Here is a 55,139-nt window from a genome sequence, read left to right as displayed (position 1 = left end):
AGCCAGGATGCGCAGCATGAGATCCGATTCGCTTCCACCGCCGGTGACGATGAGGGAACGACGGTCTCGCCCGAGCGCGCGGCGCGCACGGGCGTCAGCGCTCTCGGTCTCGATCGCGAGCGCCTCGAGGATCGCCCGATAGATGTGGAACCGTCCCTGCGTGCCGTCGAAGCCGACCAGCGCCCCGCGCCGCCACGGCTCATCCGCGGGCGCGAGCCAGTCCAGAGCAGCGACGAGGCCGCCCGCGCCAGCCGGGACGTTGTCGGCACCGCGGTTGAGGTCATCTTCCGACGTTGCCTCGATGGACCCGGATACGACGTCGCGGAACCAGCTGACCGTCCACATGCCGCGTCGCACTCCGGCGCTTTCGTAGAGGTATCCGCCGGGCTGTGACGAGAAGTTCGTCCACACGTCTGGATGCGGTGGCAGCGGACGATCCCCTGGCGTCATGGTCGCGACGTACGTGCCCAGGGACAACAATGCGTCCCCCTCGTCCTGGAGCCCTGCACCCAGGGCTTCGACGGCCTTGTCGTTCGACGTCGCGATCACGGGGATTCCCGCGGGCAGACCGAGCAGCAGTGCTACCTCGGAGGCGAGAGTGCCGAGTGCCTCGCCTGGAGCGACCAGGTCGAACAACATCTCCCGTCCCAGACCCACACGCTCATACTCGGCGGCATCCATGCTCCAGGCCCAGTGTGCAGTGTCGATAGGCCAGCTGCCCTGTACGTTGCCCGCGGCATCCTGGCGCTCTCCGGTGAGCTTGTGAGTGATGTACCCCGACGAAGTTGTGACGTACACCGCCTCGTCGGTTTCACGCTCGTACGCGCGCGGCAGACGCTCGTCCATCCAGCTCATGACCGGCTGGGCGAGCGATCCGTCAGCGCGCAGCACGGCCCGGCAGAAGCGGATCGTGCACAGGCCGATGCCGCGGATCTCGGCCGGATCCCCCGCGAAGTCGGCGACCGCGGCGCGCGTCGCGGCGACGATCGAGTCCCACAGGTCGTCGTCCGGATGCTCCCATCGACCCGGCGCGGGCGACGAATACGGCCGCAGCGCGACACGGGCGCTCGCGTGCACGGTCCCGTCGCCGTCGACGATCAGGACCTTCGTGCTCTGCGAGCCGTTGTCGATCGCGACGACGTACCCCGCCGCCGACGCGCTCACGCCCGCGTCGCCATCTCGGCCTCGGGCGTGGCGACGTCGTCCAGGGGATAGATGGTCCCGCGGTTCATGATCCCGCGCGGGTCGAGCCCGTCCTTGAGGGTGCGCAGCAGCCGGTAGGCGCTGCCGTGCTCCTCATGTGTCCACGGCGTGCGGTACTTGCCGATGCCGTGGTGGTGCACCATGGAGCCGCCGAGGCGCAGTGCCTCCTCCACGACGATCGCGTTGAGGGGCTCGTGGTACTCGGTGATCTCTTCGCGCGGCTCGCAGGCGATGTCGTAGTCGTAGACGAAGTACAAGTTGGTGCCGGTCTGGTAGCTGTGCGAGGAGTGCGCGCCGAGCATCCGCAGGTCCGCCGCGCGCGGGAACTCGGTGCGTGCGCGGCGCATGACGGACTCGAACAGTTCCTCGACGCCTGACCAGTCGATCGATACCTCGGTCGTGTAGCCGAGGCGCGCCTTCTCGAGCATCTCGCGCTTCTCGGCGTCGATCTTGTCCTGCCCCCAATTGAGGTTGTCGAACCAGTTCTCGATCAGTGCGGGGTCGACCTCCTCGTGCGGGATGCTGGCGAAGATTTCCTCGACGCCGGCGGCTGTGGCGTCGGCCACGCCCTTCGGTCCTTCGGCGACGACCACGACCACGGCCTTGCCGTCGGCGAAGTGCGAGAAGTGCTGCGCGGCGTCCTCCTCGGAGTACGCGCGTGCCACCGACGGGCGGTAGCCGGCGACGATGATCTCGCGGAGACCTGCCACGCCCGCCGGGAGCGAGTCGACGAGGTACCCGAGGAAACGATTGTTCTCCGGCTGGTAGGTGAACACCTTGACGGTGACCTCGGTGATGACGGCAAGCGCGCCCTCGTTGCCGATCATGATGTGGCGGATGTCGGGTCCGGCGGCGCGTCGCGGCACGTTCTTGATGCGTACGACCTCGCCGTCGGGCAGCACGGCTTCGAGCCCGATCACCATGTCCTCGATCCCGCCGTACAGCGTGGAGAACTGGCCGATGGACCGGGTCGCGACCAGTCCACCCATCTGCGCGAGCGGCTTCGACTGCGGTGAGTGCCCCGTCGTGAGGCCCTGCGCCCGAAGGGTGTCTTCGAGCAGCTGCAGCGGAACGCCGCACTGGGCCGTGACCATCATGTCGACGGGGTCGATGTCGAGGATCGCGTCCATTCGCGAGCCGTCGAGCACGATCGAATCCTCGACGATCGTCTCGAGTCCGCCCTCGGTCGCGGTGCGGCCGGTGCGGGGCACGACGTTGACGAGGTTCTCGTCCGCGAACGCGAGGATCGCCGACACGTCGGCGGTGGACCGCGCGTAGGCGATCGCGGAGGGGATCGGACCGTCGAAGATGCCGTGCACGGATGTGTACTTCTTGAAGCGGTCGACGCTCGCCTCGCGCAGCGCCTGCGCCTCGGTCTCGACCTGGTCGGTGCCGAGGATCTCCTGCAGTCGGGTGACGATCTCCTCACGTGAGAGAGCGGATCGTGAAGTGACCATGGGGAAGGTGTCCTGTTCGTTGAGGGTGTGGGGGCGCCGCGGTCAGCGCACCAGGTAACCGCCGTCGACGGACAGCACGTGCCCGTTGACGAAGTCGGAGGCGGGGCTCGCGAGGAAGACGGTCGCGCCCATGAGATCGGCGACGTCCCCCCACCTCCCCGCCGGCGTGTGGTCGACGATGCGCCGGTTCGCCTCCGCGTCCCCACGCGTCTCGGAGGTAATCGGGGTGGCGAAGTATCCCGGGGCGATCGCGTTGACCTGGATGCCGTGTCCGCCGAGCTCGTCGGCGTACGCCTTCGTGAGCCCGGCGATGCCGTGCTTGGTCGCGGCGTACGCGGGAGATCCGAGTCCCCCGAGGAACGAGAACAGCGAGGCGATGTTGATGATCTTGCCCGAGCCCTGCGGGATCATCCGCTTCGCGGCCTCGTGCGACATTTCGAACGCGGCGGTGAGGTTCACCGCGACCATGGGGTCCCACTGCACGCGCCCGAACTCGGTGACGTCGGCGATGCGGCTGATCCCGGCCGAGTTGACCAGAACGTCCACGCCCCCGAACGCCTCGACGCATGCGTCGATCACGCGCGCGGGTGCGCCCTCCGCCGTGATGTCGACGCGGAGTTCCCGGTAGCCGACACCCGCCTCGGCGAGGAGAGCTGCGGTCTCGCCGCCGTCGTCGAACAGCGTCGGAACGAACATGTCGGCACCCGCTTTGGCGAGAGCGAGGGTGAACGCCTGGCCGAGACCGGTGTTGCCCCCGGTGACGATCGCCCGCTTGCCCCGGAGGGAGAAGTGGTCGAGGGAGAAGTCGGTGATGTGCACGGATGATCCTTCAGGAGTGGGTGCCGACGAAGGGATCGGCGATGCCGATGTAGGTCGTCTCGAGGTACTCGTCGATGCCCTCGAAGCCGCCCTCGCGACCGATGCCGGACTGCTTGACGCCACCGAACGGCGCAGCCGGGTTCGACACGAGTCCGGTGTTGAGGCCGAACATGCCGGTCTCCAGACGCTCGGCGAGGCGCAGCGCCCGGTTCAGGTCGCGGGTGTACGCGAAGCACACCAGCCCGTACTCGCTCGCGTTGGCGAGGCGCACGGCCTCGTCCTCGTCGCGGAACACGGTGATGGGCGCGACGGGTCCGAAGATCTCCTCCTGGAGGATGCGGGCGTCCTGCGGCACGTCCACGAGCACGGTCGCCGGGTAGAAGTAGCCGCGCCCCTGGGGGATGCTGCCGCCGAGTGCGATGCTCGCTCCGTCCTCCAGCGCGCCGGACACGAGGTCGGCGACCTTCTTGCGGGTCGACTCGTCCACGAGCGGCCCGAGGGTCGACTCCGGGTCGGTGCCGCGGGCGTTGACGTACCCTGCCATGCGTTCAACGAGCCGCGAGGTGAATTCCTCCGCCACGCTCTCGTGCACGAGGAAGCGGTTCGCGGCGACGCAGGCCTCGCCGCCGTTGCGGAGCTTTGCGAGCAGGGCACCCTCGACCGCGGCGTCCACGTCAGCGTCGTCGAACACGAGGAAGGGGGCGTTGCCTCCGAGTTCCATCGAGACGCGGAGCACCTGGTGCGCGGCGTCCGCGATGAGGCGGCGCCCCACTTCGGTTGATCCGGTGAACGAGAGTTTGCGCAGTCGCGGGTCGGTGATGAGCGGGCCCGTGACCGCGCCGGCGCGGGTCGTGGGGATGACGTTCACGACGCCGTCCGGCACTCCGGCCTCGCGGAGCACCTCGGCGAACAGGAGTGCGGTGAGCGGTGTGAGCGCGGCGGGCTTGAGCACCGAGGTGCAGCCGGCCGCGAGTGCCGGCGCGATCTTGCGCGTGGCCATCGCGAGCGGGAAGTTCCACGGGGTGATGAGCAGGCTCGGACCGACCGGTCGCTTCGCGACGAGCAGTCGGTTGCGGCCGTCGGGAGCGGTGGCGTATCGCCCGGAGATGCGGGGTGCTTCTTCCGAGAACCAGCGCAGGAACTCGGCGCCGTACGCGACCTCGGCGCGCGATTCGGCGAGAGGCTTGCCCATCTCGAGCGTCATGACGAGTGCGAAGTCCTCGGCGCGGGCCGTGACGAGCTCGAACGCCCGGCGCAGGATCTCCCCGCGCTGTCGCGGAGCAGTGGCGGCCCAGGCGGTCTGCGCCGCAGCAGCAGCGTCGAGTGCGGCCATGCCGTCCTCGGGCGTCGCATCGGCGACATGGGCGAGCACCTCACCCGTCGACGGGTCGTGCACCTCGAAGGTGTGGCCGGAGGTCGCTTCCCGCCACTGACCGCCGATCAGCAGGCCGGTGGGGACGGAGGCGATGACCTCGGCCTCGCGTGCCGCGGTCATGCGGGCATCTCCCGACGGAGGTCGCGGCCGAGTAGTTCCTCGTAGAGACGCACGGGCGTCATCTCCCCGGCGCGGTCGCCGTAGCTCGCGCGGGCTCGACGGAAGATCTGCTCGACGAGGGAGGACAGCTCGACCGGCATCCCGACCGAGCGGGCCAGATCGACGGAGAGACCGAGGTCCTTGCAGGCGAGGGCGATCGCGAAGCCCTCGTCGTAGTCGCCGTGGTCGAGGATCGACAACACGTCGCGTGAGACGAAGGTGCTGTTCGCGGGGCTCGCGATGAGCGCGTCCCGCAGCACGCCAAGGTCGACCCCCGCGGCGACGCCGACCGACAGCACCTCCGCCGTCGCGACCAGGTGGGAGAACCACAGCTGGTTGATCATGAGCTTCACGGCGTAGCCTGCGCCGGGCCCGCCGACGTGCAGGATCCGCTCCGGGTCCCCCATCGCCTCGAACACGGGACGCAGCCGCTGCACATCGTCGGCGTCACCACCGACGAAGATCTGCAGCATCCCGTTCGCGGCGCCCACTGACATCCCACTGACGGGGGCGTCGAGCAGGTGCAGTCCGCGGCCGGCGGTCGCGGCGCGCACACCGTCCAGCACGTCCGGCACCGAGGTCGACATGTCGATCCAGGTACCGCCGTCCGGCAGCCCCACCACGAGGCCGTCAGGCCCCGAGGCGACGGCCTCGACGTGCTTGGGCGTCGGCAGCATCGTGATGATGAGGTCACTGGCGGCGGCGACCTCGCGAGGGGTCTCAGCCCACCGGGCACCGCCCTCGATCAGGTCGGACGCCGACTCGCGGCGCAGATCGGTCACGACCAGCGGGAAGCCCGCGGCCTGCAGGTTGCGGGTCATTCCTGACCCCATGTTGCCGAGTCCGATGAACCCGACGGTGGGTCGGGTCCCGACCGGCGTTGGGTCGAGGACGGGGGTGGGAGAGCTCATGGGTGATGCGTGTCCTTTGTGGATCAGGCGGATGCGGTGGAAGGGGTGTAGAACGGATTGGTCGGCGCGTGCCGGGCTTCCAGCACGGCGTCGAGCTTGGGCAGGCCCGCCGCGCCGTTCGCGAGCGCGGTGCGTGTCGCCTCGCGGTTGTTGCGGTAGACCGTGTCGGCGTCGTCGGCCGCCGGATTGACCCACACTGCGGCGATGAGGGCGTGCGTGTCGGCAGCCTCGCGCGGGATCACACCGTCGGCGACGGCGTCGGCCACGCCCGCAGCGACTCCGGCCTGCGCCGGGCCCCAGATGAGGAGGCCGTGCTCGTCACCCGCCGGTGCGGCCTTCGTGACGAACAGCGTCAGGGGCTTCACCGGGAGGGAGGGGCGGAGCACCGCCACGAAGGGCACGTGCCCCTGGCTGGGGCTGGCGAGGGCAGTGGCCCACGCCGTCCCCGCAGGTCCCTCGCGGTGGCCGAGCACGGTGTTGATGTGTGCGGCGTTGACGCCGTCGCCGACGAAGCTCTCGCCGAGCTGGATGGTCGAGGTCATCAGATGAGTCCCTGCTCCTCGAGCCAGTCGATCGCGATGTCCTCGGGGTCCTCACCGTCGACATCGGCCTTGGCGTTGAGCTCCTGCATGACCTCGGTGGTCAGCAGCGGGCTCAGCTCGGCCAGCACGTCGGCGATCGCCGGGTACTCGTCGAGGGTGCTCTGCTTGAGCGTGAAGCCGCCCTGGTAGCTGGGGAAGAACTCCTTGTCGTCTTCCATCACCACGAGGTCGAGGGCGGGGATGCGGCCGTCGGTCTGGAAGACCTCGCCGAAGTTGCAGTCGTCGCCCTTCTGGGTCGCCGTGTAGATGACGCCGGTGTCGAGCATCGTGACGTTCGAGTCCGGGGCATCGAAGCCGTAGGCGGCCTTGAGACCCGGCCAGCCATCGTCGCGCGTCGAGAACTCGCTCTCGATGCAGAACGTCTGATCGGCGCTCGGCAGGGCTGCGACATCACTCAGCGTCTTCACGCCCAGCTCGTCAGCCTCCTTCTTACGGATCGCGAAGGCGTAGGTGTTGTTGAACGGCGCGGGGTCGAGCCACGCGATGCCGTTCTCGGCGTCCGCTCCCTTGACGGCATCGAACTGCGCCTCGGCGCCCTGCACCGGCGTCGTATTGCCGTTGTACGTGATCCACGACGTGCCGGTGTACTCCCAGTAGCCGAGGAACTGGTCATTCTCGAGCGCCTGACGCACGTTGGCGGAGCCGACGAGCTTCGTGTTGGCCTCGACGTCGGCACCGTGCGCATTGAGCAGTTCCGCCGTCATGTAGGCGAGGATGTACTGCTCCGAAAAGTCCTTCGAGCCGATCTCGCCAGTGAGACCTTCCAGCTCGTCGCCTTGGGCTCCGGAGCCTCCGCCGGCACCGGACGAGCAGCCGGTGAGGAGCAGAGCGCCGGCGGCGATGGCGGCGAACGAGGCGGTGGCGATGGTGCGTGTGTTCATTGCAAGTTCCTTTCGGGAAGGGAGTGTGCTGTGCATGTGAATTAGTGGTGGAGTGGTGGTGCTCAGAGGCCCTTGGGTCGAACGATGTCCTCCACGACGCCGGCGGCCCAGTCGATGAGCACGGCGATCGAGGCGACGAGGATCGCTCCGACGACGAGAACGGGATAGCGCTGCAGCTTCAGGCCGTTGATGATCATGTCGCCGAGACCGCCGGCGTTGATGAAGGTCGCGACCGTGGCCACACCGACCGCGAAGACGAGCGCGGTGCGGAGTCCCGCGAGGATCACGGGCGAGGCGAGCGGCAGCTCCACTCGGCGCAGAACCTGTGACGGGGTCATGCCCATGCCCCGGGCCGACTCGCGGATGCTGGGATCGACCTGGGCGAGGCCCGCGATCGTGTTCTGCAGCACGGGCAGGAAGGAGTAGATCACGAGTGCGAGCAGTGCCGTCGTGAATCCCGTCTGCCAGACGATTGCGAGCAGGATCACGACGCCGATCGCCGGCGTCGCCTGACCGATGTTCGCGATGCCGATCACGACGCCGCGGAACACCTTCGATCGGGAGCGGCTCACCGCGATGCCGGCGGGGATCGCCAGCACAGCCACGAGCACGGAGGCGATGATCGACAGCACGAGGTGCTCGCCGATGCGGGCCGTGATGTAGTCGGCGTTGAGCGTGCGCTGCTCGATCGAGTCGAGGTCGAGGCTCGACACCCACACGTAGGTGAGCACCAGCACGACCGCGACGACGATGAGCGGCATCAGGCGGCGCAGCAGCACGGGCATGCCGCGTCGGGGCGCGGACTGCGTGCGCAGCATCGTGGTCGCGGAGGGCACGACCTGGGGGCCGGTCACGGTCACGCCTCCTCGGCGCGACGCGCGGGGCCTTCGGAGCCCAGCGCTGCCGAGATGGCCGCCTGGTCGATCGAGCCGACGACCGCCCCGGCGCGGGTGACGTTGACGCGCGCGGCGCCGGTCAGCACCAGGGTGTCGAGGGCCTCGCGCAGCGAGGAGTGCTCGTCGACCGTGACGGCCGGGGCTGCGGCATCCGCGGATCCGATTCGCGCGTCCGTCACCGGGATCAGAGCGAGACGCTTCAGGGCGGCCCCCTCGCCGATGAACGATCGTACATAGTCGTTGGCAGGCTCGGCGAGGATGCGCGCCGGAGTGTCGAACTGCTCGATCTGGCTGCGATCGCTCAGCACTGCGATGCGGTCGCCCATGCGGATCGCCTCTTCGAAATCGTGCGTCACGAAGATGATGGTCTTGCCGATGTCGGCCTGAATGCGCAGGAACTCCGCCTGCAGCTTCTCCCGCGTGATCGGGTCGGTCGCACCGAAGGGCTCGTCCATGAGCATGACGGGCGGATCGGCAGCCAGTGCCCGGGCCACTCCGACACGCTGCTGCTGCCCGCCGGAAAGCTGACGGGGGTATCGCTGTGCGAACGTGCCCGGGTCGAGCTGCACGGTGCGCAGGAGCTCGTCCACGCGCTCGGCGATACGGGCTTTGGACCAGCCGAGCAGCTTCGGCACGATCGCGATGTTCTCGGCGATCGTGAAGTGCGGGAACAGGCCGATCTGCTGGATGACGTAGCCGATGTGCCGACGCAGCTCGTTGCCGTCGAGCGACAGCACGTCATCGCCGTTGATCCGGATCGACCCGGAGGTCGGCTCGATGATGCGGTTGATCATCTTCATCGTCGTGGTCTTGCCGCAGCCGCTGGGGCCGACGAACATGATCAGCTCGCCGGGCTCTACACGCATCGAGAAGTCCTCGACGGCGGGCCTCTGCTGACCCGGGTACTGCTTGGTGATGTGGTCGAGGACGATGTCGACGCCGCCCTGCTGCGCCGCGAGGGAGGTGAGAACGCCGGTGTTCGTTGTGATGTCAGGCACGGAGACCCCTTGAGGTGGTGAGGCGGGCGACGAGCACGAGGATGCCGTCGAGGACGAGCGCGAGGATGATCACTGCGACGGTGCCCGTGAGCGCGTAGTTGAGGGCGTTCTTCGAACCGAGCGAGCTCAGGCCCTTGAAGATGTACTCGCCGAGCCCGGGGCCGGCGACGTAGGCGGCGATCGCCGCGATCCCGACCGTGAGTTGGGCGGCGACACGGATGCCGGTCATGATGACCGGCCAGGCGATCGGCAGCTGCACCGTGAAGAGGATGCGGGTGGGGCCGAGGCCCATGCCCCGCGCCGACTCGAGCACCGAGACCGGTACTTCGCGGAGTCCCACGACGGTGTTCCGCACCACCGGGAGCAGCGAGTAGAAAACGAGGGCGACGACGGTCGGCAGCCACCCGAGGCCGAGGACGGGGCTCAGGAGGGCAAGGAGGGCGAGTGACGGGATGGTGATCGCGACAGCGGCGGCCGTGAGCACGGTGGTGCGGGCGATGCGACGGTTGCGGACCAGGATGCCGAGGCCGATGCCGATAATCGCCGCGAGGACGACTGAGACGACGACGACGACGAGGTGATCGCGGGTGAGCTCAAGAATGTCGTCCGCGCGACGCGTGAGGAAGGCCATGAGGTCTTCCCAGTTGAATCCGGTCAAGAGGGCTCCTGTCTCGTCGTTGAGGCCGGTACCGGGGATGAGACTCACGGTAGCCTTTGTGGCCATTTCGTCAAAGAGCGTTGTGTATATGGCAACCGCTGACGCTACACTCTTACCGTGACCACCACCTCCGGCGGCCCTCGCCGCAATTCCTCCGGCCTCGGACGCGACATCGAGATCCTCGAGCTGCTCGGCGGCGACGAGGCGTTGCGCTCCGGCGGACTCGGCGTCTCGCAGGTGGCACAGCTCACCGGGCGGGACAAGGCGGTCGTGTCACGCACACTCGCGACGCTCGCCGAGACCGGACTCGTCGAACGCGATGAGGAGTCGCTGCGCTACCTGCTCGGGCCGCGGCTATACGCCCTGGCGGCGCACACGGCCACGTCGACGCTCGTGCACGCCTCGCGCAGCATCCTGCGACGACTTGTGCAGTCCACGCGCGAGACGAGTCACCTGTGCGTGCTGCGCGGCGGCAACGTGCTTACGCTGCTTAGCGAGCTGAGCCCGCACGACGTGCGCACGACCGGCTGGGCGGGCACCACCACGGCCGCGTGGCGCACTCCCTCGGGTCGTGCGCTGCTGAGCGACTGGGACGAGGAGTCCCTCGCACGCTGGTATGACGACCACGGGCAGGATCAGCCCCTCGTCGGCCGTTTCGACCAGGCTGACCCCTCCGGATTCCCGGTTCTGGACTCTCCCCCGCCGGGCAACTCTCCGGTGACGGATCTCGCGAGCCTGCACACCGAACTCGGCCGTATCCGCGAGCAGGGCTACGCGCTATCGGACGAGGAGCTCGAGTTCGGGGTGGTGGCAGCCTCGGCGCCGATCATCGACTTCACGGGACGTATCGTCGCAGCCGTGAACGTAAGCGCCCCGAAGGCGCGAATCGGGCACCGCCTTGAGGCGCTTGGCGCGCTCGTCTCGCGAGCTGCGCGCGAGCTGTCGACGCGTCTAGGTATGGTCTGAACTCGCCGAAGGCGACGGCCGCGACGGCCAGAGGTATTGAGGTCGATGCAAGCCTGCCATGCTCTGAGGTGTACCGCCCAGGCGGGAGTGGTGATGAAGGTTGAGCGTGCCTGCGCTGCGAGGATCTTCCTTGAGGGGCCTGGCTACTCCAACAGTCGGGCTGCCAGTGCCCGCACCTTGAGATCGACCGAATCGCGCAGGTCACGAACCGAGTCGCTGTCCACGGACCAGTCCGCAGGGTCGGGGAACTCCCACTGCACGAGCTCGCCGGAGACCGGCCCGGGTAGTTCCAAGCCCGGCTTCATCAGCACCACCACATCAGCGTTCGCGAGGTCGTCCGGGGTGACACCGCGCGGTACTGCCGCTGATGTGTCGATGCCGAGGTCGTCGAGGGTCGCGGCGACCGCGGGGTTGATCGCGGCAGCGGGGTGCACTCCGGCGCTGTCTGCGATCAGTCGATCGCCAGCATGCCGGGCCAGCAGGTGCGCGCCCAGCTGCGAGCGTCCCGCATTGTGCGTACAGATGAACAGCACGGTCTGAGGGTCTGTCACGTCATCCTTCTCTCCTCCGGCGAGACACTCGCCGGATCGTTGGTATGACACCAGGCTTGCACGTTGCATTGATAAGTGTCAATATAGACGCATGTCGATTCAAGAGGTTGAGCTAGTCATCATCGGATCCGGGCCCGCCGGGTATACGGCTGCGGTGTATGCGGCGCGGGCGGGCCTTGCCCCTGTCGTGCTTGCCGGTTCCGTCACCGCCGGCGGTGCGCTCATGACAACCACCGAGGTGGAGAACTTCCCCGGTTTCGTCGACGGTGTCCAGGGTCCGGAGTTGATGGAGTCGATGCGCGCGCAGGCTGAGCGCTTCGGTGCCCGCATCCTTCTCGACGACGCTGTCGCGGTCGACCTGGCAGGGCCGGTGAAGACGGTGCGCACCGGATCGGGTGACACGTACCTGGCGCGTGCGGTGATCCTCGCCATGGGGTCCGCGTACCGCAAGATCGGACTGGCCGACGAAGAGCGTCTCACCGGCCACGGGGTCTCCTGGTGTGCGACCTGCGACGGCTTCTTCTTCCGCGACCAGGAGATCGTCGTGGTCGGCGGTGGCGATTCGGCGATGGAGGAAGCTCTGTTCCTCACCCGGTTCGCGTCGAAGGTCACCGTGGTGCACCGCCGCGACACGTTCCGCGCCTCACAGATCATGGCGCAGCGGGTGCTCGAGCACCCGAAGATCGACGTCGCCTGGAACAGCGAAGTGGCCGGCATCCTCGGGACGGACAAGGTCGAGGCGGTCACGCTGCGCGACACGGTCTCCGGGGCGGAGCGCGAACTCTCCGTCACTGGGGTCTTCGTCGCCATCGGGCACGACCCGCGCTCCGAGCTCGTCGCGGGCTCCGTCGACACCGACGCCGACGGGTATGTGCGGGTCGTCCACCCGTCCACCCGCACCACCCTCGACGGCGTCTTCGCCGCCGGCGACCTGGTCGATCACACCTACCGGCAGGCCATCACCGCAGCCGGTACGGGCTGCGCGGCCGCCCAGGACGCCCAGCACTACCTCGCGGCCCTCACGGACACCGCGCCCGCATTCGATGCCCAGGAGGTCCTCGCATGAGTTTCCCGATCGTGGTCACCGACGCCACATTCCAGAACGAAGTCACCGACTCCGAGATCCCCGTCGTGGTGGACATCTGGGCCACCTGGTGCGGTCCGTGTAAGCAGATCGCACCGCTTCTGAACCAGCTCGCCGTCGAGTACGACGGGCGGGTCAAGATCGTGAAGCTCGACGCCGACCAGAACCCGGCCACGGTGACCGCCATCGGCGTCACGTCGATCCCCACGCTGGTCTTCTACAACCAGGGTGCGCGCGTTGACATGCTCATCGGCGCCCACGCCAAGCCCGTAATCGCAGAGAAGATGGAGGCGCTCCTCGCATGAGCACCGCAACCGCACCCACCCCCACAACGACGACCCGCCGCCTGTCGACCCTTGACCGATGGTTGCCGCTGTGGATCGGACTGGCTATGGTCGCCGGAATCCTCGTCGGCCGCTTCATCCCTGGCGTCTCCGACCTCCTCGCACACATTGAGGTTGGCGGCATCTCTGTGCCGATCGCTCTCGGCCTGCTGGTGATGATGTACCCGGTCCTCGCGAAGGTCCGCTACGACAAAGTCGCCGCTGTCACCGGCGACAAGAAGCTACTCATCTCCTCACTCGCTCTGAACTGGGTCGTCGGACCGGCACTGATGTTCGCCCTCGCCTGGGCGTTCCTTCCGGATCTCCCCGAGTACCGCACCGGCCTCATCATCGTGGGCCTGGCCCGCTGCATCGCGATGGTCGTCATCTGGAACGATCTCGCCTGCGGCGATCGGGAAGCCGCCGCCGTCCTTGTCGCCATCAACTCCGTGTTCCAGGTCATCGCCTTCTCCCTGCTCGGTTGGTTCTACCTCACCGTGCTCCCCGGATGGCTCGGACTGGACTCGCAGGGACTGGAGATCTCGGTCTGGCAGATCGCCCTCAATGTCCTCGTCTTCCTCGGCATCCCCCTGATCGCCGGCTTCGCCTCCCGCCTGATCGGGGAGCGTGCGAAGGGCCGCGACTGGTACGAAGAGAAGTTCCTTCCCAAGATCGGACCGTGGGCGCTGTACGGCCTGCTGTTCACGATTGTGTTGCTGTTCGCCCTGCAGGGCGAGCAGGTCACCAACCGGCCGTGGGATGTGGCCCGTATCGCCCTCCCGCTGTTGGCGTACTTCGCCGTGATGTGGTTCATCGGACTGTTCACCGGGAAGGCGCTCGGGCTCGGATACGCCCGATCCTCCACGCTGGCGTTCACGGCCGCGGGCAACAACTTCGAACTCGCCATCGCCGTCGCCATCGGCACCTTCGGGGCCACCTCCGGTCAGGCCCTCGCCGGCGTCGTCGGCCCACTGATCGAGGTCCCCGTGCTCGTCGGACTCGTTTACGTCTCCCTGTGGGCGGCCCGACGCTGGTTCCACACCAACCCGTACACCGCTGAAAGGATGTAGCCATGAACGTCACACTGACGACCACCGGCGACACCTGCAGTCCCGTCGCCACCCACGCGATCGGCATCGACGCTGCCACCTCGGTCGCAGCGACGCTAAAAGCGCTGTCCGACCCGCTCAGGCTGCGCATGCTGTCGGCCATCGCCTCCGATCCCCGCGGAGAATCGTGCGTGTGCGACCTGGCCGAACTGGCCGACGTCTCCCAGCCCACCGTGTCGCACCACCTGAAAGTCCTCAAAGACGTGGATGTCCTCGTCTCCGAGCGGCGTGGCACCTGGGTCTGGTACCGCATCAACCCGAACCGCCGAGGCGCGGTCACCGCTCTCCTGGACTCGTTCGCACCTGCGACCGTGAGTGAGCCGTGGAGCGTTGAGCACACGGATGCGAGCACTCGACCCGACTTCGACGCGCGCGTGACTCATCTTGCCGATGAGCTCGCCGCCGAGATTCCGGAGGTTGACGCGGACGTGGTGCTCACCATCGTCCGCGAGTCGTACACGTCCCTTGCCCGCACTGCTCGCGTCACCTCTGCATTGATCCCCTTGACCGAGAGGTTCGCCCGGCAGCGCCTCGCTGACCTCACCAGAGACCGCGTCTCTTCCGTCCCGCAGGTGCTGTTTGTGTGCGTCGCGAACGCCGGACGCTCCCAGCTCGCCGCAGCACTCGTGAATCAGATCAGCGGCGGCAAGGTCGTTGCGCGCTCCGCAGGGTCGAATCCCGCGGACGTCATCCACCCCCATGTGCGATCATTGCTCACGGACATCGAAGGTGACATTGCCGCCGATCGGTATCCCAAGCCGCTCACCGACGACGCGGTGCGCGCGGCAGATGTGGTCGTCACGATGGGCTGCGGGGACGTTTGCCCGATCATCCCCGGCGTTCGGTACGACGACTGGGCGGTGGGTGACCCCGCTCTCGCGTCTCGCGAAGGCGTCGAAGCGATCCGTGACGATATCGCCGCACGCGTCCATGTTCTCGTCGACGACCTTCTCCGCTAACCCCTCTACCGCCCATTCAGGAGCAAACATGACTGACACCACCGTCAAGCCGTCCGTCCTCTTCGTCTGCGTTCACAATGCCGGACGGTCGCAGATGGCGGCCGGGTTCCTCCGCGAGATCGCTGGCGACCGTATCGAAGTGCGCTCGGCCGGGTCCATGCCTGCGGATCAGATCAACCCCACCGCCGTCGACGCGATGCAGGAACTTGGTATCGACATCACCGCCGAGCAGCCCAAGGTCCTCACCACCGAGGCGGTGCAGGCCTCTGACGTCGTGATCACCATGGGTTGTGGCGACGCCTGCCCGTTCTTCCCCGGAAAGCGCTACGAAGACTGGAAGCTCGACGACCCCGCTGGCCAGGGCATCGACGCCGTACGGCCCATCCGCGACGATATCCGTGGTCGCATCGAACAGCTGGTGAGCGAGCTCCTCTGAGAAGCGCACGCGCTCGACAATCCGCGACGCTGACGTGAACGGCGAGTCGGCAGTGCGACCTTGGTCAGGCCTTCAGCGCTTCTCGACTCGCTCGCGTTTGGGCGAGCAGCGAACACGTGAGCCTTTGTCCTTCGTGCTCGAGGGGGTCAGCATTGCCAAGTGCGAGCTCGATGGCGTTGGAACCTGGAGTGTCGCTATTTGCGGCATTCGGGGCAGCGGGCGTGAGGCCTGCGGGTTCTGGTCTGAACTCTCGATGGCCATGTATACCCGCAGGCACAGTGCCAGGTGACTTTTCTCCCCGATCCCACGGTGACCTCGGTGGGCGAGAGGGCGTTAGAGGAGTCCCACTGCGCTGCGAGATCGGGTCGCAGGGTTGCAAGGTCGGTCTCCCCTGGGATGGGTAGCTTTCCTGTGCAGTAAGGGCAGCCGCAGCCGGACGTCCGGTTTTTGACTGTCGCGGGCCACGAGTGATTGCGGTGGCAGATCCACGACACTTTCACGTGGGAGGAGACCGTGACCTGATTCGGTGAGCAGTCGTTGCTGGGATCCCATTGCGCGGCAATATCGGGTCTGCGTGTCGCGAGGTCAGTGGCTCCCGGGATAGCGACCCGGCCGGAGCATGACGGGCAGCCTGAGCCTGCGTGTCGGTTGGCGACGGTCGCTGGCCAGGTGTGGTTTTCTGCGCACCGCCATTGGGCTTCATAGGAACTACTGACGGTCACTTCGGACGGTGTCCGGTCGTTCGCTCCTGGGGTGCGGTCCCATTCCGAAGCCAAATGAGGATCGAGAGTCCCCAAGTCATTGAACCCCGCGAGGACGACGCGATTCGCACACACGGGGCATCCCGTCTTGTCCTTCGTGCGGCCCCAGACGGGGAGCTCCCATGTGTGACTCAGCGCGCAGCGCCATACTGCGGGGTAATCCGAGCCCGCGGTGACCTCACAAGCGGACTTGGAGTTGACGCGGTCCCATTGTTCGGCGAGATGAGGGTGAGTGGTGGCGAGGTCATTGAAACCGGCGAGGGTGCGTTGATTGGAGCAGTACGGGCACCCGTGTCCTGAGCAACGGTCACCGACAGCCGCGTCCCAGCTGTGGTCGCAGTGGCCGTGCCACCAGACGACACGGTCCGATCCGGGGGTGACTGTCTCCGGAGTGATGGAGCTGTCGTTGAGTTCGTGATCCCACTCTGCTGCGAGGCCGGGGTGAAGAGTGGCTAAATCTGTTTCACCCGGTATCGCCCGGCTACCGCTGCAATAGGGGCATTTGCTTTCTTGCGTGGTGCGGGAGCGCACCTGGGCGGGCCAGGTGTGCTCGTGAGCAGTACACCTCCAGTTGATTTTCCGGGCGGAGGTGGCGCTCACGTGATGGGGGTCCCCCCGGTTGGCTCCTGGGGTAGTGTCCCATTCCGCGGCGATGTCTGGCCGCAGGGTGCCGAGATCGGTGTGTCCCGGCCAGAAGTCCATGCCGATGCAATATTCGCAGTTGGTCTCGGCAGAGCCTCGCACGTGGGGGCTTGCTTCCCAGGAGTGCCCCTCCTCGCACAACCACCACGCTTTGTGAGAGACATCGACTCCGGACCAGGGGTCGCGGGTGGGCGGGTTGCGATCCCAGTCCCATTCGGAGATGGCTTTCGGGTGGCGGAGGATCCACAGCGGGTAGTTGGCGGTGGTGTCGAGGATGCGGGGGACGTCGACGGTGTCGAGGGCGGCTTCCAGGGGGCGGAATTTCGTGGGGATGGTGTGGCGGCGGAGGGGGCGGAGCCAGAGAATCACGCGTTCGACGAGGATGTCGCTGTTGGTGAGGCCCAACGTTGCGGTGATGTCGAGTCGTAGATCTGCCGCCGACTGAGTGCGCCATCGTGCGCAGTGTGCACGATTGGACAAGATCTGCAGAACGCGCACCGTCGCGCGGTACAGATGTGCGCGGCGATCGATCTCGCGTACCGCGCTCATCAAGCACGGATTCTGCCCGGTCTCTGCGTTCTGGGCGGAGAGCGTTTCGTTGTCGCGCACCATGGCCCACACTTGACCGTGCAGTTGTGTGGTGACCCGACCAGTGGCGACGAGTCGACGGAAGGAGAGTTCCGCGTTCCGAAGCGTGGGATCGAAGGGAACGATCACCTGGGTATCGGGTTCGGTTCCGGGACCGACCCACACCATCTGCCTCGGGTGTCGGAGACAGAAGTTTTCCCGATCGTGGGGAATTTGCTCGATCGTCTCCCCGGCACTGCATAGGCGGCACAGGAAGCGCTGCGGGTAGGCCCGTGTGGAGTCCGGTTGCGCTAGACGCTTCATGCGGAGGTAATGACCGGCTGGGCGCCCTGCCGTCGCCTCGACCGTCCGAGCGGCCGCTTCGTCGTCGATCCAGACGCGGTGGATGTTCGGTTGCGCTCGGCTGGTCAGTGCCCTCTCGGCGAAGTCGAACGGTACTCCTGCGGCGCGGCATTGCCGCTGCGCGTAGGAGCGTGGCGTCTCAAGATGATGCCACTTGGGTCGTTTCGCCCACGCCTGCGTGCTGATCATGCGGCGTCCACCAGGTCGTCCAGGGTGACGTTGTGTGTGTTGAGCGTGGTGCGCCGGAGAGTATCGAGAACCCCGAAGAGTCGCTCGCGGGTTACGGTCTCCGAGGTGCGCGATTCGTCGCGCAAGATGGACGCGACGAGGCGGTCCACGATCATCGCGAGAACGGCGAGTTTCCCGTCGGCGGCGTGGACTAGCGTGCCGGCGTTGCGGGTGAGAAGGCCGTGGGCGTGCCCGCATAGTGGTAGGAAGCTGTCGAAGGTGGCGACCCATTTGATCCATTGTTCGAAGTCCTCTTGGACGGCGGGGTCGATCTTGTCGAGTGTGACGAAGTCACATCGTGCGCTGACTTGCAGGCCGTCGCCCGTCTTGAATGCTTGGTCGAGATTGATTCCAACCAGGACGACGGTCGCACAAGACTCGTTCTGGAGGGCTTTGATGACACTGGAGGGTTCAGTCCCGCCGAGCTTGTGCGCTTCGTCAATCACGAGCAGCTTCGTGCCGTGACGGTGGAGGGCCTCGACGGCAAGCTTCCTCAGCCTGTCGGTGGCGATCTGTTTGGGGAGAACGATGGTGGGGGCGAGAAACTCCACGATCTGGGCAAGGAGAGCTTTTCCGGTCGAGTGTTCGGTCATCTCCACCCAGACGACCGGTGCGTCTCCGTCTCTGAGGTAGTCGGGGTGTTGGGCTGCGTGTCTGCGTTCTACGGATCGAGCCAACAGGAGAGCGAGCTCTGTCTTGCCGGAGAACATCGGCGCGGATATCATCAGCCCGCGCCGCGAGTTCTTCAGCCGAGGGTTGATCCGGATGAGGTCCTCCAGAATGCGAGCGCAGACCGCTTGCTCGCGTGTCTTCACCCTCAGCGTCAGCCGGAGAAAGTCTTCGCGAGCTTGGTCGTATAGCTCTCGAGCTTCACTGTCCAGATCTCTGTACTGACGGAAGGTGATCTTCGGCGGGGATGAGGGCTCGGCGTCGAATGCTTCTCGAAGCCCTGCAAGGCTGGTCTTGCGGTCATGGTGGAGGACGAGTGGGGTGATCTTCATGAATCAAGCTCCTCTGCTTGCGCGAGATCTATGTCGGGGGATGTCCAATCGATGGTGCTGATGTCGACGGGTTTGGCCCATTGCCGTAGTGGGATCGGTGTCGTTGTCGAGGGGCCTGGTTCACGTTGCGCTTCGACCTTGAGGCGCTGTTGCTCCCGTTTGTGCTGGGTGCGCTTCCGTTTGTCTCCTCGTTCGCGACTTTCGACGTGGTCGATCCACTCGCGGCGGCGGTCGGGATCGTCGATTGCGGCGTCGGGGTATCGGGCAAGGAGTTTCATGTCGATCTCGGCGACCATCGGTGCTGTCTTCTCCCGCAGAGCGATGTCCCAGCACTCGATCCACACACCGGTTTCTGGGTGACGCACCCAGACGGCATTGGCGTTGTAGGGGTCGAAGCTCACTGGGAATTTCCTGGCTTTCGCGGATCCCGGTTCAGCGCCCGTGAGGGAGCGATTGCGGAGATCTTCCAGGTGGGATGAGTCGTAGCGGCGATTGTGGAGTTCGATCCCTGCACGACCGATCATGCGCCGTTCCGTGGGCAAGAGCGCGAGGTACTCCTCAACTCCGAAAGGCACCGGGACGCCGGGTCCTACAGCGAACAGTTCGGTGTACATCTGATTCGGGGTGAAGATGCGCCCTGGGGAGCTCGTCGACTTCAAGCCACGGTGAGGCCTGTTCAGGTAGATGTTCGTTATCCAGCTGTCGAGGATGAGGCGAAGCGAATCCAGGGTGAGGGTGGGGTCGTCTTTGGCGGCCCGATGGGCGACGGAGTTCCCCACGAAACCGGCCAGCCATGCGGCGAAGTCTGTCGAGAGGGTGCCGAAGTTGCGCTCTACGTGTGGCTTTACCGTCGGCGTTCTGGAGGGGGCAAGTTCCCTGTGGATTCCGTACGCGCTGCAGGCATCTCTGAACGTGCGGGACCGAAAATCTGCTCCGCCGTCGATAGTGATCGATCGCGGGAAGATCCACGGGAGGGCCAGAGAATCGTCAGTGAGGTAGGGGTTCACCTGCTTCATCAGGTCAGAAGGCAACGTGGCTGATCCCGCGAGGGTGGCTGCTCCCGAACCAGGTACGGCTTTGCGCCCGATGACAGCCCGGGCGAGCAGGAGTGCATGGTCGAATCCGCCAGGGCTGTCCGCGTGAATCGCCCAAGCGAGCGGTACCCGGCTTGCGACATCGAGAAGCACGGTGAGTGTCGGCCGGAACTCACTGTTCTCATCCCAGACGAGAACGTCGAGTTTCGTTGAATCGATCTCGCATCGCTCCCCAAGTTGATAGGCAGCCCCGGAGTAGTACTGACGCTTGGGGCTGTTATCGGTGTTTCGCCGGGTGGTCGCTTTGTCGAAGCTGTAACGGCCGGCCGCCCGCTCGTTGATGTAGCCCTGGAGGGTGCGAGCCTTGATCTCGCATAGAGGATCGCCCGGGTAAGTGGTCTCGAGCTCTCGCCTCACCAAGACAGCGCACCGGCGTTTGCTGCTCGTCGACTTGTCCGTTTGGCGATCGAGGAATCGATCGATGATCGTCACCAGCCGTGCATCTGCCCGGCTGATGGAGAGTCGCTGCTCGCCCTTGCGATGCATGCGGGCATTCAGCCCGGCTGCACCGTCTTGCTGGTACGTCTTCCACAGGAGGTGAAAGGTGCTGCGCGCTCGCCCAAGTGACGTGCCTTTTAGCTCGAGCAGCTTCGCGTCAACGCGTGCGTTCTGAGTTGTCAGCGCAGGGTCGTATTGTGCCCGAGAAGCGGAGGCCAACGGATCCATCGGCCTGCCCGTGAACGCCTCAAGGAGATGGGCTTCCATATCGCATACGTCGGTCGGCCATGCATCCCCGTCCGGTCGAAGAGATACGCTGCGATCCCGTTGGGCTGTTCCGGCCTGGAGCAGGAACTCGTCTACGGACATGATCAGGTGTCGATCGGGCGCGTGTTCAGAGCGGAGCTTCACCTCCAGGCCAGGAATGATGTGGACCCAGACCCAGCTCTCGCCGTCAATCTCGAAAGAGTCTCCGAGCTTCAGTTTGCGTTCATCGGACACTGATCGCGTCCGTTCTCTCCCGATGTGCGGTAGTCAGTAGCGTGTTGCTATTGAATACGGACGACAAGTCGAGCGCGAGAAGTCTGCGCCAGGCGAGGTTGTCAACCCATGCGCACGCTAGAAGCGGGCAATCTGGAGACGCCAGCTCACACAACTCCCGGCGTGTTTTGCCCTGAGTAGCTGCGTCGAGGATCTTGTCCTCGATGTCCGCCGACGGCCTGCAACGGTCATGACGCGACGCCGACAACCATTCGACCACGCGAGTCGCATGGACGCTGTGACCGGAGAGCACCTCGTAGTGCCAGCCGAGCGTTGCCGACAGCCGTGCGGTTTCATCGAACTGCAGTTGCACGGACTCGTCGATGCGTTCCTTCGGCTTCACATCTCGGACGGCGTAGGAGCCGTCCGACATCTGCAACAAGAAATCCGGCACGTGCCAATGACCGGCCATCGGTGAGCGGACGCCGAACACCACGCCAAACGGCTGCGACCACACCCTTTCGACCTGTCCGGCAAAATCGAGCCACATCAACTCGTCGCGCTCGAACTGAGACTCACACCACACGTGGCTGCGGGTGCGACTCCAGAAGTACTCAGATCCTGTGAAGAAGTGGCTGGCGCCCTTCGATACTCGAACCTTCATGGGGTCGATGACAGACCAATCCAAACGGCCGAGACTTCGGTCGACCGGTGCGAACGAGGTGTTGTTCGCATAGCCAGTCTCCGAACGATGATCACGCGGCACCCAGTGCAGCTCCGACTCTTTCGAGAACCGTCGACGAGCGATCATCCGTGCGATCTCAGCTGGCTTCATCATCACTCCCGGAGGGAGGCGGAGTGCCGGTAGGCACATCTTCGTCGCCTGCGCCCAGGATCAGCCCGGTCGGCTTCGACGGGCTTCCGACACACCGGCGCGGACCGGATATCGTTCGATCTGATCTCGAGTGGCCCGACGTGAAGCGAGAACCGCATCGTTGGTCGCCCGATGTCACTCGGGACTCCACCGGCTTCCGTCGCAAGGTCTAGGCAACGCAAGGCCAGACTTGAACGAACGAGGGGAAAGCTCCCCCACTAGCCTTCGGGTGAACAGTACTCGCCGCCGGCTTCCGGTGAACATTGCCGGCTCCGGCGCTGCGGCAGACATTGAGATGCCGGTCGGCGTTGCCGTCCCGGGCGCTCACGCCTTGGCGTCCGCGGAGACCGTTGCGGACCCCGACCTCGTGAGACTGACCATCCCGCTCCCCCAGTGCAGGACCCGTCCCGCACGAGATGCTCGACGGGAACCTCGTCATCGACAAGGTGAACTACTGACCGCCACCGACGGGGTTCTGGAGGCCCTCGACTTACACAACGAGGGCCTGCACGTGTGCACGTGCAGGCCCTCAGGTTCGATTAGACGCGCTGGCTGATCGTGCCGCCCGGGTTGCGGTTGGCGGTCGATTCGGTGACGAACCGGCCCGACGACGCGGAGCGGTGCACCGTGGTCGAGTTGCTCGTGCCGGAACCGACACGTTCGGTGGTGGTCTTTCCGGGCCAGCGGGCCGCAGCGGCCTTGGAGACGAAACGACCGGTGGATGCAGAGCGACGAACGGTTCCCATGGGAACTCCTTCACTGATTGGTGCCGGGGTGCCATGAGATGGAGCGCCGCTAGTCTGCGGCTGCCAACTCCGGTACAGTCAGTGCTCTGGATGAGACCTGACCTTCTCAGGGCTTGTGAGCCGTCCCGTTACCGCGGGGCGGCTCTTTTCCGTTGTGATCCCGACATCTCGGTATATGTCCGCCGCTGGTCACTTCCCCTCGCGGCCTCTCAACTGCTTCGATTGAGTCTTGCCCGTCATCGATCGCGAGACGAGCGACTGCGCTTTGTTGGCGGAAACGGTTCGGCGTGCCGCCTTCGCGTTCTGGGTCCCGAAGGACGAGCGCTCGATCTTGCCTCGAAATTCACTGCTCATGCGGACTCCCGGTTCTGTCGTACTTGCTGACGTGCGCGCGCGATCGCCGACTCCACCGCTTTCGCGGTCATGCCAAGCTTCTCGCCGATCTCCGCGTGCGTGAAGCCATGCGTCACGTTCAGATAAAAGGCTGAGCGGACACGCTCGTCCTTGATGCTCCCGAATGCACGACGCAGCTCGTCCTTGATGTGCGCCGCCTCGCTCGCGTCGGGAGCAGCCGACGTCGACGGACCCTCCTCGAAGTCGTCGGCCCAGGCCGCTGCGGGCGGCGGAGCCTGCGGCTCCGCATATGAACGCAGCTCTTCTCGACGCCAACGCTTGTAGACGTTGCTGAACTGCAGAAGGCACTGGCCCACGAAGAACGTGCGCAGGGAAGCTCCCTTGGCGGGGTCCCACTTGCCCGGGACGAGCACCTTGTCTCGGAACGCGGTGAGGGCGAGCACGATCGTCTCATCCGCCAGGCTCTCGGCCTCTTCGATCATCGAGCCCGGGCGGGGCTCAGGCTCCAGTGCGCCGAAGCCTTTTCGCTTCACCTCGCCACGAATCTGCCCTTTGTAGATCCACCCGCGGATGACAGCCCACCCGTACTTCGCGATCTCATTCGCGAACAGATCGTAGTTCCGGCCACGGTATCCGCTGGCCTGGAGTGCGGTCGCGAGTTCGCGGTCTCCAGCGAGCCGGTCGAAACGTTCCTCGGCGCGATCGCGGTCTGCCTCGGCCAGCCAGGCCTGATCCGTTGCCCACGCGATGAGAGTAGGAACGCCATCGGGGGACGAATGCCCTTCGGGCTCGTCGTTACCGGTCATAGCGTTCCCTCACGATCCTGGTCAGCTCATAGTCACCACGATCCCTCATATGTCCGACATTGCAGACTTCCCCTCGCCTCTCGCAAGAAAATGTTGAGCAACCTCACGGTTCGGTGCCGCCCGCCGTACACGATCGTTTGCGGCGTGGTTTCGCATTCGGTTCTACTGGTGGTGCCGCAAGCGAGGCCTCGGACCCATCTCCGCTTTCCAAAATCTCCCGCTGAAGACGCGAGTGAGCACAGCAGGAGGGAGCGTGCAGCAGACGACCCGCCGAAAACGATCGTTTCCGGCGAGTTCGCGTCGCCCGTCATCGTGCGCCCGCCGTTAACGTTCGCCGGTATCTGCTTTCGGCAGACGTTTCCGGCGTTCAGGTAGCGGGTCTCGCTCGTCGTCCGCCGATGCGAGTTGGCGAGGATGGTTTCGTTCCGCGCGGAGTTGTTGCTCGATCTTGGCGTGTGCTTTTCGTTCGTTGCGGTCGGCTCTGATGATGGACCGCAGGACGAACCAGAATGCTGCGACGACGGCGATCGTGGGGATGACGGACCAAAAGGCGTTGGTCCAGTAGTCATTGAGATTCATCCGCGCCTCCCGGGGGTTCACGCAGCACGAGCGCCAGTCCGACGATCGCGAGGATGAACGCTGTTTCGTAGCTTCCGAGCGTGTATGCCCAGAGTGACCGTTGGTCTGGAACGGTTGTGTCGATGAGGAGATGAGTTGCGATCAGTGCGACGGCGGCCAGGAGAAGGAAGGCCCCGATACGTACGAGGCGATCGTGACACCGCTGTGGGGACATGTGGCTGGTGCGCGTGGGAACGTGTGCTCGTGGACGGTGCCGAGCTGGGTGCAGGTGGCGGGTCATCTGAATATGGCTCCGATGAGGTAGAAGCTCGCAAGGGCGAGAAGCAGGGCGAGGACTGTGGCGCACGCGATGAAGACGGATATGCGTCGGAAGGGATTGCGGCGGGGGACCATGGGTGGCCGTTCTGGTGGTGGCGTTCTCTACCGGGCGGGGGCGAGGATGGTTGTGTCGTCGGCTGTGATCTGGACGATGCCGCGGTCGTCGACAACGATGAAGCGTTCGTCATCGATCGCGGTGAAGGCCTGAGCGGCCCCTTGAAGCGGGTCGAGGCGTTGCCATGTTCCTTCGGTGTTCTGTGACCAGAGGGCACCGTCGGTTCCGACTCCTGCGAGCGAGCCATTGGGTTTGGCGTCGAGTGTGTAGAGCAGCGGGGCGTCGGCGACGGGGGTGAAGGTGGCGCCGTTGTCGGTGCTGAGGAGCAGTCCTTCTTCCGCGGCGGCGTAGAGACCGTCGCCGGTGGCGGCGAGGTCTGCCGCGGCAAGTGTTGCGCCGCGGGTCCATTCGAGACCGTCGTCAGTGCTGATGAGCAGATCGACGCCATCGGAGGCGATCCCGTAGAGAGTGCCGTCTGGTCCGGCGGTGAGGACATGGAAGTCCGTACTGCCAGTGAGGGCGATCGGTGACCACGATTCGCCGAAGTCGTCACTACGAATGACACCTAGGTTCGGGGAGCCGAGCTCTGCGGGTGTCTGTGTGCCCGGGTGACCGGATGCGAAGAGGGCGTCGTCGAGGACGGTAAAGCCCATCGCATCGAAATCGTGGCCTCCGATGGGACCGGCGATCGCACCTTCAGGAGTGAGGGTGAAGAGTCCTCCGTGGGTGGCTATGAAGAGGTCCTCACCGCGGGGGTCAGCGGCAACACCGTGAATGTGTTGGATAACGGGGGGGACCGCGTTGGTGCCGGAGGCCTGCGGCACGGCGCAGCCGGTGAGGGCGACGGCTGCGAGAGCGATCGCGAAAGCGGGTAGGGGCGAGTGGCGGTTCATGAGACTCCGACGTGAAGAAATGCATGCAGGTGCGCGAGCGGTACGCGAATGAGAGTCGCGACATGGCACCAGCGCGGTGGCGTGGGTTACTGCGAGAAGGCCAGTTCGGGGGTGCGGGCGAGCGCCGCACCCCCGGAACGTAGATCAGAGTGTGTCGAGGAGGTCTTTCATCGTGGCGATCTCCGTGGTCTGTGCCTCGATGATCGTCTCGGCCAGGGCGACCGCGTCACTGTTCTGGCCGTTGTCGACTTCGTCTTGGGCCATTTCGACGGCACCCTGGTGGTGCTCGATCATCTGCTCGAGGAACAGACGGCTGGCGTCCGCCCCGGTGGCATCTTCGAGGGCCTGCATGTCGTCGTCGGACATCATGCCGCCGCCGTGGTCCATGCCTTCCATGTTGGAGGTATCAGCGCCCCACTCTTCGAGCCACTGCTCCATCTTCTGGATTTCGGGGCCCTGCGCTGCCTTGATCTCTTCCGCGAGGGCGGCGACGCGCTCGTTGACGCCGTCCTTGCTGAGGAGCATGTCAGACATCTCGATGGCCTGAGCGTGGTGCTCCTTCATCATGCTGGCGAACATGATGTCGGCGTCATTGGCGTCCGCCGACGCCGGGGCGGAGCTGCTGCTCTCGTGATTCATGCCGGGCATATCGCCTCCGCCGGAGGTGTTTCCAGCGCAGCCGGCAAGGGCGAGCACAGCAGTGAGAGTGAGTGCGGCGGTCGCCGCAAAACGGGTCTTCATGATGGTTCTCTCCAAGAGTCGATGATGGTGCCCAGCGAGACAGGCTGGGCGAGGGGGCGTTGCCCATAGAACGGGCATGCCAGCCATCAGGTGCGACTGATGCAGAGAACGGTGAGAGACGGCGGCCGCAGCGGGTACAGCGCGCCGCGAAGCGCAAAACGTGAAAGGAGCGGACCAGGGGTTTCGGTGAGTGAGCGCCACCAGGCGGGCGGCCGGGTGACCAGCACTACGGCGATGAGGAGCGCGAGAACGCAGGCCATCCACGACATGCCGTGATCGTCAGAGCACGTCGCACAGCCCGTCTCATCCATCGCTGCAGCTTCGCCTGAGGCGTGTGCGAGGTGAGCGTCGGCATGCGCGGGTGCGACCGCGATGGTTTCGCTGTGCCCGGAGGGCATGGTGTGCGTGTTCATCGAGTGCATCGCCAGAAGCCCGAAGATCACGGAAAAGGCGACGGCGACGACGGTCAGCAGGGTGCGGGTGAGGGTGCGCTGGTCATGCACGCGCCGTGCGATCGTCGTCAACACTGTCCCACCTCCCTTTCTTCCAGGGTACGTCGCCGCCGCCCATGCGCCTACTTGTCGACGACGGCGTCCGGGCTGAGGTTCAGCCGTCGCAGCAACTGCGCATTCAGCGCGACAACGATCGTGGATAGTGACATCAACACTGCACCGACCGACATCGGCAACACGAACCCGACGGGGGCGAGCGCACCGGCAGCCAACGGCACCGAGAGAAGGTTGTACCCGGCGGCCCACCAGAGGTTCTGTTTCATCTTCCGGTAACTGGCCCGCGACAGCTCAATCACGGAGATCACCGACCGGGGGTCGTCGCTGGCGAGGATGACCCCCGCAGACGCGATTGCGACATCGGTTCCCGCCCCGATCGCAATACCGACGTCCGCCTGCGCCAGCGCGGGGGCATCGTTCACCCCGTCACCAACCATGGCGACCTTTCGACCTTCGCCCTGAAGCTCTTTCACCTTCGACGCTTTGTCCTCGGGGCGTACCCCGGCGAAGTACCGGTCGATGCCGAGTTCGCCCGCCACGGAGGCGGCGACCGCGTCCGCATCACCGGTGATCATGACCACCTGCACACTGCTCTCATGGAGCGCGTCGACCGCATGGCGCGACTCCGAGCGGATCTCATCCGCCAGACGCAGCGCGCCCACAACCTGACCGTGGACGAGCACGTGAAGGATGATCGCACCCTCGTTCCGCCACTCGTCAGCAACGGGCAGCTCCTGCGCATTCTCCTGCTCGAGCATGTACGGGCCACCGACCTGCACGACACGTCCGTCAACGCGGGCACGCACCCCGACAGCGGGGGATGACTCGAAGTCGGTTGAGCGTGGAACGGTGAGCGTCTTCTCTTTTGCCGCGTTGACGATCGCGCGGGCGAGGGGGTGCTCGGAGTCTGCTTCCGCCGCGGCCGCCCACGCCAACAGCTGATCGGCGTCGGTCCCCGTGACGGGGTTGATGGCGGTCACCGCGGGGGTGCCCTTGGTGAGCGTGCCCGTCTTGTCGAACAGAACAGTGTCGACGGTGCGCATGCTCTCCAGCGCGAGACGATCCTTGATGAGCACGCCCCCGCGGGCGGCGCGCTCGGTCGCGATCGACACGACCAGCGGGATCGCCAGGCCCAGCGCGTGCGGGCAGGCGATCACCAGCACCGTGATGGTGCGGATGACGGCGGCGTCGGGTAGGCCAACAACCGTCCAGACGATCGCGGTGATCGCTGCGGCGCCGAGCGCGAACCAGAACAGCCACCCTGCGGCCTTGTCCGCGAGCCGCTGCGCCCGAGACGACGAACTCTGCGCCTCGGTGACCAGCTTCTGAATCCCCGCGAGAGCGGTGTCCTCACCGATGGCCGTGATCTCCACCCGCACTCCGGAATCCGTGGCGACGGTACCGGCAATGACCGGGTCGCCATCGCTGCGGCGCACCGGCCGGGATTCTCCGGTGATCATCGACTCGTCCATGCTGGCCGATCCCTGAACGATGCGCCCATCGGCGGGGACCCGCCCGCCCGGACGCACGACCACGACATCGCCTACCTGCAAGTCCGAGGGCGCGACCGTTACGGTCGTATCGCCGTCGACCTTTTCTGCCTCGTCAGGCAGCAACGCCGCTAAGGAATCCAAGGCCGATGTCGTCTGCGCGAGCGAGCGCATCTCGATCCAGTGACCAAGCAGCATGATCACGATCAGCAGCGCCAGCTCCCACCAGAAATCCAACTCGTGGTGCAGCATGCCGAGGCTCGCACCCCAGGACGCCAGGAATGCCACGGTGATCGCAAGGGCGATCAGCAGCATCATCCCGGGCTTGCGTGCACGGAGCTCGCTCACGGCACCCGTGAGGAACGGGGCCCCGCCCCACACATACATCACGGTCCCGAGAACCGGGGACACCCAACCCACCCACGCGGCGTCGGGCAATGGGTACCCGAGCAGCATCGAGAACATCATCGAGAACCCAACCACAGGGGCCGCGAGGACCAGCATGATCCAGAACAACCGCCGGAACTGACCGACATGATCGCCGTGACCGCCGTGACCGCCGTGACCGCCGTGACCGCCGTGACCGCCGCGGCTCGTGTGACCAGCGTGCTCTGGGGGAGCACCGTGGTCGTGGCTCATCGCCGTGTGGTCATGCTCCGTTGTCGGCACGCTGCCGTGATCCTGATGCGCAGTGTGTTCGTGGTGCTGGTCATGCTGGCTCATCGGAAACTCCTTGCTCGGATGCACCCGGATCAGCCGGGCGCAAACGGATAGCGACTCAGATCGGGGAGGTCGCGAGGGTGTAGCCGGCCTCTTCAACCGCAGCCCGTACAGCCGTGGGATCGATAGGGGCGGCGCTGTGGACAATCACGCGGGATGCCCCGCCGGCATTCAGGTCGACCGTGACACCGTCGACACCATCGATGGCGTTCAGCTCATCGCTGACGCTGGAGGCGCAATGCGAGCATGTCATCCCCGCAACCAAGATCTCGGCCGAGACCGGGGCCGCGACAGGCGCGGATGCGTCAACGGATGAAGGGGCAGCGCAGCATGCGCACCCCGCATTCGCGTCCTTCAAGCCGAGTTCGATGCGATCAGTCATGATGTGCTCCTTCGAGTAGACAGACGTAGTAGTTATGAACGGACGAGACGAGCGATCGCTTCGTTGGCCTCGCGGACCTTCGCCGCAGCCACCTCGCCTCCCTCAGCACTTGCCTGAGCGACACAATGAGCGAGATGGTCACTGAGTAGCGACAACGCCACCGTCTCGAGGGCCTTCGTCGCCGCAGACACCTGCGTCAAGATATCGATGCAGTACTTGTCCTCATCAACCATTCGTGCGATACCTCGCACCTGACCCTCTACCCGGCTCAACCGCTTACGCAGATCAGCCTTGTTGCTCTCGTAGCCGTTCACTCCCAAAAAGATACCCCCTAGGGGTATATAACACAATGCATGCGAGTCTATTCCCGGTCGGGAAGTGTCCGAGGCAAAGGTGACGCATAGGTGATCTGTGTAAGGTTCGAAATATGCGTCGAAGACCCCGCTTTCGTGCCGTTCGTGGCGCGGTCGGGGCCATGCTCGCTGTGTCCGTGATCGGTCTGAGCGGGTGTGCGCCGGATCCGGTCAGCGATTCCTTCCTCAAGGGTGAGAACACCGGGTATGTGGCCGCTGGCGGCGCGATCGTCGAGATCCCGATCGACGAGCGGAGCGAACCGGTCGACTTCAGCGGCATCACTGAAACTGGTGATGATTTCGACAGCGCAGACAACGCCGGCAAGGTCACGGTGGTGAACTTCTGGTACGCCGGGTGCGCGCCGTGCCGCATCGAGGCGAAGGATCTCGAAAGCGTCTGGCAAGAATACGGCGGCGAGGATGTAGCTTTCATCGGCATCAATACCCGCGACCAGGCCGACACTGCCCAGGCTTTCTCTCACGAGTTCGGCATCACCTACCCGAGCCTGATCGACGTGAACACGGCCGAGGCGAAACTCGCTTTCTCCGAGGTCGTGCCGATCCAGGCGACACCGACGACTCTCGTGCTCGACAGGCAGGGCCGTGTCGCCGCCCGCATCATCGGACCCATCGACGGCACCTCGATCCTCTCGACGCTCGTCAAGGACGCTCTGGCGGAGACACCGTGAACGCCGACACCATCATCGGGTCCGGTGCGCTCTGGCTCGCAGTCCCCGTCGCGATGCTCGCTGGCCTCGTGTCGTTCTTGTCGCCCTGCGTGCTCCCGCTGGTCCCCGGCTACCTCGGCTTCCTTGGCGGGGTGGTCGCGCCGGACTCGAAGGGTCGCGCGACGAACGCAGTCGCGCCCCAGCGCCGTCAGCTCGTAGTCGGCGTACTGCTGTTCATCCTCGGCTTCAGCGTCGTCTTCGTTCTCATCACCGCGCTGGGCGGCACGGCCGGCGTGTTCTTCCTACGCTGGGGCGACCTGGTCACACGCATCCTCGGAGTCGTCATCATCCTGATGGGGCTCGTCTTTCTCGGGTTGTTCAATTTCGCCCAGCGGGAGGTCCGCTTCCACGTCGGCTCCCGGGCCGGAATCGCAGGGGCGCCGCTACTTGGAGTGGCACTTGGTATCGGCTGGGCACCGTGCATGGGTCCGACGCTTGCCGCGATCATCGCGCTTTCGTTCAATGCTGGCGACCCTGTCCGTGCCGGCTTCCTCGGCCTCGCGTATTCGCTCGGCCTCGGCATCCCGTTCCTGTTGGTCGCATTCGGGTTCGGTTGGGCGGCGAAGACGGTCGAGTTCCTCCGTCGTCACATCCGGGTGGTGAACGTATGCGGAGGCATACTGCTGATCGTCCTCGGAATCCTGATGGTGACAGGGCTGTGGACCGACATCATGTCGCGGCTGACGGCGGTGATGGGTAGCGTCATTCTCCCTCTCTGAGATCCCTAGCAAGGATGTCGCGAGTGACGACTGGAGCAGCCCTCTCTACCCAACTGGTCATTGTGGGTGGCGCCACTTCGTGCTCCCATGTCGGAGCCTTAGATATAGACGCCGCGGTCTTCCATGAATCGGACGGGGTTGGTGTAACCACCATTGATGTAGACCTCGAAATGCAGATGGCAACCGAAGGAGCGTCCAGTGTCACCCGCGTAAGCGATGACCTGGCCCGAATTGACCCATTGCCCCCTGCCAACGAGGATGCCACTGGGTTTGATGTGCGCGTACCCGGTGCTGACGCCCCCGCCGTGTTGGATGCGGACGTAATTGCCGTAGTTGCCGTTCGCGCCGGCGTAGTCCACTGTTCCGGAGTTGGCGGCGTAGATCGCCGCTCCGCAGCCATTGGCCATGTCCGCGCCGTAGTGGTAGCTCGAGGAGCAGCCCTGCGAACCGCAGATCGGGGTCCGCGGGCCGTAGCTTGAACTTCGGCCGCCCCCGTGGGGCCGGACCCAACCGCCGCTACCGGCAGAGCCTCCGCCGCCGCCGTTGCCGCCACCGTTGGCTGCCGCTTCCGCGGCTTCGCGTTCGCGACGGGCGCGCTCTTCGGCCTCGCGCGCGGCCACACCCGACTGGTAACCAGCGACAGTCTGCGTGGTGGTGTCTTTCAGCGCGGCGAGCTGCGCCTGCATCGTCTCGAGGTTCGCGGCTTGCTCGTCGAGCGCGGCCTGTGCGGCGTCGGCCGCTTCTTGTGCCGCAATCATCTTCTGCTCTGCGACCTGCTGCAGGCGGTCTCGTTCGTCGCGGGCAACCTTCGCCTGATCGGTCAGCGATTGGGCGGTGTTGCGCGCCGAGATTGCGCCATCGTAGACCGACCGGTTGTACTCGAGAAGCTTGTCCATGGTGCCCAGGCGTGACAGGAGCTCATCGGCGTTGGCCGCGGAACCGGAGAAGAACAGTTGCAGTGCTGAATCATCTCCACCGTTGCGATACAGCTGTGCCGCAACTTGACCGGCCCTGCGCGCAGAGGTTTCGGCAATCGCTGATTGTTCGTCCGCCTGCGCCTGCAGGCTCTGAGCTTCCGTGATCGCAGCGAAGTACTCCTGCTGCGCTGCATAGAACTCGTCGGAGGCTGTATCGGCAGCAACCTGAGTCTCAGCGACCTTCCGCGTCAAGGACTGGATCAGCCCTTCGATTCGGGTGATCTCGGCAGCCTTGGCAGCTTCGTTGTTCTTGGCGCGTTGCACATCGTCCCAACTCGGGTACGACGCAGCGTACGCCGCTGAGTCGCCGGAGCCGATGCCGAGTGCAGCGAATGCAGCGACACCGAGCGCGCCGAGCCCGAAAGCGCCACGTCGAGTAACACTCAGCTTCCAGAACGAGTCGCGTTCGGCGGGCGTGGGTGCACAACCGCATTCTTCAGCCGCCTCCGTAGCCGCAGAGACGAGTCGTCCGTTCACTGTGCCCTCTCCTCGAGCTCGGCTTCGTGGATTCTGCTGCCATGGGCGCGCAGATTGGCCACGCTTGCATTGCCCGCCGTCTGGTCCATCGGCCGTACGTGGCCGCCGAAGTCGCGCCGACTCGCTCGTGATCTCTGATCAGTGGCCCATATCTGTCGCATCGAATTCGAGTTCGACTGTCCTGACACGAAGTTCACGCTTTCGGGTCCGTGTGGATGTCGGGGCTCACCTTGTTGTGTTTGTTCTTTTTCACTTGCCGTACGACAACGGTGGTGGCGATCACCGCGGCACCTATGACAGCCACGGCGATGATGAGCGGGATCGCGATCGAAGCCACCTCGTTCTCGCCTGCGGATGCCGCCGGGGCAGGGGTGTCCGCTGCGGGAGGTTCGGTAGTTGGCACAGCAGAGGGCGACGCCTTTGCCGGTTGCATCCGTGATTGTTCGTTCCCGCATGCTGGTTGGTCCCATCCCAGCCCTGGCTCGATGCCGGTGGGAGCGTACGTGAACGTGAAGCTCTCGGATATGGGGTGACCGTCGCTGGAGACGGCGTTCCAAAGCACGGTGTAGACGCCGGGTTCTCCGAGTGCGACCGGGGTGGTGAGGATGTTGCGGTCGATGGTGGAGCAGCTGGATTCGTAGAAGAGGCCGTCGGGTCCTTGCACTTGGGCGAAGCTTGCCTGGCTGAAGTCAATGAGTTCCCCGCTGAACGTGAGAGCGACGTCGTCGAGTTGGGTGACGGTTTCGTCTGCCCCGGGCACGGTGTCCAGGAGGTTGTCGTGCGCGAGAGCTGCGGGGGCCGGTGCGGCCACGATTCCCAGTGCGATGAGGGCAAGAAGTGTGCTGGCGAGCCAGCGGGTGCGGTGGGTGGAGGTCACGGGCGTGGGTCCTTTCGTCCGGCGGGCACGGGGGTGCTGTCGGTAGGTCTGTTGTTGCGTTTCGTGTGGAGGACGGAGAAGCCGGTGAGGATTGCGAGCATTCCCGCGATCATCAAGGTGGCGGCTCCGGCGAGGGCCTGGTCCTGCAGGGGGGTGGGTCCCCACGTGCGCCCCATGGCGCCAAACCACTCCGCGACGATGAGGTCGGAGCGAGCGATAGTGGCGATGCCGAAGAAAGTGGCCACGCCTGTGAGCGCAGTGAGTGAGGCCACACGCCACCGCCCCTCGGGAGTCGTGGACGCGTTCGGGGAAAGCGATCGTACGAAGAGGCACCCGGTGACGAGGAGCTGGCTGATCATCCATTCCGCTCCGAGCTGGTCGTAGAGCGACCATCGGAACAGGTCGGAGTAGTGGAACAACCACAGCGACGTGGCGAACAGGGACGCGGCGACGACGGGGCGACGAGTAAACCGGGCCAGGGGGCTGTGGGCGGCCCAGAGAAGCCATTCGCGCGGTCCTCGGCTTCCATCGTCCCGTGGGTGGATGACCAAGGTTGCGAGGGTGATCGGCGCCGCGAAGACAAGGAGCAAGGGGATCGCGAGACTGAGGAGAGCGAAGGCGAGGAATCGCATACTGATGAGCGAATCGTCATAGGCTGCGATCGGCCCACTGGTCGTCCACAGAAGCGCCCCCATCCCCGCAATCCAGCTGATCGTGCGCCTGGCTGGCCACGGATACCCGCGGCGCCGTGCGCGTCGGACGCCGACGAGGTAGAAGACGATTCCGAAACCCGCGACGAGCACCCAAAGGAGGTCGGGACTCCACGCCGTGAACCATCTCTGCAGGGTGAGTGCGACCGGGACGGGTGCGTCGGTGAGGATCTCCGCGGCGGTGGTCTGCGGCAGGGTGATCGCATCGGCGGGGGCGGCGGTGCGGGCGAGGGCGGCGGCGACCCCGCTCGCGACACCCATGAAACCGAGTTCGACGCACACGATCGTCCAGAAGGCGCCACGGCCCTCGCTGGTCTTTGCGATGAGTCGGCGGCGGTAGGCGGCACCCAGGACGCCCATGACCAAAAGCGCGCCGATCTTTGTGAGAAGGAGGATGCCGTACGGTGAGGCCAAATCCTCCCACCGGCCGAGGGCTGTGAGCGTCCGCGCGTATCCCGAGACGGCGACGCCGATGAACGCGATGAGCGCCACCGTCGAGTACCGGCGGAGCAGGTTCTCGAGTTCGCGCGGCGAGCTGATCGGTCGCGCGACGACGAGCAGGATGAGACCGCCGAGCCATACTGCTGCTGAAATGACATGCAGGACGAGGGACATGACCGCGGGATCGTGGTTGGCGAGCTCACCCGAATGACCCTGGGTGGCCATGGGTATCAGGCTGATGATCGCGAGCACGGTCGTGAACAGCACCGCCCCATTGCTGCGAACAGCGAATGCGAGGACTGTCACGACCGAGGCGAGGATCACGGTGATAAGCCATGATCGTCCCAGCTCCGTGTCGAGAAGAAAGCGGCCCAATTGCGCACCGAACTCGGCGTTCAGGCTCACTTGCGGATTGAACGACGACAGGAAGGTGAGGAAAGCCACCACCCCGCTTGAGATGGTGAGGGTCGCGGCGCCGGCGGAGGCGATATCGAGCGCGACGGTGAACGGTTTCCCCCCTGAGGGGAGAGCGAACACCGCCAGCACCAGGGGCCCGAGCATTGCCGCACCGGAAAGATTGACGATCAGCTTCGCGGCCGGGAGTCCCCATCGCACGAGCGCTCCAGGGTCATTGGTGAGTCTTGGTGCAGCTCCTCCACCGATCGCGAGCCCGACCACCGCAGCGATGAGTGCGGCGACAACGAGAATCGTCGGACCAACAATCCGGAGAACAACGGGATTCATGGAGCGGTATCTCCCGTCTCATCGCCTACGACGTCTGGGTCTTCGGTCACAGGTGCCGTGCATTCACCGGTCTTGGGGAGCTGCTGGATCGCCCCGGCGAGAGATTCAAGAACCGCGTCTGCCGACAGGGTGGTGGTGTCCACGTACACCTGGGCAGCTGGCTCTCGGCCGTAGGTTGTGAGCCGCAGATTCGGGGTGTCCTCCTCGTCGACGATCCAATCGACGCCACCCAAGCTGACACATTGCAGCGTGGTGGGGGCCGGGGGCTCCGACCCGCAGGTGAGGAGCACGCTGCTGGGGGTGCCCCATGCTGCGGTGGCCTGAGCGTCCGTCCAGACGCGATCCTGGTCGCCTATCGAGTCCGGTAGTCGTACGGTGACCTCTGCGCACAGCGGGTCATTCGCGTTTGCTGCGGGCTCGAGGTGGACGGTGGGTGCGCAGCTGCTGAGTAGAAACAGTGCGCAGAGTGCCGCGACAGAGGTCAGAATCTTGAGTTTCACAACTTCATCCATCCGTCTTCCTGGGAGTGAGCATCCGACCGCCGCTGTCGGATCGACACGACGAGCAGCGCGAGTACGCTTCCGATACTGAGTGTCCAGCCGAGCCACGGCATCAGCACGACGGCGAGGGTCGTGCCGGTGCGGAGGGGGACCTCGGTGATCTTCGCCGCGGTCGTGTCCACCGCAACCTGAGCCAACACTTTTCCATCGCGGCCGATGACTTGACTGGTCCCGGTGGTGGAGACGTTGACGGCAGTTCTCCCTGTTTCGAGCGCGCGCATACGGGCGATGGCCAGCTGTTGGAGGTTCTCGTCGGTGCCTCTGAAGTCCGCGTTGTTGGTTTGAAACACGAACATCTGCGCACCAGAGGCCGCGCTTTGGTGGATGACGTCGTTGTAGATGACGTCGAAACAGATGGCCAGACCGATGGGCACATCGCCAACGTTCATGAGGGGTGTGTTGGAGCCGGGCGTGTACTCGCGTTGTATCAATCCGATGAGGTCGGGGGCGATGGCTTCGTAGAACCAACGGTCCGGGACGTATTCGCCGAAAGGGACGGGGTTGGCCTTGTCGTGGAGCTGCTGCGGCCCGGCGCTGGTCCACAGCATCGAGGTGTTGAACGTGTCGGCTCCGCGGGTGGTCGCCGCATTCACCAGTGCCGGAGCGCCGGCACCCTGCACGAGTCGATCAAGGCGGCCCGCGACGGCGACATCGCGCAGGGGATCGGCGTCGACGGCCCCTTCTGGCCAGACGAGAAGGTCCATCTCACGGTCCAGAAGAGGAGCGGTCGCTTCTTCCTGCGCGCGCAGGATGTCACCTGTTGTTTTGGTGTCGAAGTAGCCGCTGGGACCGTTGCCCTGCACCCATCCGACGCGCAACATTCCCGCTTGCTCAGTCGGGAACAGAGGGACGGCTATCGCGGCAACGACGATGACCGCCGCTGCTGCTGCTGGCTCCCATCGGCGGAGGATGAGGGCTTCCACAACGCTCGCGCAGACCAGGACTGTCAGGAAGGACAGCCCGGTGGTCCCAACCCAGGATGCGGCCTCCGCGAGCGGGCTCTCGGCGAGACTGAAACCGACGCGCGCCCATGGGAACCCGGTGTACGGCGTGCTACCCATCAGCGTTTCTCGCAGCACCCACACCCCGGCGACCAGCAGAGGGGTAAACGCGCGGTACCCGTATCCGGTCCGGGTGGTGGCTCGATAGGCGAGTGCGATCAGCACGCCGCCGGCACCGAACAGCAGAGCTTCCAAGCCAGCCAGCGCGACCCACGGGATAGGCCCCAGAAACCGTGACACCCATGCCAAGTGGGTGAAGTAGAAGGCCGCGCCGTAGACGAGGGAGATCAGGAACGCCCCGGGTAGAGAACGTCCGCGGAGCGTCCACAGCCCGATGGTTACGCTCACGAATGCTGCGGGCCACCACCCGTATGCGGGGTAGGCGAAATCCAGTATTCCTCCTGCGACGGCGGCCGCGATGATCGCTACGGAAAACGGCACCGCAACAGGCAGGCGCGCGTTGTGCTCTCTGGGGTTGCCGCGCCTCGATCGAACGAAAATGGGGGGTCCCACCAACGGGTCAGCGGTCACGGTCATGAGAGCTCAGATTTTTCAGATAGGCGTTGTACGTGTCGAGGTCGGCGTTCCCATGCACGTCGGCGTACCGGTCCGCCGCGGCAGCACGAGCGGTGTCGCTGCGGAACCAACGATGCATCACGTAGATCAACATCAGCACGGTCGGGGCTTCGCCGTAGGACCAGGCCAGAGCACCGGCTAGCTGCTGGTCAGCGAGGGGATCGATGCCTAGCGCCTCTGTGGGGGCGACGAACGAGCCGACCAGGATCGTGCTGGCCATCATGAGGAACACCCCGAAGAATGCGTGGAGCGCGGCTTCAGCAAACACATCCAGCGCACGGGCACCGTGACCCAACCTGACCGGCAGAGGATCGGAGGACAAGATGGGGATGGTGAACAGCATGCCGGCGAGGAGGAATCCGACCTCGAGCGCGACGTGACCCGTGGGGAGAGTGAGGATGGAATCGGCAGCACCCGCAAGGTAGATGCCGTAGAACGCGAACAGGTAGAGCGGCACAGTGGCACACGGGCTAAGTACCCATCTCGCGGCCGGGCTTCGAAGAGCACTGTGGGCCGCTGTGAGGACTACCCGTCCCGCTCCGTGATGCGGTGTTGCTCGCAGAAGAAGGGTTCCGGGTGAGCCGAGGACCAGTAGCGGCGGCACCATCATCATCAGAGTGAGCTGCTGGAACATGAAAACGGACACCAGCGCCTGGCCATACGTTTCAACGCCCAGGCCAGTGACCGCCGCGAGGAGAACGCACCCGAGAAGGAAGCTGACCGTCCGCCACACGGGCCAACGACGCCCGTGCGTCCACAATCGGATCGCTCCGACGAGATAAAGCGCAGCGAGGATCCCCGCGACGATGGGTAGCACCGGAAGAGGAATGTCGGCCGGTGCGAGGAACGTCTGCAGTGACGGGGGACTGTCCGGGATCTCGCCGCTCACACGCATGGTCGTGACGCGAAGCTCACGCCGCTCACTTCCGGATCACCTTGATCGTCGCACCCGCTGCCAAGAAGACCACGGCCGCGACGGGCTGTGCTGTGGTCCACACGACACCGGAGAAGGGGAACGGCATCACCGGATTCCAGAGCACGGCGATCGCGAGGAAAACCGGGATCCACCACCAGTGGCGTGCCTGCAGCGCAAACCACCCGACGATCAGCCCGAAAATCGAGGCGATGAAGAGGACGAGCGGTGCCCAGTTCGCCTGGAAGAGCGCCGGGGCCAGGAACAGGATCGCGGCGGCGACGAGGCTGGGGGCCAGGGCATTCCGCTGGTAAGTGGAGGGGACGCGTTCTTTGGGACTCATGGGTGAACCGTTTCTTCGGCGGGTACAGGGTCGACGGGATCGGGGCGGGACGCGGGGTCTGGCCGGCGACGGCTTGTGCGCAGACCCGCGACGATGAGGAATACGGCACCGATGCCGAGAGCGACATCGGCGAGGTTGCCGATGAACAGGTTCCCGTAGGCGAGGAAGTCGGTGACGTGCCCGATCCCGAACGCGGGCGGCGAGAATAAGCGATCGATGAGGTTTCCGATCGCACCGCCCACGATGAAACCGAAACCAACCGCCGACCAGACGTTCCGGGCTCGGATGGCGGCACCGATGAGGACCGCGGTGACAGCGACCCCGATGACGGTGATGACCCATGTGGAACCTTCCCCGAGCGAGAAGATCGCCCCGGGGTTGAAGGCCAGTTGAAGACCGAGCCAGTCACCGATCAGCGGTATACGCGCATCTTGCCGCAACGTGTTCAGAGCAAGAGTCTTGGTGCCTTGATCGATCAGGATGACGATGGCGGCGACGATGAGCATCACGGCCGACCGGCGGACTCGATCACGCATCGGCGTCGTTCTCCGTAGCTGCGGCATCCTTGGCGGCCTGTGCGCGGTCGCGCTGGTGACGCTGGCGCCCGGCCATAACCACTCCCACAACGCCGATCCCCAGAATCAGTGCTAGACCCGAGAGGAAGAACAGGGGCAGCAGTTCGAAAGCGCCGCCGCCGGATGCCGTGCCACCGTATGTTTGCGCGGGTCGGGCCGGTTCCGGCTCCTCGGTTGGGGAGGTTTCAGGGGTGGGGCTTGTGGTCGGAGTGCTGGGTTCCGTGGCCATCGCGGGCGTGACGGTGTAGACATACTCTCCGCTGATCGGGTGTCCGTCGGCGGAGACGGTCTTCCAGCGGACGGTGAAGATGCCGGTTGCGGCGTCCGGGGAGAGGTGTTGGGTGATCGAGTCACCGCCCACCGTCGGCGGGTCGACGGCGACGTTTGCTCCGCTTTCATCGATAACCTCGACGACCGTTGCGTCGTCACCACCGGTGAGGGTTCCGGTGAACATCAGAGAGATCTCGTCGGGGGATCCGTTGATGGTCGAGTCGGCGGTGGGGTACGACGAAACGAAGTCGTCATGAGCGGCGGCCGGAGATGCAGCCCCAAGTACGACGGATGCCGACAACAACAGGGTGGTGAGGACGGCAGTGGTGCGTGCCGAGAGGCGTTTATGCATGGGTGTCGTGCTCTCCGGGGTGGGATTCGGGTTCAATCTGGAAGGTGGAGTGTTCGATGCTCACGGCGAAATGTTCGCTGACGCATTGCTGAAGTGATGCCAGCAGTTCGGCGGAAGCTTCCATCGTGACGGTGTCATCGACCACAACATGGGCGGTGAGCGTGGGGAGGTCGGTCGAGACCTGGGTCGCGTGGAGGTCGTGCACCGCGACCACGTGCGGAAGGGCAAGGATGTGGCGGCGAACATCCTCGAGGTCGAGACCGGCAGGTGTGGACTCCAACAGGACCCGGCCGGATGCTCGCAACAGGATGAGGGTGCGGGGAATGATGAGTAGCGCGATTAAGACGCCCGCGACAGCGTCCGCCTGATACCAACCGAAAACGGCGATGAGGATGGCGCTGGCGATGACGCCGACGGAACCGAGGGCATCGTTGACGACCTCGAGGAACGCGGCGCGCATGTTGAGATTGCGCCCGCGGCCGCTGAACAATACGAGCATGGAGGCGATGTTGGCGACGAGACCGACGATGCCGAAGAACAGCAGACTTCCCGAAGCGATCTCCGGGGGCTCGAACAGCCGACGTACGCCTTCCACGAGCGCGAAGATGCCCACTCCGAGCAGCAGAGCTGCTTGAGCGAGTGCACCGAGCACCTCAGTGCGTTGAAGACCGAAGGTGTACTTGGGAGTCGGGGGACGGTTCATCAGATGCGCAGCGGTGACGGCCATCGCCAACCCGACGACATCGGTGAGCATGTGCGCCGCATCAACGAGCAGTGCGAGGCTGCCTGTGATGATTGCCCCGACTACTTCGATGATGAAGACCGAGGAGGTGATCGCGAACGCGATGACCAGGCGATTGCGGGGAGTGGCGTCACCGATACCGTGACTGTGCCCTGTTTCTGTCATGGTGCTCCTTTATGGCCGTCCGACGATTAGCCGGGCGACGGTCGCCGCTTCACGGCTCGCCCCAGCGAGGGTGTCAGCGTCCGCCCGGGAGTATCGCGGCATGCCAACAGTGAACAGTCCGGGGATGCGTGCACTGACGTGTAATGGCTGCCCGGGGGGCTCCGAATCGGGCAGCCATCCGTCTGCCGGCTCGTACCCGGTCGCGAGGATCAGGGATTGCGGCTTCATGGACGCCCCATCGGCGAACATCACGGTGTCTCCGTTGACCCCCGTTACGGCGGCGGCATGAGTGACGTCTGTCGAAGCTGCGCGGGGGCGTGCCTCGGACATCGGACCCTTACGTCGCAGCCTTGACCAGATGGGCCGCTCTGATGCCCGTGGTGGTTCCGCTCGAGTCGCGAGGGTGACGTCGTGGGAGGACGTGAGTTCTTCAGCAATCTCCACTCCGCTGTATCCGCCGCCAACGATCAACACGCGGCCGGGGGGTATCTGCGCGGGGTCGAGGTACTGGCTGGAATGCAGCACAACACCGGGCACTGCCAGTTCCTGGCGCCACCCCGGTATGCGCGGCACGGCGGCAGCTCCCGTTGCACAGACCACATTTCGTGTTTGCACTTCCCCGGCGGAGGTCGACAGATGCAGCGTGGATCCGTCGCCCAACCGGTTGACTCCAAGAGCTCGTGTGCTCCACACGGTCTTCACACCGATGGCTTTCTCCACCGAAGACAGATAGTCGGACATCTCATCCGCACTCGGATGACGATCTTCATCGCCCGGGAAAGGGAACCCGCGGACGACACTGTGGCGTGCCGCACTGCGCAGTTTCATCGACTGCCACCGTGTGGCCCAGCTTCGTTGACCGGGGGGTGCAGAATCGATGATCACGAAGTCTTTCTGTGGCTCAAGCCCGGAGGACCTGAGCGCGGCGGCTGTCGCCAATCCGGAATGCCCGGCGCCAACGATGATGACGCGACGGTGCGATAGCGAACGCGCCATCATTCAGCACCGTTCACCGCGGCTTCAATGCTGTCCTCCAGGTCGGTCCACGTTTCCAGCACGACAGGCTCTCCATCGATGAAGAACGAGGGGGTACTGCTGACACCGAGCTGCTCACCCTCGTCGAGATCGAACTGGACCCGTTCTGCTGTCGCCGGATCAGCGACCGCATCATCGAACGCGGCCATGTCCAATCCGAGTTCCTCCGCAAACCCCCGGAACAGGTCCGCACGAGACTCTTGAGCCTCACCCCATTGAGGCTGCGTCTCGAACAGGCGGTGATACATGTCTTCCAGCCGCCCCTGCTGCGCTGCGGCTTCGGCAGCGATTGCGGCGTTCTTCGAGTTGAGGTGACCAGGCAGCGGGAAGTAGCGGATCACGTACGTGATCTCGCCATCGAACTTGCCGCGGAGATCCTCGACGAGGGGATAAAACGCACCGCAGGCCTCGCACTCGAAATCGAGGAATTCGACAACCGTCACCGCCCCTTCCCCTCCGTCATCGAGGACATGCGAGTTCTCACGGACGACCTGTGGACCGTCAGCGGTCCCCGTCTCGGGTGCGGCAGCTCGATTCTGATTGACAAGGACGAAGACCAGCGCGACGACCAGCAACACCACGGCGAGAGCAACGGTGACAAGTACCGCTTTCACGGAAGATTTCATAGACACTCCAAACACACACAACGAACGAGGGCGACCAGTGGAGCGCCATCGAAGAGATGGCGCCGCCAGAGTCAGGTCCGCGACAGAGAAAGCTGTGTGAGAGAAGGAGGCAATGCGAACAGGCGCCCCGTCATGGCCGCCAGTGATGGTGCGCGCGGCAAACGTTCGCGAATGTGAGAACCGGGGACGTGCCGGCGGAAGGTCCGCGTGACGATGAGCACCAAGAAGCAGCAGATGATACCCAAGAGGCACCCGGCAACACCGATCACGATGTCGTTTGCGGTATCCCCGGTCACGAATTGTTCGGCGGTCGCGCCGACAACGCTTTCACCGGAACCAGCGGAGTCCTGGCCGACAGAAGGCGTCCCTAGTGACGACGAGGATGTCGTGCTCAGATACGGAGTCGTATCTGTCACGTCACGATGGCCGCCCGGCCATGCTCCGACAACGAGAAGAAGCGCCAGCCCGAGGGCTGTAATGATCTTCGTTATCAGGAACTCGTCGGCTCGGCTAACGCATTTGTGAGCGCGACCGTGGACGACCATGACCTCAGGATGATACCAGCCCCACCAATCAAGTCTTCTTGCGAACCCGTGAGCCACGCGCCCGTTCTACGGGCGAAGCGAGAAAGCCTTGGGACGTCGTCCGCTGAGCCAGCCCATCACCCATCAACTGGACCAGTTCCAACAAACCGCCACCACACCCAACCCGCCCCGATCATGCCCGGAACGATCACCAGCCATCCCAAGTAGAAGTTCTCGGCAGGGCGGCCATACGCGTTACTCCAGAGTGCGATGAGACCGCCGTGCAGCAAGTACAGGGACAACGCCACCTGACCGCACGCGCACAGGGGAACAAAGACAGCACCCCAAAAACGCTCTGCATGCTCCCGCCTCACCGTAGCCCCCAGCACAACGCAGACGTAGACGGCGAACACCAAGCCAATATCCCTCAGAGAGTCCAGGTAGTCCCCCGATAACACCGTGCCGAAGCGCTGCCCGAAACCCCAGGCAAGATACGCCAACAGCGCCACAGCCGCCATGATCCACAACAAGCGATCGCGTTTCAAGCCGTGACGGATCAACAGGGCACCGATGAGGAACACCGGCAACAGGTTGACCACCCGATACTGAGGGCCCAGGAACATCCAGGTCGTGACCTCACGCACGGGCGGCGGCGCGGTGTAGACCCAAATCCAGGTGCGTGCGACGCTCAGCAATGGCTGACTGGCCAGGACAAGGACCGCTGTCGCGGCGATCACGACCGAGCTGCGCAGGAGTAGAAGGGGCGCGCCGAGGATGATGAGCAGCCCGAGATAGCTCAGGATGACCGCCAGCCAGGAGCCCCACGTGGCCATCCACACACCCAGGACGATGAGGAACAGGCCACGCAGAGCCTGTTGCAGCAACGTCACCCCCGCAGCGCCGCCGCGTCTCCACACAAGCTCCGCCGACATGCCCATGACGAGTGCGAAGAGCGGCGACGCGACACTACTGAAGTTCGCCGTGACGAATTGCACCGCCCACGGTGCGTTCGGCACGAACGGAGCAGCGTGCGCGATGAGCATCGCGACAATCGCGAACCCGCGGAGCGCGTCCGGAACCAGAAGACGGCTCATGTCAGAGACGCGTCGAGCTCGCCTGTGCATTCTGGGCGGCAGCGTTCTTTCGGGCTCGAAGACCATGCCCTGAGGGCATTGGCTTGACCGCATAGGAAATAGGTCAGCGGAGACTGTATAGTTCAGCTTATGCTGACCATTGCTTCTCGTCTCGACGTCATGAACCGGCTCGGCCGCGCCATGGCTGATCCTACGCGTTCTCGGATTCTCATGACTCTGCTCGGTGGCCCGAGCTACCCCGCAGTCCTGTCCCGTGAGCTAGAGCTGACGCGCTCCAACGTGTCGAACCATCTCACCTGCCTGCGTGACTGCGGGATCGTTGTCGCCGAGCCTGAGGGCCGGCAAACCCGCTACGAGATCGCCGACCCTCATCTCGCCGCGGCCCTCCTCGCGCTTGTGGATGTGACGCTGGCTGTGGACGAGCACGCGCCGTGTGTGGACTCGGCCTGCACGGTGCCGGGCTGCTGCGGAGCAGGGGCTGACGCGTGAGCGCGGCGTGCGGCTGCGAGCACGAGTCCGCCGCCCCGGCGGGAGAGGAACACGAAGAGGCTGAGCGGCCGTGGTGGAGGGACCGCGGGATCATGGTGCCGGTCCTTTCCGGCGTTGCGTTCCTCGTCGGCCTGATCCTCGAGTGGTCCGGCCTCGAGATTCCGGCGCTCGTGCTGTTCTGGGCCGGTCTGCTGCTGGGTGCGTCGACGTTCACGCCTGGCGCGATACGAAAGCTGTTCAAGGGCAAGCTCGGCATCGGACTGCTGATGACCATCAGCGCCATCGGTGCAGTCGTCCTCGGATACGTCGAGGAGGCCGCGGCTCTGGCGTTCCTGTACTCGATCGCTGAGGCGCTCGAAGACAAGGCGATGGACCGGGCCCGCGGGGGGCTACGGGCGCTCCTGAAGCTCGTCCCGGAAACAGCGACCGTGCTGCAGGGCGGCAACGCTGTGCAGGTGCAAGCGAGAGAGCTTATGGTCGGTCAGGTCATGGTGGTCCGCCCGGGCGAGCGGATCGCAACGGATGGGATCGTCCGCTCCGGTCGCTCCAGCCTGGACACCTCGGCGATCACTGGGGAGTCGATCCCGGTCGAGGTCCAGCCTGGCGATGTTGTGTCGGCCGGCGCGATCAACAGCGCCGGCGCGCTGGAGGTCGAAACGACGGCTGCGGGCACCGACAACTCGCTCACCACGATCGTCGAACTGGTAGAGAAAGCACAGACCGAGAAGGGCGAGCGTGCTCGTCTCGCGGACAGGATCGCCCGCCCGCTGGTGCCCGGCGTGCTGATCCTCGCAGCGCTTGTCGCGATCATCGGTTCGCTGCTGGGCGACCCCGAGGTGTGGATCACCCGCGCGCTCGTCGTGCTCGTCGCGGCCTCCCCGTGTGCGCTGGCGATCTCGGTGCCGCTGACGGTCGTCGCTGCGATCGGTGCGGCGAGCAAGTTCGGTGTGATCATCAAGTCCGGCGCCGTTTTCGAGCGCTTCGGGACGGTCCGGCACGTCGCCGTCGACAAGACCGGAACCCTCACCCGCAACGAGCCCGTGGTCACCGCCGTGCTCACCACGAACGGTGTAACCGAGGTCCAGGCGTTGGCGTGGGCGGCTGCCCTGGAGCAGCACAGCACACATCCTCTTGCCTCAGCAATCACCGCCGCAGCCTCGGGGACACCGGCAGCTGCAGATGTGACCGAGCAGGCCGGCCACGGTATTGACGGCACCGTCGACGGATCGAGAATCACCGTCGGCAGTCCCCGCTGGCTGGACGCCGGCGACCTCGTCGAGCGGGTCGCAACGCTGGAAGAGCAGGGCATGACCGTCGTCATCGTGCACCGCGACGGGTCACCGGTCGCCGCGATCGGCGTCCGTGACGAGCTGCGCCCTGAAGTCTCTGACGTAGTCCGGACACTCACCGGCCAGGGCGTCGGCGTGACGATGCTCACCGGCGACAACGCCCGGACCGCTCGTGCTCTGGCTGCGCAGGCCGGGATCAGCGCCGTGCGAGCGGAGCTGCGCCCGGAGGACAAGGCGACCGCGATCGCAGAACTGTCGAAGGCAGGACCGGTCGCGATGATCGGCGACGGCATCAACGATGCCCCGGCCCTCGCTAGCGCAGACGTCGGCATCGCGATGGGCGCGACAGGCTCCGACGCAGCGATCGAATCCGCCGACGTGGCCTTCACCGGCCATGATCTGCGCCTCATCCCGCGGGCGTTCGATCACGCCCGGCGCGGTCGACGGATCATCAACCAGAACATCATCCTGTCGCTGCTGATCATCACCGCCCTGCTCCCGCTCGCGCTCTTCGGCGTCCTGGGGCTCGCGGCTGTCGTCCTGGTCCACGAGGTCGCGGAGGTCATCGTGATCCTCAACGGCCTGCGTGCCGCCCGCACGCCACGACTGGAAAGCTGATGCTCGCCACCATCGGTTCAGCGATCGGCCTTTTTGCGGCGACGAACATCGACGACATCGTCGTGCTCACCGTGCTGTTCCTCGCCTCCAGTCGAGGGAAACCCCGCCCGTGGCAGATCATCGCAGGCCAGTATCTCGGGTTCATCACCCTGGTCGTGATCAGTGTGATAGCCGCGCTCGGGCTCACGATCGTTCCGGACGAATGGGTCGGGTTCCTGGGTCTGATCCCGCTCGGCATCGGCGTGTGGACGCTCATTCGCGGCTTGCGCCGCAACGGCGACAATGACGACGACGACTCCAAGATCACCGCGGTCGGACTATGGGGCGTCGCAGGGATCACGATCGCCAACGGGGCCGACAATATCTCCCTCTACACGCCAATCTTCCGCACCAGCACCCCAGTCGACGTCGCGATCATGATCGTCGTGTTCCTCATCCTCGTCGCGGTCTGGTGCGCGGCCGGCCGGCTGATCGGCACCAACAAGGCTGTTACCGAGGGGCTGGAGCGCGTCGAGCACTGGCTCGTACCGGCCGTGTTCATCGGCCTGGGCCTGTTCATCCTGATCGAATCTGGGGTCATCGTCCGTCTGATCGAGGTGCTCGCATGACCTCCTCCCAGTCAGAGGCTCATCCGCCCGCTGCGCGCAAGCTGTCGTCGACCCGGCGGCGGCAGCTCACTGGTGGAGCGCTCTTGATCGCCGTGGTCGTCGTGCTGATCGATCAGGGAACCAAGGTGTGGGCCGAAGCGACCCTCACCGACCGTGAGCGCATCCCGCTGATCGGTGACCTGCTGGGTTTGCAGCTCGCCTATAACCCCGGAGCGGCATTCTCCTTCGGGGAAGGCTTCACCTGGGTGTTCGCGCTGCTCGCTGTCGCCGCCACGGTCACAGCGATCGTGTTCGCGTTCCGAGTGCAACGCGTGAGATGGGCGATCGTCATCGGCGCGCTCGGCGGCGCTTCCGCCTCACACGCAGGCGACCGCCTTTTCCGGGACCCCGGATTCGCCCGTGGTCACGTCGTGGACTTCCTCGCCTACGGAAACTGGTTCATCGGCAACATCGCCGACATCGTAATCTTCGCCGCAGCGATCACCGGAGCAGTTTTCATGATCCGCGCCGGGGATGAGAGCACCGAGTGAGATCCGTTGTGCGGTGGTGGGACACCCATCAACTCGCCCTCTACATCGGCGCGATCGCCGTGGGCAGCCGTTGAGTGAGTTCACGCTTAGGCAGGCGGGCGGTCGCGATGTAGGCGCAGAGCCACCCACCAGCCGCATCGTCGACAGATGAAAGCGCGATCGTCTCCGAGTGCGTGCAGCTTCTTGCGTGGCAGATGTCGCCCGCAGCACGTGCACGCAACGTCCTCGTCAGTCGCCATGAGCGGAGAGCGCCTCTCGAATCTGTTCAACCGTTGGCATCCCGGCCAGCCCAGCAGGGGTGCTGTAAATACGGCAGGCGAGGTCATTGCTTCGCCCCGACCCCGGAAAGAGATCGTTGCCATCCAGGGTGATCGTGGGGGAGCCCGCGAACGAGACTGCGCCCGCGTCCTCCTCCGTCCGGATGAGTCGGTAGTGAACCTCCGATTCGTCGTGGCCTGTTTCTCGTAGCGCCTCAGAAACACGACGGCCAGCCTCAACCCAGCTGGGGCAACCGGCGATATAAAGCAGCTCAATCTCCACGACTCAATCATCCTCGACTTCGCTGTTGATGTCGTGCCCGGGCTACCACCGAAAACGATCGTTTGCGGCCGGGCACCCGTGGTGGTGCTGGGGAAGTGCGACACGCCGAGCGTCGCCCCGCCGTAACCCCCTGCCGAAACGTTAGGGCGCCGAAACGGGTGGTGTATGGGTTTCGGCGCAGGTTCTGCCGACCGCCAACCATCCGTATTCGGGGTCTGGATGTGCGCGCGTTTTGACCGTCGTCCTGCATGAGTCGGCCTGACGATCTGACTTTCCTCGCGACCGCAGCTGGCTTCATTGCCACTCCGAAGGGAGGCGGCCCCCAGCACTCTGCTTTAGATCGGACTTAGTCCGATCTCGCCGCGGGTAGTCCGGTGTAAAGCCGTTAGTCCGATCCAAAGGCGGAAATCACAGGAAAGCTCTTGACACGCTCCCGACCCGGGTTTAACGTACAACCAAATGGTTGCACAAACGGAGTTGAGCGAAGCGGAGGTCGACCGTGTGTTCCACGCACTGGCGACGTCGACCCGGCGGGACATCCTGCGCCGGACGATCGAGCGGGAGCAGTCCGTCTCGACCCTCGCCTCCGAGTACGAGATGTCGTTCGCCGCGGTCCAGAAGCACGTGGCCGTGCTCGAGGCCGCGAACCTCATCGTCAAGCGCGCCGAGGGACGCGAGCGGCTCGTCCGCGCGAACCCCGAGATGATCGCCCGCGCCAGGGCGCTCCTCGCCCGATACGAAGAGCTGTGGCGGTCGCGCATCGCCCGGCTCGACGATCTCCTGGCCGAGCCGTCCCCAGCCGCGGGGAAGCCGGCCCCCACCGACCCCACCAGCAGTCAACGCACCGAATCGCAAGGAGACTGACATGCCTGTCACGGACATCATCACGGATGCCGAGAACCTCACCATGACCGTCGTCGCCGACCTCGCCGCGCCCGTCGAGCGCGTCTGGGCCGCCTACACCGACCCGCAGCAGCTCGAGCGGTTCTGGGGTCCTCCCGGCTGGCCGGCCACCTTCACCCGGTGGGACCACACCGTCGGAGGCCGAGCCGTCTACACGATGAACGGTCCCCGCGGGGAGAAGGCCTCCGGCACGTGGGAGTTCCTGGAGATCGACGCGCCGCGCAGCTTCACGGTGCTCGACTCGTTCGCCGACGAGGACGGCACGCCGGACGCGAACCTCCCCTCCATGCGCATGACGTTCACGTTCGAGCCGACGGCCGAGGGCACGCGCATGGTCAACACGAGCCACTTCACGTCTGCCGAGGCGCTCGAGCAGGTCGTCGCGATGGGTGCCGTCGAGGGCACCCGGATGGCCATGGCCCAGCTCGACGCCGTGCTGCAGGACCTCCGCGACTACGCGCAGGGCAAGGGCACGCGGGTGGAGCTGCTGGACGACACGCACGTGCGCATCACCCGCCTCGTCGAGGGTCCGCGCGAGCTGGTGTGGCGCGCCCACTTCGAGCCCGAGCTCATCCGGCAGTGGATGCTCGGCCCGGACGGGTGGGAGATGACCGAGTGCGTGTCGGCGACCGAGGTCGGCCAGTCGTACCGGAACTCCTGGGCGCCCGTGGGCGACACGGAGGGTGAGCCGTTCGGATTCGAGGGGGAGGCGCTGCTGATCGACGCCCCGAAGCGCGCCGTCACCACCGAGCGGATGCAGGGCATGCCGACCGAGACGCTCAACGACCTCAACCTCTACGAGGAGGACGGCGCGACCCTCGTGACGGTGCTCATCGAGTACCCCGACAAGGAGACGCGGGACATGATCCTCGCCACCGGCATGGCCGACGGCATGGAGGCCTCGTTCGCGCGGCTGGAGCGGGAGCTGCTGTCCGTCTGACACCCAGGCACTCGCGCCGGAACAGGCGGTTCTCGTGGAGAGCCGCCTGTTCCGGCGCTTCTGCCTGTGCGAAAGCGGGATAAAGTGGCGGCACGATGAGGATCACGCGCCGTACCCTGCTCCTCGGCGCCGGTGCCGGTGCCGTCTCGGTGCTTCTCGCCTCCTGCACGCCGGAGCCGGAACCGACGCCGACCCCCACTCGCACGCGCGAACCGGAGCCGCCGCCCGGTGTCCCCGCTCCGAGCGGCAGTATCCGCAGCACCTGGACCACCGACCCGTTCGCCGGGGGCGCCGCGAGCTTCACTCCCGTGGGGGTGCTCGCGGCGACCCGCACGGCGCTCGCGCAGCCCGTCGACGACCGGCTCTTCTTCGCGGGCGAGGCGACCGACGACGAGGCGCCGGGTACCGTCCGCGGCGCCCTGCGGTCGGGCCGCCGTGCTGCTCGGGAGCTCACCGTCGCCGCGGAGGACGGCGAGCGGGTGGCCGTGATCGGCGCCGGGATCGCCGGGGCGACCGCCGCGGCGCAGCTCGCGGAGGACGGCCTGCAGGTGACGGTGTTCGAAGCGCGCGACCGCGTCGGCGGTCGGATCCTCTCCCGCACGGGCGACGACTGGCCGGTTCCGGTGCAGCTCGGCGCGTGGCTGTTCGGCGACGCCGACGCGGAGCTTCTCGATGCGATCGATGAGGGGGACATGGAGCTCGTCGACCTCGACGGGGCGCGGTGGCGCTCCGCCGAGGGCGACGTCGACCCCGTGGATCCGCAGCCGGTGGAGGCCGCGGTGACCACGGCGCAGTCCGCCCCGCAGGACTCCTCGGTGGCGGACGCCCTGGTGGCGGCCGGCATCGACCCGGAGGATCCCGCGACCGCCGCCCTCCTCGCGCTCCTCGCCGCACGCACGGGCGCCGACGCCGCCGACCTGTCGAGCTGGTTCGCCCCGCCGCTCCCGGACGCAGCGCTGCAGGGCGTCGGCGACGATCTGACCCCGTTCATCGAGAGCACCTTGGACGGGGTGAAGGTCGGGCTGAGCTCCCCGGTCACCCGTCTCGCGTGGGACGACACCGGCGTGAGCGTGCGCCTCGGCACCGGCGAGGCCCTCTCCTTCGACCGGGTGCTGCTGACGGTGCCGCTCGGGGTGCTGCAGGAGCAGGCCATCGAGTTCGATCCGCCGCTGCCGTTCGACAACCGCGGCGCCGTGTCCGCGCTCGGCATGGGTGCGATCGAGACGGTCTGGCTGCGGTGGGACGAGCCGTTCTGGGACGGCGACGAGGCGATCTGGCACGCGGTCGGCGAGGACATCGCGATCCCCACGTGGATCAACCTCCGCCCCTCGACCGGCGAGAACGTGCTCGTCGGGATCGTGGGCGGTGCGGCCGCGCGGGACTTCGCGGAGCTCGGGGAGGCCGAGGCCGTCGAGGCGGCGCTCGGGTCGCTGGCGCTCTACGCCTGAACCGTCTCGCGTGCGGCCTCGGCCGGGGCGCTGTCCTCGGGCGGCGGCTCCGTACGAGCGCGGTCCCACGGGTCCGGCAGGCGGCTGATGAGCACGAGCGCGGTCGCCACGGCGGCGAAGACGGCCAGCGCGATCGCGCAGGAGGCCGTGAACTCGACCGGACCGCTCACCTGCCGCGGGTCGAGGAAGTAGTACGGGTACCAGCCGATCAGCGGTCCGCGGATGAGTGTCGCGACGCCCCACAGCACCGGGTACGCCAGGGTCACCGGGATCACCCGCCACGGCACCGCCCGATGCCCCGGGGCCAGGGCCCAGGCAGCGACGGTCACCGCGGGCAGCCAGAAGTGCAGCACCTGATCCGACCACGGCACGTCGATGCGGATCCCCCGGACTCCGGCCTGCCAGACCAGGATCGCGAACACGAGTCCGGCGGTGATGGTCCAGGTGAGCACGAGCGCGAGCGCCACGGTGAGCCACCGCGGATCGCGGGCTCTCCGCAGCGCGAGGACTCCGGCGATGGTCAGGAGGACGACGAAGGCGATGTTCGACTGATTGGTCAGATACGCGAAGAAGTTCTGGCTCGCGATGGTGTTCGACGCGAGTCCCCACGCGAGGCGGTGGATCAGCGCGATGAGGCAGACGGCGGCGGCGGTGAGCCGGAGCAGGCCGAAGACGGTGCGCTTGTTCACCGTCGCCTCGTCCTTTCCGCCATCCGCCGAGTCTACGGAGCGGACTCGGGGTGACGCCGCATCAGGCCCCCGCGCGGGTTCAGGCGCGGGTGAGTGTGGGGGCCGGTTCTCGCGGGAATGCCTGTTCTCGCGGGGTCGGTCAGCGCCGCGGGGCGCGCGTGGACCACAGAGCCAGCGCGATGAGGGCCGGCTGGAAGAACAGACGCACGAAGCGCTTCATATCGGTGTCGAGGCCGAAGCCGTCGCGATGATGCATCCACTGGGCCACGTTGCCGGGGAACACCGCGGCGAAGAAGAGAGCGGCGACGGTGCCGACCGAGCGACGGCGGCGACGGGCGAGAAGGAGAGCGGAGCCGAGTGCGACCTCGGCGACGCCGGACGCGAGCACCGTGGTGTCCGGATCGAGCGGCAGCGATTCCGGCACCTGCGCCTGGAACTCCCCTCGGGCGAACGTGAGGTGGGAGACGCCGGCGAACACGAGCGAGGCGCCGAGGAAGATCCGGCCGATGGTGCGGGGAGTCGACATGGTGCGAGTGTACGCCCCGCGCTCTCCGTCAGATCAGGCGGCGGAGCGCTTCTTCCAGGGTGATGCCCTGCGCTTCGGCGCGGTCCCTGAGGCGGGCGTGCTCGTCGGGGGACAGCGGGACCTGGAGCACGATGGGGTCGTCCTGGGCGAGGTCGAGTCCGTCGAGGAGGTCGGAGGTCTCGGCCCACAGCGGCTGGGCGAAGTCCGCCTCCGCGACGGGCGCCGGGGTGCGGGACGGGGCCGCGGAAGTGGGCGACGGTGCAGCGGCCGCGGCGACCGGTGCAGAGGCCGCGACGGCGGCTCCGGCGTCGGTCGCGCGGGTGAACCCGGGGCCTCGCCGCGGCTCCTGCTTCTGCTGATAGGCCTTGGCGGCGGCGTTCGCGCGCTCGTCGGCGGCCTCGTTCAGGGGGTGACCGGCGTGGCCCTTGACCCAGGAGAACTCGACGTCGCGACCGCGCAGGGCCTCGTCGATCCCCTCGAGGAGGTCGCGGTTCAGCACGGGCCCGCCGTCGGACTTCCGCCAGCCGCGACGCTTCCAGCCGGGCATCCACTTCGTCACGGAGTCGATCACGTAGCGGCTGTCGCACTCGATGAGCAGCTTCTCGTCGGTGCCGGCCGTCGCCTGGAGCAGCTCGAGGACCGCACGGAGCTCGCCCTGATTGTTCGTGCCGTGCGGGGAGCCGCCGGCCGCCCAGTTCGCGTCGTCGATGTACCAGGCCCAGCCGTTCGGGCCGGGGTTGCCCAGGGCGGAGCCGTCTGCGGCGGCGGTGATGGTCATCCGTCCACCGTATCGCTGGCCGCGGACGGACTTTCGCGCCGAGGTCGCACGGAATCCCCGGGAACCTGCGACGGGAGTGGGAGAGTGCGACGTCGTGCGGGGTCAGTCCTCGGGGTCGGCGTTCTCGGTGCTCTCGGCCTCGGGAGCGGGCGGGGCGACCGGGAACACGATCGAGCTCACCGAGGAGGGGGTGTCGAGGCCGAGGGTCAGCGGGTCGAGCGCCGGCGCGGTGTCGAGCGTGTCTGCGGCCGAGGTCTCGAGAGGCTCAGAGGGGAGGCCCCACTGCTTCTCTTCTTCCTCGGGTCGCTGCTGGAAAAGTCCCATGTGTCCATTGTGACCCCCGGTCGGCCCGAGGTCGCCGTTTCCCACCGAGGTCGCAGGGATCCGGCGGGCTCCTGCGACGGGAGTGCGAATCTGCGACCGCGGGCTCACGCGTCGCGAGCGGCCTCCCGCACGGCATCGACGAGGGCGCGCCACGGACCGTCCACGGCCGAGTCGGGCAGCTCCCGCTCCCGGCGCTCGGACGGGGTGCGGGCGCGGATGCTCCACACGAACCGGTCGGCCCCCGGCTCCGTGTCGACGTCGTCGTCCCAGGGGCAGCTGTCGATGAGGCCGATCCACTCCTCGGCGTCCGGCGGCTCGGCCTCCACGCGCCACTGGCGACGGATGCCGGCGAGGCCTCCCGAGCGCACGACGGCGATGACGACGGGGGCGTCAGGCGGCGTCGGGTCCTCGGTCATCCTCATAGACTCCCACGGTCGTCCAGGCACGTCGAGCCGCGGCGACCGTCTCCTGATCGACCGTGGCCGCTGCGGCGACCGTGGCGTCGGCGAAGTCCGTGAAGCTCGCGGTGCTCGACAGGCCGCCGGTGAGCGCCCGGTACCAGACCGTGCCGGCGCGCTCCCAGGCGTTGCCGCCGAGGTCGAGGGCGAAGAGGGCAAAGGCGCGGTTCGGGATGCCGGAGTTGATGTGCACGCCTCCGTTGTCTTCGGTCGTGCGCACGAACCCGCTCATGTGGTCGGGCTGCGGGTCTTTCCCGAGTTCATCCTCGTCGTAGGCCGTGCCCGGCGCGATCATGGAGCGCAGAGCCGACCCCTCCACGGCGTCGGTGAAGATCTCCGCCCCGATGAGCCAGCTCGCCTGGTCGGCGGACTGCCCCAGCGCGTACTGCTCGGTGAGGGCGCCGAACACGTCGGCGACGGACTCGTTCAGTGCGCCCGGCTGGCCCTGATACTCCAGGTTCGCCGTGTGCTGCACGACGCCGTGGGCGAGCTCATGCCCGATCACGGTGAGCGAGCCGGTGAAGTGCTGGAACACCTCGCCGTCGCCGTCGCCGAACACCATGCGCTCGCCGTCCCAGAACGCGTTGTCGTAGTCGACGCCGTAATGGACGGTCGCGTCGAGGGGAGCGCCGGCGTCGTCGAGCGAGTTGCGGCCGAACGCGGAGAGCAGCATCTCGAACGTCGCGCCCAGGCCGTCGAACGCCTCGTTGACGGCGGTGTCGGCGACCGGCTCGTCGTCTTCCGTGCGGACCACGGCCCCCGGGAGCTG

At 65.9% G+C, this 55,139-nt stretch carries 61 protein-coding genes (2 of these 61 running past the window's edge); 15 read left to right on the top strand and 46 right to left on the bottom strand.

Going from position 1 to position 55,139, the window contains the following annotated elements:
• The 10 genes from AB0N68_RS04725 to AB0N68_RS04680 form a co-directional block, all read right to left on the bottom strand.
• On the bottom strand, window positions 1–1,164 hold the 5' portion of the coding sequence (locus tag AB0N68_RS04725) for an FGGY-family carbohydrate kinase (protein WP_017201961.1). 237 nt of this gene lie to the left of the window's left edge; the window shows 1,164 of its 1,401 coding nt (coding positions 1–1,164); its start codon is at window positions 1,162–1,164; its stop codon lies off the left edge, out of view.
• The gene (locus tag AB0N68_RS04720; RefSeq protein ID WP_363332221.1) at window positions 1,161–2,660 is read right to left on the bottom strand and encodes an FAD-binding oxidoreductase; all 1,500 of its coding nucleotides are present in this window, start codon (window positions 2,658–2,660) and stop codon (window positions 1,161–1,163) included. Before AB0N68_RS04720 ends, AB0N68_RS04725 begins: the two co-directional genes overlap by 4 nt.
• A gap of 42 nt (window positions 2,661–2,702) precedes the next feature.
• On the bottom strand, window positions 2,703–3,479 hold the full coding sequence (locus AB0N68_RS04715) for an SDR family oxidoreductase (protein WP_017201959.1): 777 nt from the start codon (window positions 3,477–3,479) through the stop codon (window positions 2,703–2,705).
• 10 nt (window positions 3,480–3,489) lie between these two features.
• On the bottom strand, window positions 3,490–4,974 hold the full coding sequence (locus AB0N68_RS04710) for an NAD-dependent succinate-semialdehyde dehydrogenase (protein ID WP_017201958.1): 1,485 nt from the start codon (window positions 4,972–4,974) through the stop codon (window positions 3,490–3,492).
• Window positions 4,971–5,924, bottom strand: a complete 954-nt coding sequence (locus AB0N68_RS04705) for an NAD(P)-dependent oxidoreductase (protein ID WP_017201957.1) — start codon at window positions 5,922–5,924, stop codon at window positions 4,971–4,973. Before AB0N68_RS04705 ends, AB0N68_RS04710 begins: the two co-directional genes overlap by 4 nt.
• A 23-nt stretch (window positions 5,925–5,947) precedes the next feature.
• A complete protein-coding gene (gene fae / locus AB0N68_RS04700) occupies window positions 5,948–6,466 on the bottom strand; it encodes a formaldehyde-activating enzyme (RefSeq protein WP_017201956.1) in 519 nt (172 codons plus the stop codon).
• Complete coding sequence (locus tag AB0N68_RS04695; RefSeq protein ID WP_017201955.1) at window positions 6,466–7,407, bottom strand: glycine betaine ABC transporter substrate-binding protein; 942 nt, start codon at window positions 7,405–7,407, stop codon at window positions 6,466–6,468. Before AB0N68_RS04695 ends, fae begins: the two co-directional genes overlap by 1 nt.
• Before the next feature lie 62 nt (window positions 7,408–7,469).
• Window positions 7,470–8,267 (bottom strand): ABC transporter permease, encoded by a 798-nt coding sequence (locus tag AB0N68_RS04690; protein WP_017201954.1) that lies wholly within the window; start codon window positions 8,265–8,267, stop codon window positions 7,470–7,472.
• Window positions 8,264–9,301, bottom strand: a complete 1,038-nt coding sequence (locus AB0N68_RS04685; RefSeq protein ID WP_017201953.1) for an ABC transporter ATP-binding protein — start codon at window positions 9,299–9,301, stop codon at window positions 8,264–8,266. Before AB0N68_RS04685 ends, AB0N68_RS04690 begins: the two co-directional genes overlap by 4 nt.
• Window positions 9,294–10,007, bottom strand: a complete 714-nt coding sequence (locus AB0N68_RS04680) for an ABC transporter permease (RefSeq protein ID WP_017201952.1) — start codon at window positions 10,005–10,007, stop codon at window positions 9,294–9,296. Before AB0N68_RS04680 ends, AB0N68_RS04685 begins: the two co-directional genes overlap by 8 nt.
• A 69-nt stretch (window positions 10,008–10,076) precedes the next feature.
• On the opposite strand from AB0N68_RS04680, the gene AB0N68_RS04675 reads away from it, so the two are divergent.
• Window positions 10,077–10,925: an IclR family transcriptional regulator gene (locus AB0N68_RS04675; protein WP_017201951.1), complete on the top strand. Its 849-nt coding sequence runs from the start codon at window positions 10,077–10,079 to the stop codon at window positions 10,923–10,925.
• Between the two features lie 143 nt (window positions 10,926–11,068).
• Here AB0N68_RS04675 and AB0N68_RS04670 read toward each other — a convergent pair whose 3' ends face one another.
• Entirely contained in the window at window positions 11,069–11,476 is a 408-nt protein-coding gene (locus AB0N68_RS04670) for an arsenate-mycothiol transferase ArsC (protein ID WP_017201950.1), read from the bottom strand.
• A gap of 91 nt (window positions 11,477–11,567) precedes the next feature.
• On the opposite strand from AB0N68_RS04670, the gene trxB reads away from it, so the two are divergent.
• The 5 genes from trxB to AB0N68_RS04645 are packed head-to-tail and all read left to right on the top strand — an operon-like array spanning window position 11,568 to window position 15,387.
• The gene (gene trxB / locus AB0N68_RS04665; RefSeq protein WP_151460105.1) at window positions 11,568–12,542 is read left to right on the top strand and encodes a thioredoxin-disulfide reductase; all 975 of its coding nucleotides are present in this window, start codon (window positions 11,568–11,570) and stop codon (window positions 12,540–12,542) included.
• Window positions 12,539–12,865, top strand: a complete 327-nt coding sequence (gene trxA / locus AB0N68_RS04660; protein ID WP_017201948.1) for a thioredoxin — start codon at window positions 12,539–12,541, stop codon at window positions 12,863–12,865. Before trxB ends, trxA begins: the two co-directional genes overlap by 4 nt.
• Window positions 12,862–13,953, top strand: a complete 1,092-nt coding sequence (arsB, locus tag AB0N68_RS04655) for an ACR3 family arsenite efflux transporter (protein WP_026049682.1) — start codon at window positions 12,862–12,864, stop codon at window positions 13,951–13,953. Before trxA ends, arsB begins: the two co-directional genes overlap by 4 nt.
• 2 nt (window positions 13,954–13,955) lie before the next feature.
• A complete protein-coding gene (locus AB0N68_RS04650) occupies window positions 13,956–14,951 on the top strand; it encodes a metalloregulator ArsR/SmtB family transcription factor (protein WP_017201946.1) in 996 nt (331 codons plus the stop codon).
• A gap of 28 nt (window positions 14,952–14,979) precedes the next feature.
• Window positions 14,980–15,387, top strand: coding sequence for an arsenate reductase ArsC (locus AB0N68_RS04645; protein ID WP_017201945.1), 408 nt, complete (start codon window positions 14,980–14,982; stop codon window positions 15,385–15,387).
• A 194-nt stretch (window positions 15,388–15,581) separates the two neighbouring features.
• Here AB0N68_RS04645 and AB0N68_RS04640 read toward each other — a convergent pair whose 3' ends face one another.
• From AB0N68_RS04640 to AB0N68_RS04575, 14 genes are all read right to left on the bottom strand, one after another.
• The gene (locus AB0N68_RS04640) at window positions 15,582–17,909 is read right to left on the bottom strand and encodes a zinc-ribbon domain-containing protein (protein WP_192576810.1); all 2,328 of its coding nucleotides are present in this window, start codon (window positions 17,907–17,909) and stop codon (window positions 15,582–15,584) included.
• Window positions 17,906–18,949 carry a TniB family NTP-binding protein gene (locus AB0N68_RS04635; RefSeq protein WP_363332213.1) on the bottom strand — a complete coding sequence of 348 codons (1,044 nt, stop codon included), beginning with the start codon at window positions 18,947–18,949 and terminating at the stop codon, window positions 17,906–17,908. Before AB0N68_RS04635 ends, AB0N68_RS04640 begins: the two co-directional genes overlap by 4 nt.
• Entirely contained in the window at window positions 18,946–20,982 is a 2,037-nt protein-coding gene (locus AB0N68_RS04630; protein WP_029264081.1) for a TnsB C-terminal domain-containing protein, read from the bottom strand. The genes AB0N68_RS04635 and AB0N68_RS04630 overlap by 4 nt, the downstream gene beginning before the upstream one ends.
• Window positions 20,972–21,796 carry a TnsA-like heteromeric transposase endonuclease subunit gene (locus tag AB0N68_RS04625; RefSeq protein ID WP_164479518.1) on the bottom strand — a complete coding sequence of 275 codons (825 nt, stop codon included), beginning with the start codon at window positions 21,794–21,796 and terminating at the stop codon, window positions 20,972–20,974. Before AB0N68_RS04625 ends, AB0N68_RS04630 begins: the two co-directional genes overlap by 11 nt.
• 578 nt (window positions 21,797–22,374) lie before the next feature.
• Entirely contained in the window at window positions 22,375–22,581 is a 207-nt protein-coding gene (locus tag AB0N68_RS04620) for a hypothetical protein (RefSeq protein WP_017201940.1), read from the bottom strand.
• A gap of 189 nt (window positions 22,582–22,770) precedes the next feature.
• Window positions 22,771–22,935 (bottom strand): hypothetical protein, encoded by a 165-nt coding sequence (locus AB0N68_RS04615; RefSeq protein ID WP_157547053.1) that lies wholly within the window; start codon window positions 22,933–22,935, stop codon window positions 22,771–22,773.
• Window positions 22,932–23,741 carry an RNA polymerase sigma factor gene (locus tag AB0N68_RS04610; RefSeq protein WP_029264083.1) on the bottom strand — a complete coding sequence of 270 codons (810 nt, stop codon included), beginning with the start codon at window positions 23,739–23,741 and terminating at the stop codon, window positions 22,932–22,934. The genes AB0N68_RS04615 and AB0N68_RS04610 overlap by 4 nt, the downstream gene beginning before the upstream one ends.
• 324 nt (window positions 23,742–24,065) lie before the next feature.
• Window positions 24,066–24,320 (bottom strand): hypothetical protein, encoded by a 255-nt coding sequence (locus AB0N68_RS04605; protein WP_081859903.1) that lies wholly within the window; start codon window positions 24,318–24,320, stop codon window positions 24,066–24,068.
• A 420-nt stretch (window positions 24,321–24,740) separates the two neighbouring features.
• Window positions 24,741–25,586 carry a F510_1955 family glycosylhydrolase gene (locus AB0N68_RS04600; RefSeq protein ID WP_029264085.1) on the bottom strand — a complete coding sequence of 282 codons (846 nt, stop codon included), beginning with the start codon at window positions 25,584–25,586 and terminating at the stop codon, window positions 24,741–24,743.
• Window positions 25,587–25,730: 144 nt separating this feature from the next.
• Entirely contained in the window at window positions 25,731–26,327 is a 597-nt protein-coding gene (locus AB0N68_RS04595; RefSeq protein ID WP_026049681.1) for a DUF305 domain-containing protein, read from the bottom strand.
• Window positions 26,328–26,413: 86 nt separating this feature from the next.
• Window positions 26,414–26,854 carry a DUF6153 family protein gene (locus AB0N68_RS04590; protein ID WP_363332208.1) on the bottom strand — a complete coding sequence of 147 codons (441 nt, stop codon included), beginning with the start codon at window positions 26,852–26,854 and terminating at the stop codon, window positions 26,414–26,416.
• A gap of 47 nt (window positions 26,855–26,901) precedes the next feature.
• A complete protein-coding gene (locus tag AB0N68_RS04585; RefSeq protein ID WP_363332206.1) occupies window positions 26,902–29,049 on the bottom strand; it encodes a heavy metal translocating P-type ATPase in 2,148 nt (715 codons plus the stop codon).
• Window positions 29,050–29,104: 55 nt separating this feature from the next.
• Window positions 29,105–29,428 carry a heavy-metal-associated domain-containing protein gene (locus tag AB0N68_RS04580; RefSeq protein WP_017201932.1) on the bottom strand — a complete coding sequence of 108 codons (324 nt, stop codon included), beginning with the start codon at window positions 29,426–29,428 and terminating at the stop codon, window positions 29,105–29,107.
• 32 nt (window positions 29,429–29,460) lie between these two features.
• A complete protein-coding gene (locus tag AB0N68_RS04575) occupies window positions 29,461–29,742 on the bottom strand; it encodes a metal-sensitive transcriptional regulator (RefSeq protein ID WP_026049679.1) in 282 nt (93 codons plus the stop codon).
• 161 nt (window positions 29,743–29,903) lie between these two features.
• Between AB0N68_RS04575 and AB0N68_RS04570 the strand changes: the two genes are divergently transcribed.
• Together AB0N68_RS04570 and AB0N68_RS04565 are read left to right on the top strand one after the other, a co-directional pair.
• The gene (locus tag AB0N68_RS04570; protein ID WP_017201930.1) at window positions 29,904–30,470 is read left to right on the top strand and encodes a TlpA family protein disulfide reductase; all 567 of its coding nucleotides are present in this window, start codon (window positions 29,904–29,906) and stop codon (window positions 30,468–30,470) included.
• Window positions 30,467–31,228 carry a cytochrome c biogenesis CcdA family protein gene (locus tag AB0N68_RS04565; protein ID WP_017201929.1) on the top strand — a complete coding sequence of 254 codons (762 nt, stop codon included), beginning with the start codon at window positions 30,467–30,469 and terminating at the stop codon, window positions 31,226–31,228. The genes AB0N68_RS04570 and AB0N68_RS04565 overlap by 4 nt, the downstream gene beginning before the upstream one ends.
• A 98-nt stretch (window positions 31,229–31,326) precedes the next feature.
• On the opposite strand, the gene AB0N68_RS04560 is transcribed toward AB0N68_RS04565, so the two are convergent.
• From AB0N68_RS04560 to AB0N68_RS04495, 14 genes are all read right to left on the bottom strand, one after another.
• On the bottom strand, window positions 31,327–32,682 hold the full coding sequence (locus tag AB0N68_RS04560; protein WP_026049678.1) for a M23 family metallopeptidase: 1,356 nt from the start codon (window positions 32,680–32,682) through the stop codon (window positions 31,327–31,329).
• 193 nt (window positions 32,683–32,875) lie between these two features.
• Entirely contained in the window at window positions 32,876–33,559 is a 684-nt protein-coding gene (locus AB0N68_RS04555; protein ID WP_026049677.1) for a copper resistance CopC family protein, read from the bottom strand.
• Window positions 33,556–35,454 (bottom strand): bifunctional copper resistance protein CopD/cytochrome c oxidase assembly protein, encoded by a 1,899-nt coding sequence (locus AB0N68_RS04550; RefSeq protein ID WP_311877283.1) that lies wholly within the window; start codon window positions 35,452–35,454, stop codon window positions 33,556–33,558. The genes AB0N68_RS04555 and AB0N68_RS04550 overlap by 4 nt, the downstream gene beginning before the upstream one ends.
• Window positions 35,451–35,966 carry a DUF3515 family protein gene (locus tag AB0N68_RS04545; protein WP_036304312.1) on the bottom strand — a complete coding sequence of 172 codons (516 nt, stop codon included), beginning with the start codon at window positions 35,964–35,966 and terminating at the stop codon, window positions 35,451–35,453. Before AB0N68_RS04545 ends, AB0N68_RS04550 begins: the two co-directional genes overlap by 4 nt.
• The gene (gene lnt, locus AB0N68_RS04540; RefSeq protein WP_017201926.1) at window positions 35,951–37,552 is read right to left on the bottom strand and encodes an apolipoprotein N-acyltransferase; all 1,602 of its coding nucleotides are present in this window, start codon (window positions 37,550–37,552) and stop codon (window positions 35,951–35,953) included. The genes AB0N68_RS04545 and lnt overlap by 16 nt, the downstream gene beginning before the upstream one ends.
• The gene (locus AB0N68_RS04535; protein ID WP_363332201.1) at window positions 37,536–38,486 is read right to left on the bottom strand and encodes a cytochrome c oxidase assembly protein; all 951 of its coding nucleotides are present in this window, start codon (window positions 38,484–38,486) and stop codon (window positions 37,536–37,538) included. The genes lnt and AB0N68_RS04535 overlap by 17 nt, the downstream gene beginning before the upstream one ends.
• Before the next feature lie 25 nt (window positions 38,487–38,511).
• Window positions 38,512–38,847, bottom strand: coding sequence for a DUF6804 family protein (locus AB0N68_RS04530; RefSeq protein ID WP_017201924.1), 336 nt, complete (start codon window positions 38,845–38,847; stop codon window positions 38,512–38,514).
• The gene (lspA, locus tag AB0N68_RS04525) at window positions 38,844–39,356 is read right to left on the bottom strand and encodes a signal peptidase II (RefSeq protein ID WP_263971446.1); all 513 of its coding nucleotides are present in this window, start codon (window positions 39,354–39,356) and stop codon (window positions 38,844–38,846) included. The genes AB0N68_RS04530 and lspA overlap by 4 nt, the downstream gene beginning before the upstream one ends.
• Before the next feature lie 19 nt (window positions 39,357–39,375).
• A complete protein-coding gene (locus AB0N68_RS04520; protein ID WP_363332198.1) occupies window positions 39,376–40,044 on the bottom strand; it encodes a copper resistance CopC family protein in 669 nt (222 codons plus the stop codon).
• A complete protein-coding gene (locus AB0N68_RS04515) occupies window positions 40,037–40,951 on the bottom strand; it encodes a cation diffusion facilitator family transporter (protein ID WP_017201921.1) in 915 nt (304 codons plus the stop codon). The genes AB0N68_RS04520 and AB0N68_RS04515 overlap by 8 nt, the downstream gene beginning before the upstream one ends.
• Window positions 40,952–40,960: 9 nt before the next feature.
• Window positions 40,961–41,947 carry an NAD(P)-binding domain-containing protein gene (locus tag AB0N68_RS04510; RefSeq protein WP_040568255.1) on the bottom strand — a complete coding sequence of 329 codons (987 nt, stop codon included), beginning with the start codon at window positions 41,945–41,947 and terminating at the stop codon, window positions 40,961–40,963.
• Window positions 41,947–42,612, bottom strand: a complete 666-nt coding sequence (locus AB0N68_RS04505; protein ID WP_017201919.1) for a DsbA family protein — start codon at window positions 42,610–42,612, stop codon at window positions 41,947–41,949. Before AB0N68_RS04505 ends, AB0N68_RS04510 begins: the two co-directional genes overlap by 1 nt.
• A 71-nt stretch (window positions 42,613–42,683) precedes the next feature.
• Window positions 42,684–43,214 (bottom strand): hypothetical protein, encoded by a 531-nt coding sequence (locus AB0N68_RS04500; RefSeq protein ID WP_151460098.1) that lies wholly within the window; start codon window positions 43,212–43,214, stop codon window positions 42,684–42,686.
• Between the two features lie 59 nt (window positions 43,215–43,273).
• Window positions 43,274–44,230, bottom strand: coding sequence for an acyltransferase family protein (locus AB0N68_RS04495; RefSeq protein WP_017201918.1), 957 nt, complete (start codon window positions 44,228–44,230; stop codon window positions 43,274–43,276).
• A gap of 129 nt (window positions 44,231–44,359) precedes the next feature.
• On the opposite strand from AB0N68_RS04495, the gene cmtR reads away from it, so the two are divergent.
• From cmtR to AB0N68_RS04475, 4 genes are read left to right on the top strand one after another with little or no spacing between them, the layout of a single operon-like run.
• A complete protein-coding gene (gene cmtR / locus AB0N68_RS04490) occupies window positions 44,360–44,719 on the top strand; it encodes a Cd(II)/Pb(II)-sensing metalloregulatory transcriptional regulator CmtR (protein ID WP_017201917.1) in 360 nt (119 codons plus the stop codon).
• Complete coding sequence (locus tag AB0N68_RS04485; protein ID WP_040568236.1) at window positions 44,716–46,626, top strand: heavy metal translocating P-type ATPase; 1,911 nt, start codon at window positions 44,716–44,718, stop codon at window positions 46,624–46,626. The genes cmtR and AB0N68_RS04485 overlap by 4 nt, the downstream gene beginning before the upstream one ends.
• Window positions 46,626–47,234, top strand: a complete 609-nt coding sequence (locus tag AB0N68_RS04480) for a cadmium resistance transporter (protein ID WP_017201915.1) — start codon at window positions 46,626–46,628, stop codon at window positions 47,232–47,234. The genes AB0N68_RS04485 and AB0N68_RS04480 overlap by 1 nt, the downstream gene beginning before the upstream one ends.
• Window positions 47,231–47,764 carry a signal peptidase II gene (locus AB0N68_RS04475; protein WP_029264099.1) on the top strand — a complete coding sequence of 178 codons (534 nt, stop codon included), beginning with the start codon at window positions 47,231–47,233 and terminating at the stop codon, window positions 47,762–47,764. Before AB0N68_RS04480 ends, AB0N68_RS04475 begins: the two co-directional genes overlap by 4 nt.
• Window positions 47,765–47,992: 228 nt before the next feature.
• Here AB0N68_RS04475 and AB0N68_RS04470 read toward each other — a convergent pair whose 3' ends face one another.
• Entirely contained in the window at window positions 47,993–48,304 is a 312-nt protein-coding gene (locus tag AB0N68_RS04470; protein WP_029153956.1) for a hypothetical protein, read from the bottom strand.
• Between the two features lie 459 nt (window positions 48,305–48,763).
• Between AB0N68_RS04470 and AB0N68_RS04465 the strand changes: the two genes are divergently transcribed.
• The 3 genes from AB0N68_RS04465 to AB0N68_RS04455 all read left to right on the top strand — a co-directional run bounded on the left by AB0N68_RS04465 (window position 48,764) and on the right by AB0N68_RS04455 (window position 51,595).
• Window positions 48,764–49,168, top strand: coding sequence for an ArsR/SmtB family transcription factor (locus AB0N68_RS04465; protein ID WP_268777431.1), 405 nt, complete (start codon window positions 48,764–48,766; stop codon window positions 49,166–49,168).
• 1 nt (window position 49,169) lies between these two features.
• Window positions 49,170–50,147 carry an SRPBCC family protein gene (locus AB0N68_RS04460; protein WP_259951878.1) on the top strand — a complete coding sequence of 326 codons (978 nt, stop codon included), beginning with the start codon at window positions 49,170–49,172 and terminating at the stop codon, window positions 50,145–50,147.
• Window positions 50,148–50,242: 95 nt separating this feature from the next.
• On the top strand, window positions 50,243–51,595 hold the full coding sequence (locus AB0N68_RS04455) for a flavin monoamine oxidase family protein (protein ID WP_187663011.1): 1,353 nt from the start codon (window positions 50,243–50,245) through the stop codon (window positions 51,593–51,595).
• Here AB0N68_RS04455 and AB0N68_RS04450 read toward each other — a convergent pair.
• The 6 genes from AB0N68_RS04450 to AB0N68_RS04425 form a co-directional block, all read right to left on the bottom strand.
• Window positions 51,586–52,284, bottom strand: coding sequence for a Pr6Pr family membrane protein (locus AB0N68_RS04450; RefSeq protein WP_268777429.1), 699 nt, complete (start codon window positions 52,282–52,284; stop codon window positions 51,586–51,588). The genes AB0N68_RS04455 and AB0N68_RS04450 overlap by 10 nt on opposite strands.
• A gap of 139 nt (window positions 52,285–52,423) precedes the next feature.
• Window positions 52,424–52,810, bottom strand: coding sequence for a DoxX family protein (locus AB0N68_RS04445; RefSeq protein ID WP_187663012.1), 387 nt, complete (start codon window positions 52,808–52,810; stop codon window positions 52,424–52,426).
• Between the two features lie 28 nt (window positions 52,811–52,838).
• A complete protein-coding gene (locus AB0N68_RS04440; protein WP_292793463.1) occupies window positions 52,839–53,588 on the bottom strand; it encodes a ribonuclease H family protein in 750 nt (249 codons plus the stop codon).
• A gap of 102 nt (window positions 53,589–53,690) precedes the next feature.
• Window positions 53,691–53,912, bottom strand: coding sequence for a hypothetical protein (locus AB0N68_RS04435; protein WP_259951888.1), 222 nt, complete (start codon window positions 53,910–53,912; stop codon window positions 53,691–53,693).
• A gap of 104 nt (window positions 53,913–54,016) precedes the next feature.
• Complete coding sequence (locus tag AB0N68_RS04430) at window positions 54,017–54,328, bottom strand: protealysin inhibitor emfourin (protein ID WP_187663015.1); 312 nt, start codon at window positions 54,326–54,328, stop codon at window positions 54,017–54,019.
• Window positions 54,303–55,139 carry the 3' portion of a M4 family metallopeptidase gene (locus tag AB0N68_RS04425; RefSeq protein WP_292793458.1) on the bottom strand. The gene runs 234 nt beyond the window's last position, so 837 of the gene's 1,071 nt are visible here — the last part of the coding sequence; its start codon lies beyond the right edge, outside the window; the stop codon is at window positions 54,303–54,305. The genes AB0N68_RS04430 and AB0N68_RS04425 overlap by 26 nt, the downstream gene beginning before the upstream one ends.

Source organism: Microbacterium meiriae (assembly GCF_040685015.1).
Taxonomy (GTDB): Bacteria; Actinomycetota; Actinomycetes; order Actinomycetales; family Microbacteriaceae; genus Microbacterium; species Microbacterium meiriae.
The sequence above is the reverse complement of the archived record's forward strand: the minus strand, read 5'-3'. Positions and strand labels throughout refer to the sequence as shown.

Excerpts from the sequence above, each read along its gene's own strand:
- AB0N68_RS04585 (WP_363332206.1), bottom strand. The coding sequence starts at position 29,049 with ATGAGCCAGCATGACCAGCACCACGAACACACTGCGCATCAGGATCAC.
- AB0N68_RS04465 (WP_268777431.1), top strand. The coding sequence starts at position 48,764 with ATGGTTGCACAAACGGAGTTGAGCGAAGCGGAGGTCGACCGTGTGTTC.
- AB0N68_RS04600 (WP_029264085.1), bottom strand. The coding sequence starts at position 25,586 with ATGAACCGCCACTCGCCCCTACCCGCTTTCGCGATCGCTCTCGCAGCC.
- AB0N68_RS04460 (WP_259951878.1), top strand. The coding sequence starts at position 49,170 with ATGCCTGTCACGGACATCATCACGGATGCCGAGAACCTCACCATGACC.
- trxB (WP_151460105.1), top strand. The coding sequence starts at position 11,568 with ATGTCGATTCAAGAGGTTGAGCTAGTCATCATCGGATCCGGGCCCGCC.
- AB0N68_RS04515 (WP_017201921.1), bottom strand. The coding sequence starts at position 40,951 with ATGACAGAAACAGGGCACAGTCACGGTATCGGTGACGCCACTCCCCGC.
- AB0N68_RS04520 (WP_363332198.1), bottom strand. The coding sequence starts at position 40,044 with ATGCATAAACGCCTCTCGGCACGCACCACTGCCGTCCTCACCACCCTG.
- AB0N68_RS04480 (WP_017201915.1), top strand. The coding sequence starts at position 46,626 with ATGCTCGCCACCATCGGTTCAGCGATCGGCCTTTTTGCGGCGACGAAC.
- AB0N68_RS04650 (WP_017201946.1), top strand. The coding sequence starts at position 13,956 with ATGAACGTCACACTGACGACCACCGGCGACACCTGCAGTCCCGTCGCC.
- AB0N68_RS04610 (WP_029264083.1), bottom strand. The coding sequence starts at position 23,741 with ATGACCGGTAACGACGAGCCCGAAGGGCATTCGTCCCCCGATGGCGTT.
- AB0N68_RS04435 (WP_259951888.1), bottom strand. The coding sequence starts at position 53,912 with ATGGGACTTTTCCAGCAGCGACCCGAGGAAGAAGAGAAGCAGTGGGGC.
- AB0N68_RS04645 (WP_017201945.1), top strand. The coding sequence starts at position 14,980 with ATGACTGACACCACCGTCAAGCCGTCCGTCCTCTTCGTCTGCGTTCAC.
- AB0N68_RS04595 (WP_026049681.1), bottom strand. The coding sequence starts at position 26,327 with ATGAAGACCCGTTTTGCGGCGACCGCCGCACTCACTCTCACTGCTGTG.
- AB0N68_RS04430 (WP_187663015.1), bottom strand. The coding sequence starts at position 54,328 with ATGACCGAGGACCCGACGCCGCCTGACGCCCCCGTCGTCATCGCCGTC.
- AB0N68_RS04570 (WP_017201930.1), top strand. The coding sequence starts at position 29,904 with ATGCTCGCTGTGTCCGTGATCGGTCTGAGCGGGTGTGCGCCGGATCCG.
- AB0N68_RS04510 (WP_040568255.1), bottom strand. The coding sequence starts at position 41,947 with ATGGCGCGTTCGCTATCGCACCGTCGCGTCATCATCGTTGGCGCCGGG.
- AB0N68_RS04545 (WP_036304312.1), bottom strand. The coding sequence starts at position 35,966 with ATGGATGAAGTTGTGAAACTCAAGATTCTGACCTCTGTCGCGGCACTC.
- AB0N68_RS04640 (WP_192576810.1), bottom strand. The coding sequence starts at position 17,909 with ATGATCAGCACGCAGGCGTGGGCGAAACGACCCAAGTGGCATCATCTT.
- arsB (WP_026049682.1), top strand. The coding sequence starts at position 12,862 with ATGAGCACCGCAACCGCACCCACCCCCACAACGACGACCCGCCGCCTG.
- fae (WP_017201956.1), bottom strand. The coding sequence starts at position 6,466 with ATGACCTCGACCATCCAGCTCGGCGAGAGCTTCGTCGGCGACGGCGTC.
- AB0N68_RS04495 (WP_017201918.1), bottom strand. The coding sequence starts at position 44,230 with ATGAGCCGTCTTCTGGTTCCGGACGCGCTCCGCGGGTTCGCGATTGTC.
- AB0N68_RS04615 (WP_157547053.1), bottom strand. The coding sequence starts at position 22,935 with ATGAGCAGTGAATTTCGAGGCAAGATCGAGCGCTCGTCCTTCGGGACC.
- AB0N68_RS04475 (WP_029264099.1), top strand. The coding sequence starts at position 47,231 with ATGACCTCCTCCCAGTCAGAGGCTCATCCGCCCGCTGCGCGCAAGCTG.
- cmtR (WP_017201917.1), top strand. The coding sequence starts at position 44,360 with ATGCTGACCATTGCTTCTCGTCTCGACGTCATGAACCGGCTCGGCCGC.
- lnt (WP_017201926.1), bottom strand. The coding sequence starts at position 37,552 with ATGACCGTGACCGCTGACCCGTTGGTGGGACCCCCCATTTTCGTTCGA.
- AB0N68_RS04505 (WP_017201919.1), bottom strand. The coding sequence starts at position 42,612 with ATGAAATCTTCCGTGAAAGCGGTACTTGTCACCGTTGCTCTCGCCGTG.
- AB0N68_RS04580 (WP_017201932.1), bottom strand. The coding sequence starts at position 29,428 with ATGACTGATCGCATCGAACTCGGCTTGAAGGACGCGAATGCGGGGTGC.
- AB0N68_RS04440 (WP_292793463.1), bottom strand. The coding sequence starts at position 53,588 with ATGACCATCACCGCCGCCGCAGACGGCTCCGCCCTGGGCAACCCCGGC.
- AB0N68_RS04705 (WP_017201957.1), bottom strand. The coding sequence starts at position 5,924 with ATGAGCTCTCCCACCCCCGTCCTCGACCCAACGCCGGTCGGGACCCGA.
- AB0N68_RS04635 (WP_363332213.1), bottom strand. The coding sequence starts at position 18,949 with ATGAAGATCACCCCACTCGTCCTCCACCATGACCGCAAGACCAGCCTT.
- trxA (WP_017201948.1), top strand. The coding sequence starts at position 12,539 with ATGAGTTTCCCGATCGTGGTCACCGACGCCACATTCCAGAACGAAGTC.
- AB0N68_RS04625 (WP_164479518.1), bottom strand. The coding sequence starts at position 21,796 with ATGAAGCCAGCTGAGATCGCACGGATGATCGCTCGTCGACGGTTCTCG.
- AB0N68_RS04620 (WP_017201940.1), bottom strand. The coding sequence starts at position 22,581 with ATGGGAACCGTTCGTCGCTCTGCATCCACCGGTCGTTTCGTCTCCAAG.
- AB0N68_RS04695 (WP_017201955.1), bottom strand. The coding sequence starts at position 7,407 with ATGAACACACGCACCATCGCCACCGCCTCGTTCGCCGCCATCGCCGCC.
- AB0N68_RS04535 (WP_363332201.1), bottom strand. The coding sequence starts at position 38,486 with ATGCGTGTGAGCGGCGAGATCCCGGACAGTCCCCCGTCACTGCAGACG.
- AB0N68_RS04550 (WP_311877283.1), bottom strand. The coding sequence starts at position 35,454 with ATGAATCCCGTTGTTCTCCGGATTGTTGGTCCGACGATTCTCGTTGTC.
- AB0N68_RS04710 (WP_017201958.1), bottom strand. The coding sequence starts at position 4,974 with ATGACCGCGGCACGCGAGGCCGAGGTCATCGCCTCCGTCCCCACCGGC.
- AB0N68_RS04720 (WP_363332221.1), bottom strand. The coding sequence starts at position 2,660 with ATGGTCACTTCACGATCCGCTCTCTCACGTGAGGAGATCGTCACCCGA.
- AB0N68_RS04605 (WP_081859903.1), bottom strand. The coding sequence starts at position 24,320 with ATGAATCTCAATGACTACTGGACCAACGCCTTTTGGTCCGTCATCCCC.
- AB0N68_RS04455 (WP_187663011.1), top strand. The coding sequence starts at position 50,243 with ATGAGGATCACGCGCCGTACCCTGCTCCTCGGCGCCGGTGCCGGTGCC.
- AB0N68_RS04445 (WP_187663012.1), bottom strand. The coding sequence starts at position 52,810 with ATGTCGACTCCCCGCACCATCGGCCGGATCTTCCTCGGCGCCTCGCTC.
- AB0N68_RS04530 (WP_017201924.1), bottom strand. The coding sequence starts at position 38,847 with ATGAGTCCCAAAGAACGCGTCCCCTCCACTTACCAGCGGAATGCCCTG.